Source organism: Galliscardovia ingluviei (assembly GCF_014635685.1).
GTDB lineage: Bacteria > Actinomycetota > Actinomycetes > Actinomycetales > Bifidobacteriaceae > Galliscardovia > Galliscardovia ingluviei.
This window is the reverse complement of record NZ_BMDH01000004.1, coordinates 1-57671: the sequence shown is the minus strand read 5'-3', so window position 1 is coordinate 57671 and position 57671 is coordinate 1. Positions and strand designations below refer to the sequence as shown.

Below are 57671 nucleotides of genomic sequence, written 5' to 3'. Positions count from 1 at the left end.
TGAGTTACATCACCATCGTAGGCCACCTTTCTTTTAAGTCTTAATTAGTATAACAGTTATCTGGACAAAGGGTAATGGGATTCTTTTTCAAAGACTGCGAGCAATCGGTTCAATATCGGATATCTGTTTTCTATGAGTGGAGTCGTGCCCTACTATGTGTTTCACGTGAAACACCAGCTTAGTAATAGGTAAACTTGAATAGAGTAACGAACAAATTTATGCTAGGATAATCAACCGCTTTACGTTATTTCGCATAAAAGCATCGGACAGTATTTTGCCAAGTCGAAGCATATGGCCAGCGATACGTTCTTGCCTATATGCTTGAGTTAAAGGTATTGAATAAGGTTTATCAAGTTTTCAGCATAACTGTTTCACATGTTTCACGTGAAACACAGTAGGGAAGTGCTTCAGAGAAAACAGAGGAATATGTGTTTAAAGCTAAGAATGATGGAGTAAACTGATACGTACTAGAGCGATAAATTCCCGAAAATCTATAATCACAGCGCGAAGAATTTTCATGTTTCACATGGGGATAGACAGCTTCAGCGAATAGCTACGCTACCTCCGTATATGCAGTGGCGATAAAACACCGAGGCGCTACTGCTACATGACTGTTTCACGTGAAACACGCTAAATGCTAATCATAGAATAGCTTTTATATATAAAACATTTATATATAAACAGTATTTGTGAATCGGTAATATCTGTTCCTCTAAAACATATGCTGTGTTTCACGTGAAACACAGCATAATTGTATAGCACGGCTATAGTGCAGTTCGCTAGTTTTCATATCGCAGCATCAACTCGCGGTATGCTTCTTGTTTATATAGTAGTTGCTCAGGCGTTAGCGATGAGCCACCAAACACAATAAAAGGTTCTTCCCAGATCATACCCGTGTTGTATTGTAATGTTTCTAATGGTTTCAACAGTGTCTGTGCGGTTACATGATATTCGCCTGTTTCAGAATACTTCTCTTGGCGCGCACCTACAGACACTACAGCGCGATACGTTTTTCCTTGTAAAGCATGCCCTGTACTGCCATATGCCCAGCCATGAGTGAATACTGCATCTTCCCATGCGCGCATCAGAGGAGGCATGCTATACCAATACATTGGAAATTGGAATACGATATGGTCGTGTGCTGCTAAAAATTCTTGTTCTGTTTGTACATCAATCTGAAAATTAGGATATAACTTGTATACATCACGAATCTCTACTTGTGGCATATCACAGATAGCGCGGCTCAACGCTTGATCAACAGTAGAGTGTTCGAGCTGAGGATGGAAAACTAATACGCCAACAGACATGATATCCCTTAAAAGAGTAGACATTAATTATGAGAGTAGAACATAGCAACTACACGTGTGATGAACAAACTCAAACTGTAATCACCATCATACGGTATCGAAGTTGATAAGTGCAGCGCTTCATAGTACTAACGATCTTGTAGCACTATATATAGAGCTACACCTATCAACGAAGAGTCGAGACTCCACTATTACTGATGATGGTAAAGTTAGAACCAGCTTACGCTTTATCAGTTAAATAGTGTTGAGCATCAAGTGCTGCACGGCATCCCATACCTGCTGCAGAAATAGCTTGCTGATACACGCTATCAACAACATCGCCTGCTGCAAAAACACCTTCTACACTAGTTCGTGTTGAAGCTCCGTCAACCACAATAGTGCCGTCTGGATTAAGATCCACAGCACCACCTAAGAACTCAGTCTGTGGGACGTGACCAATAGCAATGAAAATACCGTTGGCTTCAAGCTCGGTGATCTCATGAGTCTGTGTATTTTCAAGCCGCACTGCGGTTGCTGAATTATCATCACCGAGCACTTCAGTAACAATAGTATTCATCAGAATATTGATTTTTGGATTGTTCTTTACACGATCCAACATGATCTGAGATGCGCGGAAGGAATCGCGGCGATGAATAAGTGTGACGCTTGAGCCAAAGCGAGACAAGAAATCAGCTTCTTCCATCGCCGAATCACCGCCACCAACAACTACAATTGGCTTGCCCTTGAAGAAGAAGCCATCGCAGGTAGCACAATACGATACGCCTCGACCAGAGTATTCGATTTCTCCAGGAACTCCGAGTTTGCGATATTGCGAACCAGTAGTAATAACAACTGCCTGAGCGGCAAAGTCGCCACTTGCATCAGTATGCACCGTTTTAATATCGCCAGAGAAATCAACACTAGTTACATCATCATATTCAATAACAGTGCCAAATTTTTCTGCTTGATCGCGCATATTGTCCATCAAATCTGGACCCATCACGCCGTCAGGAAAACCTGGAAAATTTTCTACTTCTGTAGTATTGACTAACTGTCCGCCCGGTGTTAAAGCACCGGCGATCATCAGTGGCTTGTATCCTGCACGTGCAAGGTACAACGCAGCTGTATATCCGGCTGGACCGGAGCCAATAACAATAGCTTTTTGCACTTCACGAGTCTCTTGAGTCATACAGCATAGTTTAACCTGAAACGCGAAGAAAATATAGATTTCAGCAGTGCAGTCACCCCAGAGCATAACTGCATGTATGGAATCGTATACCTCTTGTACGAGAGGACATAAAACTTGTATATGCGCTCGCGTAGCTTATTCAAGGTCTTGTACTCGTGCATAAGAGAGTCATGCTCACTACATTGATAAATGTATAGCAACCTATGCTGCCTACTCTGCTCATATAGTTATGCATATAAGCAAGATATACGCAGCTACCCGATATATGTTAGTACACCTCCACACTATTGAAATACAATCCAGATGCACCAGAAGCACTTGTTGGAGTGCTATCAACAGGCACCCAAATAACAATATCTTGTGTGTTTACTTTTTTAGTGAGGCGCACTTGTGTAGTTCCCGAAGGGTCAAAACTAAATTCACCAACTTGCTCTCCACTAGTAGGATTCCCTGCAGTAGCACCTGCATAAATGTATGCTTTTCCACCAGATTGACGCAAGGAAATAACAACGCGTGATACCTCGTGAGGGTTATCAAGGCGGATATACCAACCGCGACCTTTGAGATCGCCTGGACGGTTTAAGAATGTCTGACGAACGGTAGAATACGCAGTTGTGTTTTCTGGTTTTGGTGCTGGAACAGCACTGGCTTTTTTATCAGCGTTGGAAACTTTAGTTTTTTCCTTCGTCTTCTTGTCATCAGCCTTGTCATTAGTTTTGTCGCTATTATCTTTATTAGCTTGTTGCTGCTTATGTTGTGTCTTATCTGTAGTTTGTTCAGATTGCTGAGTCTTCTGAGCTGATTCGCTATGTTGCGCTTCCTTATCATCGCCACTAGCATTGTCATCATTATGTTGTGCTGATTCATTTGGGAAAGGCACATTATTAGCGTTGATTGAAGGCCATGCAGAACCTTGTGAACTCTTGACTTGCGATGATGGCGTTTCAAAAACACCAAGTGCGGAAGCAGCCCAGACACCCAGTGCCACCAACACTGCAATAAAACATACTGCAATGGTGACACGAGATGTCATGAAGGTCTTTTTTGAAGCTCGTTCGTTTTGCTTTTCCTGTGCTGTTTGAGCTTCTTGATCTAGGCGTGCTTCTTGAGCTTGTGCAGCACGTTTTGCTTGCTCTGCTTTTCGCACTTGTTCAGCATATTGTGCAACTGTAATCGGTCCATCTGGAAGAGGGAGAATATTTTGTGTTGGAGCTTCTTCATCCTCTTCCAGTGCTTGTGCATCTAAGAACAATTGCTGTTGTGTCTCTTGGCTACTTTGAGATATATCAGTATCAGTATCGGCGCTAACAGTAGGATCTCCTAAAGCCTGTGTACCGCCCTTTGCAAGTCGCGATAAATCACTAATCGCTTGAGCTTGTGCGGTGTTACCACTATCGGAAGATGAGTTAGCTGAGGTAGGAATACCAGTCTCAATGGTCTGTGAGACAGTGGTATCTGATTGGGCGTCGCTGTCTGTATGAGGATGACGGATAGCGGAAGCGTCAAGGCTTAATGTAGGTTGCGTAGTATGTAGTGCTTCTTGAGCTGCCTGAGCTAAATTAACTGTCTTGCTACTAGCGCTACCAGCACCTACTAGAATAGCACCATTAACTGAATTGTTAACTAAAGATTCATCAATAATTGGGAAACTGTTATTAGTATTAGGTTTATCGATAAACTGACGACGAGCTTGTGGAGCATGGGACCAATCATTATGGTGATCCTGCTCAAAATCCTCGAAAGTTGCTTCTTCTACTTCATGGTGTCCACTAAATAACTGAGCACGCGTCCACTCTGGCTCTTTTACCTGAGGCTGCCGTGCATTTATACGCTCAGGAGCAAAGACTGATGGTAATGGTTCAAGAGTCGTGTTGGAATCAGTATACTCATCTAAGAAATCAATCAACTCGATTGACTGCAAAGATCCACGAGTAGGGAATTGGATATCATTATCAGAAAGTGCCTGAATTGGTTGGTAATCGCCCAATAATGCGCTAAACTCATCAAGTGTGCTCAGTGGCACAGGAACTGGATCTCCTGGAGCATGAAGCCCAAGCCCTCGCTCACACAAAATAGCAAACTCTTCTGGAATATGCTTGCGGTGCTGAGCAAAGAGTTGATGATCAAAATCAATTTCACGCAGCATTTGTGGATTATAAGATTGCCACGATTGGAATTGATCGCCGGTAAGCATCATGCACAATGTTGCAGCAAGCTGTCGGATCAGCGCCGATTCTGTATCTAAATCATTGAGCTCGCTATTGTCCTGTGCCATACGTTGTTTTGAGTCTGCATTAACTTGCACAAGGGGAGTAAATGCGTAGGCTAGAGGAGCATCGGCAAGAGTGACCCCCGAAGCATCTACACGTATCACAGCAGGAGAGATCGTCGGGTAGTTAAAGCCTTCTGCTCGAGCAGATACAACTGCTTTAATGGTCTCTCCCATAATAGAGCGGGTGGCTTCAATGCTAAAAGGTTGTGTTTGTCTGGCTTCTGCACCCAAAATAAAGCGCAATACAGAAGTGCCACGATCTAAACCCATAACCAATAAAGCGCTGCCATCTGCATTGCGAATCTGCTCAATAGGTGTGAAATATTGGTTATGACTTAACGCCAAAGAACCGGCAATTTCACTTGCTTGGCTTGCTAGCCCGGCATGAGTGATAATAACAAGTTGGCAATCATGTGCGAGCACACGATCAGTTGCTCTCCATACAGCAATACCATGTGCTTGACGCAACAATTTTTGTAACGCATAGCGTCCAATTAAGACATCCCCGGTTTGCAGTTCAATCATGCCACTATCTTTCACAACTCGCACAAAGTATTATTACCGCAGACTGCAATAGCGTTGAACACAACTCCGCTACTGAGTGAAGCTGTACCTATTCTAATGATGGCACATCACAACCACGCCTTATAAAAGTCTCGTAGAGCAAGAAATTGAGCAACTATCACAAATAGTACAAAACTGATATGTACAATTACTATCGTCGCAAGAGTTTTTGCTTCACCATAGTCAAAAGAGTACGCACTTCTGGAACCTTACATAGATGCAGAATACCGCCATAAAGCACTATCATCACTACACTACCAATAATGCATATCACAACAGCTTGCACCCAAGACATGACGCCTGCTGCACTCGCAGAGATATGCCAAATCGCCATAAGTTCATGCAATACTATCCAACAAACACCAGCTGCAATACAACCTGCTAACAGACTGTATAGCAGGGTACGAGCTAGAGTGAGTGCATCATGATGCATATGAGGCATACGCCTGCGCAGTCGAATAAAAAGATATGGCATTGCGGCGGCATTACTCAGTGCAATAGACCAACCAACAGCGCTCGCCCACCATTGCGGCGGCATTATTACAACGGAGAGCAACATAAGTACGCATTGCACACTTACCTGCACAAGGGCTACAAGGAAAGTACTGCGACCATCTTCAAAAGCATAAAACGTTCGCTGCGCAAGCAAGAACACACTTGCCGGTAATAGTGCGACAGACAGACCGATAAGAGGACCGGAAATAAGTGCAGCATCATGCAGATTTACTGAGGGCAGTAGTGCACGAATAATAGGCAAGGGCATAACAATCAAAGCGGCCGAGAAAAACACCATGCATAGCACTACAAGGCGTAGGGAAGAAAAGAGATCATGCTGTGCCTGATCAATGCGATGCTTGCTAATTGATTGCGCAAGTTTAGGAAAAGCCGCAGTGGTAATAGATACTGCAATTAAAGAGTATGGAAGAATAAATAGCGAATAGGCATATTGATATGAACCATTTCCAGCAACATTGTATAAATCGCCAGCAGCATGAGGGGCGCCAGTATTAATTTGCGAGGTAATCATGCCAATAACTAGATCAATAGCAGTAATAGCCAAAGACCAAGCAGCCACACGTCCCATAGATCGCAAACCAAGCCCACGCAATCCCCAACGTATACGATAGTGCAAGCCGATTTTCATGAGAGGAATAAATAAGACAAGTGCTTGTACTGCAACACCAAGTGTCCATGAGCCAGCTGTAAGAGCTAGAGTCTGCGCATTCCAAAAATCAAGTGGGCGACGGCTTGCATTGCCGAAAAGCACGATAAAAACTGTAAAACCAGCACAACTTATCACATTGGCAAATACAGAACTCCATGCGTACATGCCAAACCGCCCTGTGGCAGCCAAAATCTGCCCAAGCACTAAATATACCCCGTAAAAGAAAATTTGTGGCATACACCATAGTGTGAATGCGTTAACTAGCGCTCGCTGCTGTGAATCCCAATTGGGATTCACATATAGTCGTGTAATTAGTGGCGTAAGAAACATCATTGTTGCAGTAATGCCAATAAGCAGTGCCATAGCAAGCGTGATTAACTTATTCAGTCGATCTTTAGCGTCGTGATGTTGTAACGTGCGTACAATTTGTGGAACTAATACCGCGTTAAAGATACCGCCTGAAATAAGGGTAAAAATAACTTGAGGAATAGTTGAACCAGTTTGGTATGCATTAGCAGCAATGCCGGTTGTGCCTATGGCAGCAGCGAGTAGAATAGAGCGAATCTGCCCAGTAACGCGGGAAGCAGCAGTACCTACTGCCATAATTAAGGAATTTTTTCTTACGGAGGTGTTGGCGTGCTGTGGATGCATTGTAGGTGTTTCAGGAGATTCTTCAAGCCTCGCAGATGATGACACTTGAGTTGGCATGTCGACTAATTTGTCAGCAGATTCATGAGTTGATATAGTGCTCATTCGTCAGGATCCTTGATTCTGTGGAATTGTCGCCAAAGACCTAGAAGCCCAAGCAACACAGCAAAACCGAGAATAACATACCCACTCCAGTCGCTGATTTGGAAAAAGCTAGTAACAGTTGTTTGCGTTGCTGTGCCAAATGTTTGCCCGGAACGATCTTGCAGTGAGAGCTTGACTGTACTGCGACCTGATTGAAGAATGTTGATATTTATGGTGATTTGCTCTTCACCATGCGCAGGAATAGTAATCGTGTCGGTTACTGCGGATTGCGTAGCCTCTGTACTGTATTGGTTTGTGGCGGAGCTACTTGCGTCTGCATTGCTATGAGTCGTATCTGCATGAATACTTATACGATTGCTGTCGGCTTGAGCTACAAGATGCACGCTGACTGGGAATGGATGATTATTAGCAAGCGTAATTGGCATCTTTCCGCTTTGACTCACAATATTAAGTGCCTCAGGCTTGGCAATAGATACTCCGTCAAAGAGACTGTTGCCAATGGTTTGCGCACCTTGAATGAGAGGGGTAGCATTTGCTGCTTCAACTCCGAGCGCTCGTAATGCAATCATATGTTGTGCAGCAAGCAGTGTGCTTGTCCAAGTGTCCGCAGCGCTAGTACTGCTTTTCAACTTATGCTGCTGAGAACCTTGAGCACCTTCAGAACCTGATGACGATTGCTCTGATGCGTCATCTGATGCTGTACTTGATTGATCAGTGCTGGATTGGTCCGTATTCGATTGGTCAGTATCGCTTGCAGTATCCCCAGACTGGGTGCTATTGGATTGCTGACCTGCTTTTGTTGATTCAACGTTGGCATCTGGGTCTAGGATATCGTTGCTAAATCGCCCAATATCGCCGAAAGATTGAGCAAGTTGTGTCAGTTGCTCAGTACGCTGTTTTGTCAATTCTTGCGCCGAAACATGGCTATACTGCCAGAGTGCCTGGGTATTTTGCGAGATTGCAGTTGCTTCTTTGCTATCCATACCGTCTGGAGCTTGCAACAAATCGTTGATGGAACTGATATGTAACCATGACGATTGCTCTATCGTAGTCATCAGCTTATCAACCAAAGTTGATGGCGTATTGCTATCAAATGTTATCAGCAGCGTGCGCGAAACATAGGGTTGTTGCATTTGATACAGCGCACTTTGTGCAATAAAGCGGTTTATTTTTCCAGCATCCGTTGATTCAGCCACAGCTTGACTGTCCGTTTGCTGATTATGCGCCAATAGGCTTAACTCTCGTTGCGGTGTCAGCAAAGTAATATCGCCCGCATCCGTATGCACTGTGGTTTTTGTATTGGCTACGGCGGTGGTTGTTTCATCTTCGTAACCGTTGGTAGCTATTACTGCTTGGTATCCAGCTGTTTTAGCAAAGGCAAGTGCATCTTGGCTCCATGGTGTTTGGCGTTGCCAGGCAATTGCTGGAATTGATGCTGAGGTTTTACTATCAGTTGCATATTGCAGTGTTTGTTGTGCTGCGCTCGCCGAGAGTGTTGTAGCGGTAATTCCAGTGGCTTGCCATTGTGCTGTAGGTATTGCTTCCTCTGGCGCCGTTGTCTGAGCAGTGCTTTGTGCATATAACGCTATATCAGCATTTGCTGGCTGCGTGATGGCATGATACTGCATTGGCTGGGTAAATTGGTAGGCACTATCGGGATCGATGATGTTCTGCAACCCAGCATGACGTTTAGCAACAGCTACGAGTTTAGCGTGGTTGGTGTTCTCTTGCTTGGATACTGCAAGTACTTGTGCAGCTGCGCGCTTGGCAGTGGCATCTATTTGAGACGAGTGTTGCTCAGTTTGGCTATTTTCTAAGGGTTCATCCGTTTTCTGGGCGCTAGTATTACTGGAATTACTGGTGCTAGCATTGCCCTTAGTATTAGCGGCGGTGTCCTTAGTATTAGCGTTATTACTGCTTTGTGTAAGGGACTGCATTGAGTCTGCTGAGGAAAGTTCTTGAGCGGTTTGTTTATTGATGCTCCACGTTTGGGCAGTAATGGGTAGTACAGGCACAATATTCATAGCTGGCGTGTGTACTACAGCAAGTCCGTCTGTGGTTCTGGTAACAAAAGTATGGAGAGAAACGGTGCCTGCATTGGTGCCAACATACTGAATAAGTATTGGTTTTGCGCCCCATGAGTTAAAGAGCTGGAGTGCTGAATCTTGCGCTGGGGTAGTGATATCAACAGTAGTGTGCGCGCCTGGTTCAAGTGTTGGTACATCGGCTGATCCGAGCATGGTATCAAGGCGTTGTAGTCCTCTTACTGTTTGCTGGCCTTGTGCCCATTCTTGCATAACAGTGCTTGAATCAAAGATAAATTGAGGATTAGTAAGTACGCGCAACTGACCGGGGTCCAATGTGCTTTTTCCGGTATTAGTAATGGTGATATGCGCTTGGTAGCCGCTGGAGTCACTGATGACTGCGCTGGTATTATCGCCCAGTGTTAGTGTTGCAGCTGCTTCGGCTGCGGCATATGCAGGTTTAGTAAAGCCAAGTAACACCAGCGTGCACGTGACTACTAAACACATAATTGTGCCAAGAATTGCGCCAAATATAGTGTCTTTACTCAATCCAACTCAATTCACTCGTGTGACTGCTTCCTGTATTTACGCGCGTATAACCATGCTATTCGTCGCTCATTAGGATAACTCAATACACTAGTCAAGTCATCAAAATTCACCCAAGCAGCATCTTCTGCCTCGTGATCTGGATCGCCTTCTACGGTTAGTTCTCCACCAATCATGCGCAATGCGTAATGGTGTACTAATTTATGAACACGCTGTGATGAACCAGTAAACCAGTAGTCAATAGTGGCAATTGAGGCGATTACTTCACCCAAGATTCCAGTTTCTTCATGTACTTCGCGTACTGCGGTTTGTTCAGGGGTTTCTCCGCGTTCGATATGACCTTTTGGCAAGCACCATTCAATATGCCCAGAGCGTGAGTGTCGAGCAATAATAGCGACACGCCCACGTGCGTCAAAAATTAACCCGCCTGCCGAATATTCACGGACCACTGGCAAATCCCGCGCGTCTAAGGATGCAAAAGTCGTTGGTTGGTTTTGTTTACGCGCCATAATTGCTGGTGTTGGTGTGCCAGTTAATGGTTTGTGCCGGCTGGCAGTACCTGAAGTAGTAGTATTTGGGCTATCAGCAAGCTCCCGTTCATCAATAGCTTCTTCTTCAAAAATACTTTCACCCTCAGGTAGCCACAATGTGATATGTTGTCCATATTCTGGAGTTTCTGATCGGTATAGCGGCTGTTCTGTTAGCTCGGATGAAGCTTGATATGCTGCATACGACGCTTCGATTTCTTCTTGCGATACCCCATGAGTTACCCTATTTTGGGCATAGTTTACCGGAGAATTGGCTGCTCGTTTGAGCATACGTGCTACATCTGCCGGTGAAGTCATACTTATTACTGTACGCATAGCTATGTGCAGGTGGGGTGACGATACGCTATTACATTGAAAATGAAAGGAGACCGGCGTGGCGTTTACAGTATGGCCTGAGGCTCTTCAACTAGGCGAATTATTCCGTCAAGCAGGTTTTGAACTTGCTTTAGTCGGCGGACCGGTTCGCGATTTACTGCTTCATAGGCCGTCTCATGATTTAGATTTTTGCACGTCGGCACGTCCAGAAGAATTTGAACCAATCCTTAAGGCATGGGGAGATGGTTTTTGGGATATGGGTCGTAAATTCGGTACTCTTGGCGCCATTAAACGCCGACCAGATGGTACCGAAGTTAGCGTAGAAATTACCACATATCGAAGTGATACCTACGACCCCAATTCGCGCAAACCAGAGGTCAATTATGGCGATAGTTTAGAAGGCGACTTATCGCGTCGAGATTTCACCGTAAATGCTATGGCTTTACGTCTGCCGGAGTGTGAGTTTATAGACCCATTCCATGGTGCGAATGATTTACAAGCGCAACTGTTGCGCACGCCAGTTGACCCAAGGCAGTCATTTGACGATGACCCTTTGCGTATGATGCGCGCTGTCCGCTTCGTAGCGCAGCTAGGTTTTACTATTGCCGCTGATACTGCGCAAGCAATCACTGAGATGACGGAGCGTATCCGCATTGTTTCAGCAGAGCGAGTGCGTGATGAACTGACCAAACTGCTACTGAGTGCAAACCCACATGCCGGTATTGAAGCACTTGTGGAATCAGGATTAGCAGATATTGTGCTTCCAGAAATACCAGCATTGCAGTTGGAATTGGATGAACATCACCGGCACAAAGACGTATTTGCACACACATTGATGGTGCTGGATCGTGCTATTGCGCTAGAAACTGACGAAGAAGGACCAGTTCCAGCTCCCGACTTAGTACTGCGTCTAGCTGCCATTATGCATGATGTAGGCAAGCCAAAAACACGCAAATTTGAGCCAGGAGGCAAAGTAAGTTTCCATCAGCATGATTTAGTTGGTGCCAATATCACGCGCAAACGTTTGAAAGCGCTGCGTTTCGATCATCATATTGTCGATGATGTTGCCAAGTTGGTGGAGCTTCATTTGCGTTTCCATGGCTATATTGACGAACCTTGGTCAGATGCTGCTGTGCGTCGCTATGTGCGTGACGCGGGGCATTTATATCATCGTCTGAACCGTTTGACGCGTGCCGATGCCACAACGCAGAATAAGCATAAAGAAGCCATGTTTGCTCATGCCATGGATGAGATGGAAGCTCGCGTTGAAGCTTTGCAGCAACAAGAGGATATTGACGCCATTCGTCCAGACATTGACGGCAGTGAAATTATGCAAATTCTAGGTTTGACACCTGGTCCACTAGTCGGCAAGGCACGCAAACATATGCTTGATTACCGTCTTGACCACGGCCCTGTCGACCATGATGTTGCAGTTGCAGAATTACTTCGTTGGGCGCAAGAAGAAGGACTATCATAGTAAACTACTGAAACTACTACTACTAATGCTACTCAATATGGATTACGCTATATATGTTGAGTAGTAATAGTAGCGTAAGGCTAAACTGCGCTCTACTAGAGCGCAGTTGTATGACTAGAGCGTGTTAGAGCGCGTATGTACTACGCGATAGGCGCTAGTTAACCGGATCGTGCTGTACGGCTTTTGGCAGTGACTTCATAGTATCGGCACTTACGCATCCTTGGATTTTTGTAAGTGCTTTATCGGCAGAAAGATGAATATCTTTTTCATCATTGAGATCCGAGAAAGTTGAACCAATAACTACATCAATAAGCTTGTCCTCGCGGTCATCCATTTGTAAGATGGCGTCATTAAATTGCGCTGCAAGTGTATAGGCTTCGTTGATGGTGTTTTTGCCAAAAAGGATTTGTGTGCGCTTAATCACTTGGGTGCCAGGATAGTTACTTGCCGGCTGCATAACAAAGCCTCTGAAAGCGAGAGCAGAGGTTACTGCATCCGCCAATCCTGATTTTCCGGTGCCGTTAAGCACACGAACATTGATATTGCTGTTGGTTACAGCCATTGCATTACCGTCTTCACCTGCAACTGGACATGGCACACTAACTCCATAGTTAGGGGCACTTGTCACATTTGTTGACTGAGGCTTTTTACCGATGAACCCAAAAAAGACCAGCAGGGATAGCACAAGAGCAACAGCGAGTATTGCAATAGCTACAGTAAAAACCACAGTCTGACGGTCACGAACAAACTGTTGTCGAGCCTTGCGCTCATCTTGGACTTGCGGGGTCATAAGCACCTCTTACAAAATCTATGGCGAATACCTGTCACTACTGTAGTCTGCGTCCATGACGCAGAAAACGCCATATTTATCAGTAATCAAGAGTAATCAATTATTACGAATTGCTACTGCGCCTGCTCAAATTGCATATCTGCTTGTGCTAGAGCAACAAACTGTGCACAAGTTAATGTTTCACCGCGCACGCTCGGATCAACGCCGACAACCTCAAAAGCCTGCGGGTGAATATGACCTTTAAGAGCAGCATGCAATGTTTTTCGACGTGCGGCAAATGCCTTATCAATAACTGCAAACGTATGCTCGCGCAAAGCAATATCCTGCTCAGTGGTATCAGCATGGGTGCGTGTGAAAGCGACTAATGCAGAATCCACATTAGGCACTGGCCAAAATACATTGCGCCCGATAGTTCCAGCTTTTGTACTTGTGCCAAACCACTGTAACTTCACCGAAGGGGTGCCGTAAATGCGCGAGCCAGGACCAGCACATAATCTATCGGCAACCTCTTTTTGCACCATGACTACGAAACTGGTTAGTTGGGGGAAGCGCTCAAGTAGTGTGATAATAATCGGCGTTGCCACGTTATAGGGGAGATTGGCAACCAAAGTAAACTGCTGAGCATGATCCAACATTGGTACTTGGCTAGTCTGCACTCGCAGCGCATCGCTTAATACCACGTGCAAACGATTGTTGGCTTCAGGCATACGATCTTGAATCGTTTGTGGAAGGCGCCGTGCTAATGCAGGATCTATTTCGACTACAGTAAGTTGGGCACCCGTTTCCAAAATAGCCAGTGTTAGCGATCCTAAACCGGGACCAACTTCCAATACTGTCGAAGTAGCATCAACGCCAGCAGTGCGCACAATTCTGCGCACAGTGCCAGGATCAATCACGAAATTCTGTCCGAATTTTTTGGTAGGTGTAATGCCCGCACTTGCAGCAATCTGTCGTAAATCAGCAGCGCCAAGCAGTCCTACATGGTCGTTGCTTTCACTAGTACGCTGTGTGCCGTGCTGGTCGTTGTACTTATCGTTCATAGTGCCCGTTCTATTAAATACATCTCTGTTTCATATGTCTTTATCTGGTGTGCTGCCTAGTACCAATTGTTCTGCAGCCAATATGCTTTAGCCTGTAAAGGGCTGCCGTAGCGCTGGGCAATATAACCAAGTCCCCAATTGATTTGTACTGCGCCATCATCTTGCCAACCAGGTCCCATTTTAGAGCCAGGTAATGCTTGGGGGATACCGTATGCATCTGACCGTGGGTTATCAGCCCACCAGCGCCAACCAGACTCATGATCCCAGAGCCAGACAAGAGCATCCCATTGTGCGCCAGTCCAACCATATTGAGCCGCAGCTCCTGCAGCATAGGCTTGCGCTTGTGCAGGAGAAGGGTGCCATAGACCTGCGGTTGAAGGATCAGTTGCAGGCTGTTGTGGTTGCTGTTCTGGTTGTGTAGGTTGTTGCTCGGGTTGAGAAGGTTGCTGCTGCGACCCAGAATTCTGGTTCTGGTTATTTTGCTGGTTATTCTGTGAATTATTTTGCCCAGCATTGCCAGAGTTATCGGACGGCGTATTATCAGCTGGCTGGTTGTTATCTTTACTTTCGTCTTTGTTTTGGTCGGTATTCTGCTTTGAATCGGAGGAATCAGACTGGTTGTTATTGTTCGACTGAGTATTGTCAGATCCCTGATTGTCTTGTTTTGGCTCTTCTTTTGGCTTATCTGGACCGATGGCAATAATACGATCAACGGCAATCTTAGTCACAGTAGAGCTGGTCAATGCAGCGTCTTCTTGTTGCCCGTCAACATAGGTAACGTGATATGTGTCAGTGCGCTCGCCATTTTCGCCCTCTTGGCGAATCGCTTGCTGACCAGGTTCTAAGTTTGGATCCTGAATAGTAATGGTATTAAAAGCAATCGGCGTCACATTAGTAACATCGCCATAGGTTACGCGCTGCACTCGCAAAATAGTTTCATTATTATCGCGCTCAACATTAACGCGATCATCTTTACCAACCTGAATACCCTTTGAATCAAGGATAGAAGCTGCAGTGAGCTTGCCATTAGGAGCAATACTTGTTTTGCCGTCTGCAATAACGGTTACTGGGCCATCATGGTTAATAATCAAACCGCCGGTTAGTTTGTTATAGACGTTGGGAATATCTACTTGCACGCGTGTAGCTGCGATCTCATTTTGTTCAAAAAAGTGTAAAAGCTGATCTGCGCTATTTGCCACTGTCCAGAATGGTACCTGCTTGCCATCAATATCGACATAAGCTTGATATGCCTTTTTGACTGTTACCTGAGCATGATCAGCGAGGAGTTCTGTAGATGTTGAAGTAACAGCATCATGTGTTTTAATATCCACATTTTGCTCTTGTAATAGACGATCCACACTCATGGCATAGGTGGTGACTTCTTTGCGCTCGCCGTTAATTTCTAGAGCAACAGTTTTGTGAGCTCCAATAGCAAAGGCAAGTATGGATACTAGGAATACTGCCGCTACGCAGATGCTAATACGAATTCGACGTAGTGTAATAAAGCGCTCAGGAGTCCATTTGCGACTCATTGCACCCTCCTAGAAACTTAAATACTGTTATGTGCAAGCAGTTTTGAACAACGTATTCTATTGTAAAGGGCAGGGTGGTTGTTTGTATAGTTTGTCGTAAGGAACTGTCGAATCTTTACACTCGTGTCAGTAGGGAGAGTATTAGATAGATTATGCAAACGAATGCAAATAAATGTGTGAGAGGGTCAGCTAGGAAGGGGAAATGCCGACCCTCTCAGATGGAGCGGGTTGGGGATACTCCATCTTTTAAGCGGCGAAGGAAATATTGGGGGTATTCCTTCAACCTCTTACACACGGTAAGTCTATTAACTTTTCTTACTCAGGCATGAAAGCTTAGTAGAACTTTCGTTACATACTATAAAACAGAATTTTGACACTTTGTACATTTTTCGTGTCGTGATTGCTACGAAAATGTGAGCGAGAACACAGCTCCGTTTCGATATTATTTAGAGAATCAAGTATTTTCAGTGGTTTTCTAGATATGCTTGTAGCGAAAAAATAATACTGAAAAATTGACACTCTGTCTGTAATTGGCGTGTCGTATTCAGGTTTATAAGTCTATTTATGAGAAATATTATGCATTGTAATGCGCAAATATTGGCTGAGTTAGCGAATTAAAATGACATAATATATTGCAAGCGGGGATGAGAAAGTATATCTGAAGTGGTGAATCAATGAATGTGCTGTGTGAACAGGGGGGTAGCTCGGGGAGGAATTAATTGAATAACGGTATGAAAAGAGCCTCCTGTCAGATTCGAACTGACGACCTGCCGCTTACAAGGCGGCTGCTCTGGCCAACTGAGCTAAGGAGGCAACGCCCACTTTGCAAAACAAAGTAAGACGTGGGTTAGTATAGCCAAAACTTCGCTATTACACAAACTCTATGCGTAAATTGAGTGTTCTGGCGTGTCTTAAGTTATCTAAATGCAAACCTATGCAGCCTACGATTCTGGATACAACGGTCCTTGATCAGTACCAACCTTTGGCATAACGCCAGCTTTACCAACCTGATCGGCATCCAAACCAATAGCCTTAAGGAAAGCAGTCGGTGGATCAATATCGTTTGGAATAGCCATACGATTCCAGTACTTGCCATTGATCAGCACAGTAGGAGTGCTCATCGAACCCTTAAGCTGACCAGTCGTATTCCACAGCTCAGAACGCAAAGGCGTGTAATCACTGATAGCGCGTACCCAATCCTTGTACTCATAGGTATCATCAGTGATTTCCTTGGCGATATCCTCAGGCACACCAACGCTGATAGCGCGCTCACGAATCATCTCATTAGTCACTGGCTTATAATTGCCTTCTTCTGGCTGGAAATCTTGAGCAAACAGTGACTGAATCATCGGCAGGAAGTGTTCAGGATCTTTCTGGGCGAGCTCAACAATAATATTCGCGGTTCTTGTGGAATATTCGTCAGAAGAGAAACGGTCCATAAAAGCCATAGGATGTACTTCTAAGTTAATTTGACCAGACTGTACCAGTGCTGCAAAGGTATCGCCGGTAGTGCGCTCTAACGCACCGCAGCCAGGGCACATGAAATCCATATAGCTTTCCACCACAGGAGCGCCTTTCACTGGCTTGTTTAAGCCATTCTTAGAAATTAAGAAGCCGCCTTTATCTGTGGCTTGTGAAGGCTTTTTTGCCGCCTCTACTTTGGCATAGGCTTCATCGAGTTTCTGTGGATCCGATTTTGGATGGGTTTGGCGCCATACCACCACACTGACCACTGCTACAAGTGCCACTACAACGGCAACAACAATCACACCGATAATAGTCTGATTGCGACGGTCGCGAGCTGCTTGCTCTTCTTGAGCACGCAATGCTGCTGCCTGTGCCTCGTTACGCGCTTGGCGTTTTGATGAAGGAGAGGATTTTTTTGCCATAGTACTCCCTAAGTGCCTGCATACACTGTATTTAATAGTTAATATCGTGTATTTACAACGTAATAGTAATCCACTGCCACTCTACCAGCCGCTACAGGCTATGTCAGCAGTATGTTGTGAGTACATTGTGCTTTGTGCATAATTAACCCTACTCGAAAAATGAGGCAAAAGGATACCAATCAAGTGAGGAGCTTGCCAGAGTAGTTGCCAACCCTGCAAGCGTAGTAATAATCCACATGATTAGGAAGAACCAGCGCAATCGTGGTCGCTTGGTAGTGCAACAAGTCTCACGTAATGCCGCTGCGCCCACTTGTATGGTATAGCTGTTGGCAGTCCATGTGCTGGCAAACCAACCACATGCATAGCCAGCCATAAGTGCTAGTCCAGAAAGTGAAGCAGGAGCACCGACAACAAGTGGCATGGATACTGGCAAATCAAACAAAATAGTTTGTGTGCGTGTAGTTGGTAGATGGAGAGCAATAGTGAGCATGGCGCTTACTACCGTGGAGCATGCGATAAGCACGAGTGCAGACGGTAATGCTGTAAGTATTGCTTTGACGGCATGCCAAGGCAGTGCTCCTAAAGCAACCAGCATATCGCTACCGCCTCGTTTGCCACGCTTTTCAATACGGGATACAAAAGCTAGTCTTGCCATGCCAAGTGTAGTAAGTAGCCAAAGTGCAATACTGCCGATAATAACTGCCCAAGTTGGTGCACATGCGGCGAGTAAACATAATGGGACAAGCAATGCCAGCAAGAGGAGTTTGCCGTGCGCAGGATTGATGCTATCTGATAGTGATGCTGCAGGCGATGCTTCCGATGGTGATGCTGATGGTGATTCGGAATTGCTGGGGTTATTGGAACCGTTTTCGATAGCATATGGCTCTGGCTCGGTCTGTGCGTCTAATTGCTGACCATTATTTTCAGCATATTCGGCGTATTGTGGTTGTATAAACTGAGGCTGTGCATATTGCTGTATCTGAGGTTGTGCAATCGTTGGCTGTTCATATGGTGTCTGGGCTTGTATTTGTGCTTGTATTTGGGTATTTGCCAGCGGTTGTGCCTGTGATGCCATTGCGGTAGGCATAACAGTAGTTTGTGCAGCCAGCGGTGTAGTTTGTGCGCTTGCTGTGAGCGGTGTGGTTAATGAAGTCTCTGCGAGCGGTGTAGTTTGCGCAACCATTGGTGTCGTGCCGGCAATGATTTGTGTGTTAGATTGCTCTGCGCTTGGCTGCTGCGTATATGGCATAACTGACGTGGACTCTTGGTTTGCTGCTGATGCTTGAGGTAATACAGTTGTTGCTGCAGACAGCGCATGGGTTGCCGCTGGTAGAGCAGTTGTAGGCATGGCATGTGCCAGTGAGTGCTCGACTAATGCCAGATTTGGCAATGGCGTATTTTGCCATGCCAAGCGTGGGTTAGTCACAGTATCTTGCTGTGCGCTATTGGAAGTGTTTGCAATCGTTGGTGCTGGCGGGGTTGCTAATATGGGACTACTGTCCGAAGAGCTTACGCCAAAAGGGCGCACCACCTTACCTTGATCGCTCTCACTATCTGCAGTATCGGTTGCACTGCGCTCTGTGCTTGGAGGATTAGGCGGCAGGGCAGCATCTTGCAATGATGCAGCAGCAGATAATGCAGGAGCAGATAATTCAGGCACAGATTCAGACGTAGATCCAGGTACCGATGAACCCATCGATGCGGAGACTGGCGGTGCTGGAGGAGCTGTGTGAGGGCCTTGCTGCAAAACTGCACCTTTGCCAGCAACAGGCACAGCGGGAGCCGCCTCAGTATGCTCCCATACTTCGGGCTGCATAGCATCAGCAGTAATAGCTTGTAAGAGCTCTTGAGGAGTGCAGCGCTGAGAACGATCCGGATTGAGTGCCCTGCGGAACGCGTCAGCAGTGCGCTGTGGTAATCCAGATAAATCAGCATGACCTGAGGCGGCGCGTTCAAGCACAGCCATCATTGGCTTACTGCCAAAAACTGGCTTGCCTGTTGCTGCGAAAGCAAGGACTGCAGCAGTGCTCCACCAATCAGTAATTTCATCCGATTCAGCACCATCAATAATTTCAGGAGCAATAAACCCAGGAGTACCCATGACAAGTCCTGTGCGCGTCACGTGGCTTTCGCCCTCGCCCATAGCAATGCCAAAATCCACAAGCATAGGACCGGTGATAGCAACCATCACATTAGTAGGTTTAATATCTCGGTGGATAATACCAGCATTATGCACTGCTGCCACAGCATCCATCAGTTTTGCAGCAAGGCGCTCTAAATCTTGGGCGACATAGCGCCCATTCATAGCCACATCCTGCCGCAAGTTATTGCCTTCAATCAGTTCAGTAACAATAAATGCTAAAGAATCATCGAGCTCCATATCCTCGATGCGGCAAACTCCGGGATGATCAATTTTGCGCAACGCAGTAGCTTCTCTACGCAAGCGCTCGCGGGCAGTCGCTGCATTAGTTTCACGTTGTGGACTATCAGGAGCACTTGTGCCAACGTTTGCACCAACAGCACTATCAATTGGCCCAATAGTATCTTCATCTTCTACAAGTGAATCGCGCAAAATTTTCATGGCATACACATTGCCGCCATCGTCGCGCACTCGCCATACTGAACCCATAGCACCGCCGCCGAGGCGAGATATCAGCGTGTATCCGCCAACAATATTGCCTGGTTCAAGATTCAGTGAAGAAAGCACAGCCATGCCTCCATTGTTGCACATATTGCCGTCAGCATCACCATGTGGTGTATTTTCTTAGACACGTACTTATCAGGCGTATTACCTTTTGAATATACGATTACTTTTCTGCGTTACTGTCTGATAAATTATTGTTTTTGTACTGTCTGTTAATGTCGTCGCGAGTGTGTTGAAAGTCTGCGTCTGATGCCAGTTGGCTTGTGTATGCACTGGAATACTCTATTTCACGCTCAATCTGATTGGTGACCGAGTTCAGTTTGAGGTAGTCTGCAATCATAATGGTTACAAGCGGTACGCCGATAATAGGTGGTTTGTTATTGCAACCTTCAAAGTGATTCTGTGAGCAGGCTTCAACGTCAGGAGACTGTGTGACTTCTGGAGGAAACGCTAAATACTTATTGGTGTCTTCAACAAGCGTTTGCACATTGTAAGTAGTATCTCGAATATTCCAGTATGAGTAAGCTTCTGCATCATAGCGATCTATGGCGTTGCGCAAAGTAAATGCAACTACGCACCAAATAATGACATAAGTAGCCAAAATTACGCGCAACACGTGCCTTACTTGCGGAGTGAGTGATTTTCGAGATTTTTTACTGTGCATATGCTACCTCTTACACTTGCGTACTTTCAGTATATGACAGTGATGCTTATGTAAGAGGCAGTGACATACGGCAGCAGTAGTAGTTGAATTGTATTGCTGCCGTGCTCCTAATTTTGCAAACTCAATATTAGCTAATATCGTGCTCACTAGTCCACAAGCATTTACTTATTAGTCCACAAATACGTACTTGCGTAAGCGATCAATTGCTTCCTGCACACGGCTTGTTGGTAAAGCGAGGTTAATGCGTATAGCATTCGCCGCTTGGAACATGCGCCCATCTTGCCAAGCTACGCCCACATCCCAGCCGCGCTTAATGAGTGTTTCAATATCAACTTGATGCTGCTCACAATACTTAGTGCAGTCAAGGAACATCATATATGTGCCTTGTGGCTCGGCTGCTTGAATGCCCTGCACTTCTTGCGTAATAAACGTATGCATAAGTTTGACATTCGTGCGAATAACATCCAAAAGTTCCTTGAGCCAGTGCTCGCCCTCAGGTGTATACGCGCCAACCAGCGCATGCATAGAAAGCACATTCATATCGTTGTAATGTGTTTTGCTAGATACCGCATTCATACGGTCGCGTAGATATTGGTTTGGCACTACGTGGTAGCTACCAATAAGCCCCGCCAAATTGAAGGTTTTACTTGGAGCATAGAGCGCGATAGTACGAGCTCGGGCATCCTCACTTACCGATTGTGTAGGAATATGCTGTCCCTGTAATATCAGATCGGACCAAATTTCATCAGAAATAACAATGCAATCGTGAGCAGCATAGACTTCCATAGCTCGCTCAATTTCCCAGCGCTCCCACACGCGACCGCAAGGATTATGAGGAGAACAGAATACGGCAACATGAATATGGTATTGCTCTAACTTAGCTGCCATATCTTCATAGTCCATACGCCACACACCCTGCTCGTCAAGGACAAGTGGAGAATGCACAATATTGAAACCGTTATCACCAATGCAGTGTGTAAAACCGATATATGTCGGGCTGTGGAGTAGCACATTGTCACCAGGCGTTGCGAACGCTTTCAACGCGGAAACTACGCCGCCAAGCACACCATTTTCATATCCAATATGTTCTGGCTTGATATAGTCAACATGATTATGGTTGCGATGCCAATTGATAATGCCGTCAAAATACTGTGCAGTTGGTCTGAAATAACCGAATAAAGGATGTTGCACACGGTTGATAATGGCTTGCTGGATGCTTGGCACGGTTGGGAAATTCATATCAGCAACCCACATAGGAATAGCGTCAAATCCCTCACGCGGCGCTCCTGGAGCAAACCCTTCTGGGCCACCAATGCCATCGATTGCAAGCGCATCTTTTCCATGGCGGTCAATAATGGAAGTGAAATCAAATTCGGTCATCGTTACTCGCTCCTACTTCACGCAAAGTATCCCCAAATTACATCAGTTTCTGGTATAGCAGTAATACTATGGCACAACAGTGCGTATGACGGGCATTATCACTAGAGCCATAATTACTTTTACAGGTAAAGATTACAACACGCTTATTAAGATTTTCTAGAATTTGCCCGAATGTTGGTGTATATTAGTCAGTGGCTCATCGGAGAGTATCTGACGACCACCATAAACAAAGCTGTTTGCGGTGCAAACTCAAGGGTTACGCAAAAAGGCAAGACCTTACGAGATAAGTTCCAAAAATAGCGGGAAAAGTAAACCTTTTACAACGGATCGTTTGGCACGTACCTGCCAATGAAAGGAAAGAAAATGGCAGAAGTAATTTTTGACCATGTCACCCGTATTTATCCAGGCAATGATAAGCCATCAGTTGATGATTTGAATTTGAAGATTAATGATGGCGAATTCCTCGTCCTCGTTGGTCCTTCTGGTTGCGGTAAGTCAACTACACTGCGCATGCTCGCAGGCCTTGAAGAAGTGAACAAGGGTCGCATTTTGATTGGTGATAAGGATGTCACCAATATGCAGCCAAAAGACCGCGATATTGCAATGGTATTCCAGAACTACGCTCTGTACCCACACATGACCGTAGCTGACAACATGGGCTTTGCTTTGAAGATCGCTGGCACTCCAAAGGATGAGATCCGCAAGCGCGTTGAAGAAGCAGCAAAGATTCTTGATTTGACCCCATTCCTTGATCGTAAGCCAAAGAACCTCTCTGGTGGTCAGCGTCAGCGTGTGGCAATGGGTCGTGCAATCGTTCGTAAGCCAAAGGTCTTCCTGATGGATGAGCCTTTGTCTAACTTGGACGCAAAGCTTCGTGTACAGACTCGTACACAGATTGCAGCATTGCAGCGTCAGCTCGGCGTAACCACACTGTATGTGACCCACGATCAGACTGAGGCTTTGACCATGGGTGATCGCATCGCTGTAATCAAGCTTGGTATTTTGCAGCAGGTTGGCGCTCCGACCGAGCTTTATGACCGCCCAGCAAACGTATTCGTTGCAGGCTTCATCGGCTCCCCATCCATGAATATTTCTACTCACCCAGTAGTGAATGGTCACGCACAGATTGGTGACGATACCATTGCTTTGCCAGAAGAAGTAGTCAATAAGCTCACTCCAGAGGACAACAGCCAGATCGTCGTTGGCTTCCGTCCAGAGGATGCAGACTTGGCAAGCGCAGAGGATGCCAACGCATTCAAGCTCAAGGTTGTTAACGTTGAAGATTTGGGCTCTGACGGCTATATTTACGGCAATATTGTCACTGACGGATTGGCAGCTGACGAAGGTGCTGTGATGAGCGATCAGGACAAGATGACCACAGTTCGTGTCAACCCACGCGCTTTGCCAAAGGTTGGCGATGTGGTACGTATCAAGATTGATCCAACCAAGATGCACCTCTTCGCACCAAGCACTGAAAACCGCTTGAACTAAGCGAGTGCAAGTAAACGTCCGACATAGCGAATTCCGCAAGCGTTTGCATATGTCGGTAACGAGGTGAGGTTTCCTCTCTTCCCATTTCACCTCGTAGAGGCAGTAGCCCCGCGGCCAATGATGGTTGCGGGGCTTATATTTTGAAGTTATTAGCTTATTATGTGGCTTATTATTTGAGATACGACAATGGTTGCGCAGTATTAGTACAATAGAGTGCAGGAATTAGCGAACATCGTGAATTTAAGCAACCAGATGTAAAGTTAAGTTGGTGTACATGGAACGTATAGAGATTGATCCACGACTTACCCAAGCAACATCAGTGAATGTAAACAATGTCAACGGATATGCGTCACTTGCTGGCGCTGGACCTGTAAGTGCGAGTACTAACGAGTCTCCAAAGGCATTGCGCATTACTGCGGCAAGTTCGAATCCGAAAATGTTTACATTGCCATGGCATGAGCCATTGTCTACCTGGCCCGATGATTTACTGGCTAATTTGCCTCGTGGTATCTCCAGACACGTGGTACGTTTTGTGCGTGTGGGTAATGAAGTGTACGCCATGAAGGAAATTACGCAATCGGTTGCAGAGCGAGAATATGAGCTATTGCGACAGTTGGAAAAAATTGATGTGCCATCTGTCAAGCCAATTGCAGTAGTCACTGGGCGTCATACAAAAGATGGCGAGCCATTAGAAGCAATGCTAGTAACGCAGCATTTGAAATTCTCGCTACCATACCGTGCGCTTTTTGCGAGAAACTTACGAGAAGATACAGCAGACAGGCTTATTGATGCGCTTGCAGTGCTATTGGTGCGCTTGCATTTAGTAGGTTTCTACTGGGGTGATGTATCACTGTCTAACGTGCTATTTTTGCGCGATGCGGACTCTTTTGCAGCAGTTCTAGTTGACGCGGAAACTGGCGAATTATATCCAACGCTTACTAATGGACAGCGTGAATACGATATTGATTTAGCACGCACCAATATTATTGGTGAATTGATGGATTTGAGCTCCGGTAAGTTGCTACCGGATCAAGTTGATGAAGTTGAGGTCGGCAACCGCTTAGTTGACCGATACCACTCATTGTGGAGTGCGCTTACTGATGTGGAAAGCTTTAGTCCAGATGAGATGTGGAAGATTGAAAAGCGCGTCAATATGCTCAATGATCTGGGATTCGATGTTGATGAGCTAGAAATGAACACTGATGAAGACGGCAATCGTGTGCGTGTGCGCCCACGTGTGGTTGATGCTGGCTATGCGTCACGTAAGTTACTGCGCTTAACAGGTTTGGATGTGCAAGAGAATCAGGCTCGGCGCTTGCTCAATGATCTGGATGCGTATCGCGCGTCTACATGGCGTCAGGGTGAAGATTTAGAAATTGTAGCTACTGACTGGATGCGTGAGGTATTTGAGCCTACTGTGCGCATGATTCCTGCAGAATATCGTAGCCAAATTGAGCCAGCGCAGTTCTTCCATGAAGTGCTTACTCATCGTTGGTATCTGGCCGAGCAGGTAGGTCATGACGTACCAATGGCGCAGGCAGTGGCTAGTTATATTGAAAATGCGTTGCCGCAATACAAGATTGATAGCAAGGTTATGGAAGCTATCAATGAGGATGCAGATTCTGGCGTAGTTGATGATGAATCAACCTATGATGACGATGATTATAATCCAGAAGATGATCCTGATGCAGCAGTGTGGAGCCACTAATTAGGGCTTTGCAGTCAGTATTAGTTGGGGCATGTGCGGTTAGGTACATGCCCCAATGACTATTAGGGCATCTATTTTTTTTATTGATATGCCAAAATTTACCTAGGAAGTAACCTAGGAAGTAACCTTGAACCTAGGAAGTTGGGTTAGAGGTTAAGTTCCTAGGTACGCGGTAAAGGTGCAATGATGGTGGTATCTGTACTACGTAAACTACTTCCTAGGTTTCGCCAGTACGCTGATGCCATCCAAATCAGCGTTTAACATACAAAAAGGTGAGCATGTACTCACCTTTATGTATGTGCAATACATAAAAAGCGCTGCAATGCTTTGCACTACAGCGCCTTAACTATGTGTAGCAGCTAATACTTACCTGCCGTGTAAACTTCATCTACTATGCAGTAAGCAGCCCGATGAAGCTATGCGATTCGCATATTTGCATCGGCTACTATGCCTGCATTACTGCAATACGGCAAGAGCATCATCGTAATCAGGTTCATCAGCCATTTCTGGAACAAGCTGCGTGTACATGACTTTGCCGTCAGTGTCAATAATGACCACAGCGCGAGCATTCAGACCGGTAAATGGCAGAGTCTGCATACGCACACCATAATCCACGGAGAATGATGAGCGGAATGTGGAGCCGGTGATCACGTTCTCAATGCCTTCAACAGTGCAGAAACGATGAGCTGCAAATGGCAAATCTGCAGAAACGCAAAGCACTACAGTATTATCCAAGCTTGCAGCACGCTTGTTGAATTCACGAACAGAACGAGCACAGGTATCGGTATCAAGGCTAGGGAAGATATTCAAGACCACGCGCTTGCCAGCGAAATCAGCAAGTGTAATCTCTTCCAAATCGCCTGTAGTCAGAGTGAACTCTGGAGCAGCAGTACCAACAGCTGGCAAATTGCCAGACAATGCGATCTCTAAATCGCCGCGATGAATTGAAGTCATAGTTCTATTGTGCTCTATGATGCGCCGTTTATGCAAGAGTTTTTTGTATTTTTATGACGCCTATAGCAGAACAATAAGCGTACAAATTACTGAAAGCAAAGGTAACAGTCCTTGCTTTACAGCGGCAAGACGATGCTTTGCAGAGGCAATGCCGAGTGAGAGTGCTGCGAAGAGCATAGAGCCACATCCGGCAAGGCTCAAGGCGTATCCCACTGTTGCAAGTGATGGAGCAGCTAGTACCATCACTGCGCCGACGCAAGCAACAACAGCCAATGCTAAGTTATACATGCCTTGGTTATAGGCGTAAAAACTGGTAACGGCAAGCTCATCTGGCGCTTGGGGACCAAATATTTTGCGGGCAAGCGGCTTTCTCCAAGCAAAAACTTCTACATACCAAATAAACACATGAAGTGCTGCTGCAAGTAAGGTGAATACTGCGCTAGCAATAAGCATAATGATGTTCTCCTTTAATACATTTAATGCATCTGATAGTTTTGCGTGTTGCTATTGTTGCATACTCTGGTGTTGAGTGGAATGTAAATCTATAGACAGACTATATGCTGTATGTGTCAACTGTAGGGTGCGCGTAGTGTATGAGATATGTGGAGCATAGGGTATAGAGAGTGCATACATTGCTATGCAATGCTTGGGTCTAGTGCAATGCATTGTCGTATGCTTGGCGGTGTTCTTCAATTTCAGTGACATGACCTTCTGCCCAACGGCGTAATGCTGCGATAGGTCGTGTAATGCTCATACCGAGGTCGGTTAATTCGTAATCTACGCGAGGTGGCACGCTTGCGGTTACTACGCGCGTTACTAAACCGTCACGTTCCATAGATCGCAGAGTTTCGGTGAGAACTTTAGGCGATATGCCTTGTACGCGCTCGCGCAATTCCTTAAAACGAACTTGTCTACGTGGGGTTAGGACGGTAACAATCATGGGTGTCCAGCGATCGGTGATATGCCGTAATACCGTGCGTGAGGGGCAATTGGCATTGAGTATATCTGGTTGTGCACTCTGTTGAATGGTCATATTCATGCTCCTGTTTCAGGTAGATATATTGCAATTACTAGCAACACGCTTATATTCAATAGTTACCTTGAAGTAATTAGTTACTAAAAGTTAGTATAACAGTAATGTAAAACAACGGCGGTGAATATACGCATGCTCACCGCAATATATAACAATTAATTGGAGGAAATTCATGAATATTGCAGTTATTGGCGCAACAGGTATGGTTGGAAGCAGTGTAGTAGCAGAAGCAGTTCGCCGCGGGGAACATGTAGACGCATATTCGCGTAAAGGTGATGCTCCAGCCAGCGAATTAGTAACGCCACATGCTTTGCAATTTGCTGATACTGCAGCAGTTGTTGACATCATCAACAGCCATGATGTGACACTGATTACTGTTGCAGGTCGCGATAACTATGAAGCAGTTCGCGAAGCACACCATGCACTCATCGAAGCTAAGCCTCAAGGACGTTTTATTGTAGTAGGTGGCGCAGGTGCATTGCAGGTAGATGCGCATACTCGACTTTTTGATACTGAGCAATTCCCGGAAGCATACTTGCCAGAGGCAAAGACTTTTGGCGCAATCCTCGACGATTACCGCGCTCATGCAGGAGCATTACAATGGACGATGATTGCTCCGGCCCCTGCTATCGCTCCAGGTAAACGTACTGGTTTGCTGGCAACTGAGCTGGATACTCCTGCTGGCGAATTTGTATCCTCCCAAGATTTTGCAATTGCTGTGGTCAATGAAATGGAGCAGCCTCAGCACGTGGGTGAGCGCTTTACTGTGGCATCGGTGCATGTTGATGCAGCGCGTGCATAAATGAACCGATAATGATGCGTGTAAATGACATCATGTGCATAGCATGAAATGACGCGCATTTGGTAATACATGAGTAGTGCGTGAGTAATGCGCAACACTCAGCGGTAAGGGATAGAGACCTTGGTTAAGCGATATGGTGCTTGGCTAAGGTCTCTATCCGTACTGTGTTCATACTGTAGTCAACTATTATGTTGAGCTATTCATGTACTTGCTGAATAGTGCTATTGTTTAGTAGGTTGCGATTACTCAGTAGGTTGCAGTTGCTTAGCATGTTGTGTTTGCGAAATAAGTATGCCAACAATCAGCATCATAATAATCATCGGCAGTAGCACAATATATGGCAACGGCACTGCAATACATCCGCAAACCAAAAGGACAAGCATTAACACAGTAATACCCCATCGCGCTGGAGAAGGAACTTGCGCGAATGCCACAACAAACCACGTCACTAAAACCGCAAAAGCTATCGGCAAGCAGTACACCAGCCTGATACTCAGTTGCGGCATTGCAAAAACCGCATTATCGCCCTTAATATAGTCAACAATAAGCTCGGTGCCGATACTTAATGCGCCAATAGAGGCGAAAATAATATAATGCGAATATGCATACATAAATACTTGCCGAAAAGAAGTAATAGCGTGATGATGCGTTGGCCAAAAATAGATCCACCAAAGGCAAGCGCTAATAATAAACGTAGCAAGGCAAACGGTAAGTAATGCTCCAAGATGCTCGCCCTCATGCAAAGCCTCCAGTAGTGCTGTGGCGCTAGAGAGCAAACTTTCACCAAGCAAAATAATCGTAAACAAACCATATCGCTCGGTAATATGATGCGGGTGCCATAATGTTGGACCGTGATATTCTGCTACCGCTGGCACAGCCCATTCTGCTACAACTAACAATGCCAGCGCGATATACATCAGCGGCCCAGGATGCATAGCAAATGCCCACAATAACCAGAAAATTTGCAGCACAAAAATGCCGACGGCATACAACTTTGCAGCATGTTTTGCACGTTGTTGAGCAAGGTGTTGAGTAGGCAATGCAGATTCTTGAGACTGCGTTTGCAATGCTTGTGTGTGCTGAGACTGTGCTTGTTGCGCTTGTGGATGAGGGGTGAGCCAAGCGCGCAACCATTGAGTCACTAAAGCAATGCGCATAATAACATAGCCAAGTGCGGCAAGCCTGCAATCAAATGCTGTAAACATAGGCTCAATACCAGCAGCCAGCACGAGCACGCCCAGCATTTGCACAAAAGTGAGCAGTCGATACAACCAGTCGTCAGTATCAAAAGAGGAAGCGAACCAAGAAAAATTCGTCCACGCCCACCAAATGAATTCAAAAGCAAGCAAATACATAATAATTGGCTGTATGGAATGCTCACGGACAATACTATGATGTGCGCTCGCTCCCGCAGTAGAGACAGCAATAACAAAAACTAAATCAAAAAAGAGTTCTAGTACAGAAGCTACGCGATGTGGCTCTTGTGGATCGCGCGGCACCATAGGTGTGAGCGCAAAACGGCGTGGTGTATGTGATTGTATGGTTGATTGTGCTTGCACCTGTGATTGTTGTGTCATACTTCCCCCAATATGCTCCCCAGCGCGCGCAGATGTGCTTTGAAATATTTCAAAATGTGAATGTGAGCATTGTAACTCAATAATAGAGAAGATTGTTAAGTAGATTCGCTGCAAACCAAGCTAAAGAGGATAGAAAATGCCGGAAATAAGCGGAAGAATGACCATTTGTACAGCAATCATTTTTTGTCCGGGGGGGGGTATCGTAATTCCATCAGCTTGGGAGTGGTATGCCCAGTAGGCGCTACGCCAGCTGAAAGGCGAATCCAGAGAGGATTCGTAGGGAAGACTTAATAGAAGAGAAGGAATTCTTATGAAGTCTAACAAGAAGATTGCTGCAGGCGTGGCAGCAGTAGCCTTGGCGGCAACTACTGGCGCATTTGTTATTCCAGCTGCACTTGCTGCTGATATTTCCGACTACACACTGACCGTTGAAGGTCAAACTGTTTCAGTTGCACAGTGCGTGCCAGGACAGGTTACCAAGAGTGTAGAAGTTGAAGATCTTGCTTCCGTAAACGGTGCGTTGGATTCTTATCACGGTAATGGTGCAGCTGCATACCTCGTGAGCAGTAATGCAACTGATACTTCAAAGACCTACACATTCCAGTTTGACGTTCCAGCAGATATTCTGGATGTTAATACTGAGTGCACATTCGTGTTCAACCAGAAGCCAAAGGCAGATCCAAATGCTTCTAAGGCTTCCTTGAGCAGCATCAATGTAAACAACCATGAAGTACAGTTCGGCGAGGGCACCGAGGCAACGGTAAACGTTGAGAGCTTAGATGGCCTCGACGGCACTATTCTTGGCTCCGCTGGATTCGGTAATGCTGTTCTGACCAACACTATCAAGAGCGATAAGGGTGTACAGTTCACTTACACCGTAACATCTGCTGATAGCACTAACAAAGTTGATTATTTTGTAAACTTCCTCAACACTACACAGGCTCCATCAAGCGCTGCTTACTTGACTCAGCTTGTCCTCGACGGTTATACCATTAACCGCGATGACTTCACCACTACTGAGAATGGTAAGAACGAAGTAACTATTAAGGTTGACAGCCTCGACGCTATCAAGGGCGAAGAGCAGGGTATCTCCTTCATGGGTGCTAATGCTTTCCAGTCCGGCTCTGTAGAGGGTGATACGCACAAGGCGTTCTACTACACTGTAGTAGCTGAGGATGGTTCTCGAGCTGACTATGTCATCGACTTCGTACTCAATAACGTAGAAACTGAGCCAGTAAATCCTGAAGATAACAACAATTCTAACAATGAGTCCAAGGACGACGAAGCTAAGCCAGCTGAGGAAGCCAAGGACGAAGCAAAGGCTGATACCAATGCTGATACTCAGAACGATGAGCTCGCTCAGACTGGTACTGCTGTAGCTGGTGGCATTGCTGCTACTGTATTTGCTCTTATAGCAGGTATTGCTTTCGCAGTACTGCGCGTACGCCGCGTACTCTAAGTCAATAGTGTTATAGTGCTCAAAGCGAGCGCTATACGCGTAGAGAGTTCTCCTAAGTAATTAGGAATCCCCAGAATCCACTGTGGTGTATCTTCAGATGCACCACAGTTTTTGTATATTTGCAGTACTTACAATCTGAGAAGTGCTGCAGTAAGGCTATTGCACTTTTACTACAACACTTCGTTTGCTGACATTATAAGATTGAGTGCATTATGCTTCAGCAGCGTCATCGCCATCGTCTGCTTCATAATTAGGATCAAGTGTTGCTGCCAGATTTGGATATTGCTTATCTAGGGAAGCAAAGAAATCCCCAGCAGTGTTAATAAATCTGCTGATTTCACCTTGGAACTGAATTTCTGTAAGTCCACGCTTGCAGTATGCAAACCATTCAGCAACTACCCATACAGTGCCATCATCACGTGTGCGGACTTGAGCTTTTGGTCGGCGCGAATCCAAATTCCACTGATTGCAGAACTCCAACATGTCATTGCGCATTTCAATAGGCACATCTGGACCCCAAACTGCCCACATCTGCAAATCATCTGGATTATCCTGCGCTCCCAAGGTTTCAAAAATAAAGGAATTATGACCAAATCCTGTGCGCAAAATTTTATTGCCATGATCTTCATCAATATGATACTTAAGATCACGGGCGTCAAAAGACTGAGCAATACGTTCAACAGTTACTGGCACAAGCGTGGTTGAAGCCTCGATATAGTCCTTGCACTGCTCAATAAACTTAATAGTGTCCTCATCTTCTGGGTTCAGTTCATGTGCCTGCTCAAAATGCTTAAGTGCCTCTGGCTCCTTATCCAAGTAGTACAGCGCATAGCCCATACGATAATGCCATAGCGCATCATTGAGCCCCTCAGTTTCAACAGACTGCAAGAGCTCAAGAGCGTGCATTAAATATGGGCGATACGAGTCGTTAGTTGGTTGCGCCATGCTCATATATGCGCGTGCCTGCAAACTGGTTAATTCGTAGCCGCGTTGCTGTACAGGAACATCTTCAATAGCGTCGGCAATGCGCTGGAATTCTCCATTATCATGCCATTGATCAATTTGCTGAGTAAGCTCATCGAGTTGCTCTTTTGAATATGGAGCGTTTGCGAAATCGTCAGCGAACATTGGTAAATCTGTTGGTGAGCCAGCCATATATCCTCCCTAATCCCTATACATTGTTGATATCATTTATGCGTCTGTTGCATATGTATATCTTTACGTACGTCTATCCAACGTTGTAATGCAAAATTCGATACACGCAATCTTAATAGCATATGATTACTGATTGCAATTGTACTGCATACTACTCGATAGCAGTGGATTATTATCATGTATTAATCTATTGCAACCAAATTGTGCATGATACGTACCGATATTATCGCACGATATTATCAATTACCGCTCATCGGTATCGCGTAACCAGTCAAAAAGTATGCCGTTATGCTGCGTGTTTAGTCTTATTGCTAGTGCTACAAAATGTATTGCATAGTAGAAATTCTGCCTAAAACTGTCGAATTTATTTAGTACTAGAAATTCTTAGAGAGAGTGATGATAATTTCTATGTAGTAGAAAAATAGAAGATGTAGTAATAGTGTTAAGCGCTCTTGTGGCATGGATCTGTGCTTTACAAGCAGAACTCAAGCCATGCGTTAATCCATGTGCTATCCATGCCACAGAACGTTGTGCGGTCAAATGCTTACTATGCCAACAGCTTACTATGTCAGATGCTAGATTTAGGCATACTACTGAGCATTAAAAGCAGACACTGCTTGGGCAAGCAAAGTATATGAATCAAGCTGCGCCTGCTCATCATAAATATATGATGTTGCTATCAACTCATCAAAGCCACCAACACGGTCATACAGTGTATCAAGTTGTGATAGTGCCGTCTCCACACTGCCGCACAAGGTTACTTGCATCATATGTTCAACCATTCGCCGCTCTCGACCAATCACATAATCGGAATCGATATGCATAGGACCAAAATGCACAGCATGTGCCTGAGTGCGGCGTTCAAAGTGCTCATTCCACACATCTTGCAAGGTATCAACAGGAGGTGAAAGAGGGATGCGCTCGCCGCTGACAATGCCAAGGAATTGCCGCACTTGTGAAGTCAGCAAACGCTCAGCATCTTGATCTGTGGAAGCAAGTACAGCATTCGCGCCCACAATGACATATGGCTTATCTAAAGCCGCTGATGGGCGAAATTCCGAACGATAAATACGCACAGCATCCTCTAACATATCTGGCGCAAAATGCGAAGCAAAAGCGTAGGGAAGCCCAAGGCGCGCTGCAAGAAAAGCGGAGTCTGTAGAAGAGCCAAGCACATACAGCGGGACATTCCTGTCTTGTGCTGGTACTGCGGTAACTGGTGCGCTACCTTGGAAATACGCTTGTAACTCTTGAATTTCCTCAGCAAAATGGAATTCGCGACCAGCATTGCCACGACGCAACGCCTGTGCTGTAGTTTGATCAGTGCCTGGTGCCCGTCCAAGTCCAAGATCCACACGTCCGGGATAAAGCACATCAAGTATGCCATATTGTTCAGCTACTACATACGGTGAATGATTTGGTAGCATTACGCCACCTGAACCTACACGCAGCCGCTCTGTGACACTCAGCGCTCGCTCGATTAACAACTGCGTGGCTGAGGATGCAATATTTTCCATATTATGGTGTTCAGCAATCCAATATCGTTCATAACCTTGCTGCTCGATATGTTGTGCCAATCGCTCCATTTGAGCAATAGCTTCACGATAATCGCTGCCTTGCCGCACTGGTACGAGATTGAGTACAGAAACCTTCACGTGAATTCCTTCTCTAACTACGCATAGTTACATATGTATTGCAATATGTTGATATCAATCATCATCTACTGCTCAGTATTCCTGCATACAGCTGAATATCGCTTATTGCGTAGTGCGAATTGCATGTTCTTCGGATTTGAGGGTGATAAGGTTTGCTTATTTCTTCTTGTGAATTGGTCTTAGCTTGGGGGTTAGTTTTAGTGTGTATGGTTTGCACTAGCTACTGGTCTAGGGTATACATTGAGACGCCGTTTTTGTATGGTGTGGACCAGTTACTCGTTTGAGTGAGCAGTTTTTGATACCGAACATGTATGAGTGGAACCACGTACTGGTCCAAAGTATGCAAAACACAGCATACACAACCACTCGCAACCGCTGAGAGACGGTCTACCTAGGAACATTGAGATAGACAGACGAGTATGAGCCCACTTAAGTATAGTAAGAACACGGTAGCTTAGGCAGGCTCATCTTGAAGGTTTGTTTTCTATTATTGAATCTTTCTACCAGCACACCAAGTGTGCGCTACCTTCCAATCTGTTTGCTGGAGTAAGAGTATGTCTGCAGCATACCCTGGAGCTAGCAGTCCGAGTGGATTTTGCGTAATAGGATTGGGAACATCAAATCCTAGTGCACGAGCCGGCGTTAGTGTTGCAGCTTCAATAGCATCAATGGGCGAAAATCCAAGATGAATGACATGCTGTACAGCGGCTTCTAAAGTTAGTGTTGAACCAGCTATAGCATTATTTGAGACTAGACGAGCATGTCCGTTAACAACATTAACGTCAAGTGCCCCTAACTTATAGGAGCCATCAGGGCAATCTGTTGCAGCCATAGCATCAGTAACTAATGCAATGCGATGAGGAGCAAGATTGAACGCCAGACGCAAAATCTGATCTTGTACATGGAAACCATCGCAGATGAGCTCAATGGTGACACGAGAATCCTCCAGAGCAGCCGGTATAGGGCCCGGTTTGCGATGATGTAATCCATTCATTGCATTGAACATATGGGTCATTATCGTGGCTCCGCAATCGAATGCTTGCCGCGCAGTTTCATAATCTGCATCGCAATGTCCTACTGCCGGTGCCACACCTGCCTTGGCATAGGTGCGAATAGCTTGCATCCCATATTCTAATTCTGGTGCAATAGTGATCTGTCGTAGACAACCATGAGCTGCTTCGAGGAGCTGATCAACAATTGCTGGTTCCGGATCACGTAAACATTGTGGATCATGTGCGCCTTTACGCGATAACGCTAAAAATGGTCCTTCAAGATGTGCACCAAGAATATCTGGTCTCGATTGCATCGCCTTATACACATAGCGCAAATTGTCACACAGCGTGTCAAGTGGATTGGTAATGAGTGAAAGCACTTGACGTGTGGTTCCGTGCATTGCGTGTCCAGCGCGAGCGGTGTTGATGCCTTCTAAACCATTATCGAAACTCTGTTCCCAAGCTCCATGCGAGTGAATGTCAATGTACCCAGGTGTTGCGATAAGTCCCTGCGCGTCGATGATATGTTCGTTGGCAATGCCATATGCGACACATGCATGTTCAAACTCAGTGTCAGATGTGCCTGTTGCCGCGATTGTACCATTGGCATCTGCAATAATCCAAAAGTTTGTTACTACACCTCGTGCATCAATCTTATTTGCATGAGCAATTGCGAAGGCTTCTGGTCTACTATTAAGGGTGGCAGTAACGCTGTCGACGATGTGCTGTCTATCTGTCATAAGTACTCCTGTGACACTGTAACATGTATTAGATAGTGATATGTGTGTGTATTTTCATTAGATGTTTTGCCACTGAGGCTTATGCGCAAATGCATATTGGTAATACTCTTTGTGTTGTAAGAGTGAAGCTGCCTTTTCGTCCACAATAATAGTTGCATGTGCGTGTAGCTGTAGTGCACTCGCTGGGCAGAAAGAACTAATACCACCTTCAACGGTTTGTGCGATTGCCTCAGCTTTTGATTCGCCAAAGGCGAGTAATATTACATGTCGTGCCTTGAGAATAGTGCCGATGCCTTGGGTAATGCAATGCGTTGGTACTTGACTAATATCATTATCAAAGAAGCGCGTATTATCAATACGAGTTTGTTCAGCAAGTGTCTTCACTCTAGTGCCCGATGCTAATGATGAACCTGGCTCGTTAAAGCCAACGTGTCCGTCGGTTCCAATGCCTAGTATTTGAACGTCAATACCGCCGGCTTGTTGTATTGCTTTATCGTAGTTCGGTCCTGCTTGAGCGATGCGCTCGCCATCTGATAATGGCGCTCCTTGTAATGCGTCACCTGGCACATGCACATATTCTGGATTGAGACCGAGCGGCTCAGTTACAGTGCGTTGGATGGTCGCATGATACGACTGAGGGTGGGCAAGAGGTAGACCGATATATTCGTCAAGAGCATAGCCATGGACTTGGCTGACATCAATAGACTCTTGATGAACTAGTGATGCTAATGCCTGATATGCAGTTAATGGGCTCGATCCAGTTGCGAGTCCGAGTACAGCATTTGGTTTTTGAATAATGAGATCAGCCACGCAACGCGCATAGATTGCGCCAGCTTGTTCACTGTTTTTTACAATAATAACTTCAGTCATACCATTTCTCCTTTGAACTGGGTTTAACTATGGTGAAAACTTAGAGTGCTGAGTTGTGCAGGTCTTGTGCTTGCGAAAGTAGGGCGGCACCAATAACGCCAACTGGTTGTGCGCTGTCGGCAAGGCTAACACGTTTTGCTAAATGTAGTGAATTGATAAATCCGCTATTGGACGCTCGTTCCTGTAAACTTTGCATAATAACATTCAGTAGAGGCTCTCCAGTTTTCGCCATACCTCCGCCAATGATGATGCGCTCAGGGTCGATAGTCACAGCGATGATGATAATACTGTTAACGATAGCGTTAACAATAATTTGTAATGTCCTTTTTGCTTCTTCGTAATCTGGACTATTTAGTTGCTGAGCTTTAGCAATAAGCGCTGGCATTGGTGGGTTATCTCGCGCCCATAGTCTCGTTGCTGCACCGCCACTCCCAGCGGTCTCTAGACACCCGATTTGCCCACAAGGGCATGCCCATTGATGTGGTTCAAGGGGTATATGTCCTATTTCTCCAATGGCATTACTGTATCCATGGTCTATTGTCCCATGACGAATGACCCCTGCTGCAAGTCCTGTACCGAGATTAAGAAAAACTGAGGTTGTATGTGTTGTATGCGCAGTATTGTTAGTTGGGATAATAGCGTTTGCGCCGAGTGCTGCAGCATTAACATCATTTTCGACGTATACTGGCACTCCTGTAAGGTTATAGATTTCCTGGCGCAGTTCAATATGCGTTATATCAAGATTAACAATGTTATCAACAGTTCCTGTTTGGTAGTTCACCCTCCCCGGAGTACCAATACCAATGGCATGGATACCTTCGCTTTTTAGATCACTGATATCTTGTAATTGTGTGAGCTCTTGTATAATGCTTGCGATATCGCGCACTAAAGCTTGTACTCCGAGATGCGCTGGGGTACTGGCAAGAGACTTAATAGTGGGTGAATTCTGTTGCTCTTGTGATTGCATAGATGTTGCAATAAGGGCACCGGCTATCTTGGTTCCGCCAACGTCAATGCCTATAGTAAGACGCTGACTATCGCTTAATTGAGTGCTCATAGCTACCTTTCCTTCAGTGAATTGTGTATTCCTCCTCGAGTTCGTGCGCTCATTGTGCTATACACGTGCTATTCAGGCGTGTGTATGCGCTATGCATTAGTGGACTCTCGGATGAATGCGACGAACGATTGAATTGCGTGCACTGCTTGTCCTCGCAATGCTAAATCTTCTCCTTGCTGGCAGCGGTGTAAGTACGGTATTTTTCTGTATTCAGATGCAATATTGGTGGTGAGCTCTTCACGCATAGAACCTAAGAACGCTTCACCAACGATTTCTGGCGGGCCATACACTGAAATATCGTTGAGATCAAGCAATCCTGCTGATATTGCTAGTACTCGTCCCAGAATCTGCCCAGATTCAGAAAGAATTTGTGTACGCCGCTGTGGAGTTTGCTCGATTTGCGAAAGAATACGAGGTGCTGACAAAAATGTTTCTAGGCATCCTTTCCTTCCGCAGGCGCAGAGTGGACCATTAGGATCAACGATAATATGCCCTATTTCACCAGCAATGAAAGATTGTCCATTGACAATCACGTCATTAATGCACAGAGCTGCTCCTACTCCTTGCCCTATGCGGATAAGTAATGAGTTTGCTGATCCTTCTCCAAAAAATCGCTCGGCTACAAGCGCCATTCTCGTAGCATTGGTAACTTGCGTAGGTAGATGGAATTTTGCTTCAATTTCTTGTTGTAGTGGTACATGAGACCAATCCAAATGTACTGCTCTGACAACTTCTCCATTATCATCAACAATGCCTGGCAGTGTAATGCCTATTCCTAAAATCTGAGCATGCGTTATCTTCATTAATCGGTGTATGAGTGCACACACATCTTCTGGAGATATTCCTTTTTCTGTGTCGATTGGTGCTTCGACTCGTTCTACGATGCGACCGCATAAATCAACAAGCGCACCTTTAAGAATGAATTTTTGAGAAATATCAATGGATATTACACGCCAAAATGCTGTTTCGATGGTTAGTAGCATAGAACGTTTTCCGCGGCCAGTGCGATTGTCAATGCCTACTTCTCGTATGATATGGTGTTCGATCATTTCAGCAGTCACATCGCTGATGGCCATGCGAGATAAACCGATTTCTTTGCCGAGCTGTGAACGTGACATTGCCACATCAGGAAAAAGACGGTTAAATACGGATTTGATATTGTTAATTCGAATATCTGATGGTGTAGCTTTGGAGGCTGTAGTAATCATGATGTGCTCTCTTTGTGGTGCGAATTATCAGGTAATAGCCAACTTATAAGTAAGGTGACTATCTTTGATAATTGTAAGTTGTTATGTAGTTTTACACGAGCGACCGCATTCGATGTTTTTTGTTGAATAATTCGCGTATATCGTAGGTACAGCCTCTTTGCATACTGCTAATATAGCCTATTATATTATTTTGTCAATTTAGTATATAAAATAGTGTCGCAATGCAAATATATGTTATATTAGTATTTATGAATCTTTCAAAGATGAATGATTCATTGATGCAATATTTATGTTAGGTAGTATGCAAATATGAATGATAAAGATGATTTTGTTATACGAGAATTTGAAAATGCGTATTCTACTCTAGAAATAAGTGATTATGGAGCTCATGTGTTATCCTGGACTCCCCAAGGTCAGTGGCCAGTTATATGGCGTCCTCAGGCGATATCTCTACAAGCTGGAGCAGCAATACGCGGTGGCATCCCGATTGTTGCACCATGGTTTAGCGCTGGATATAGGGATGGAAAATCTGCCAATACATCCCCTAAACACGGCACTGCGCGTATAAGTCGTTGGCAATATTGCGATTATCGGCAAGAATTGTCGCATTCGAGCGTGTGCTATGAATATGAATGTGTGGATGCAGATGTAGCTCGTACGCCTTTACATATGCAATATAACATTACCTTTGGGGAAGCGCTGACAGTGGCGCTCAAGATTCGCAATAAAGGGAGAGCTCAAACTCGATGCGAATGCGCTCTTCATTCGTATATTCGGGTGAGTGATATTTCGAATACCGTTATAAGTGGGTTAGCTGGCGCGTCCTATTGGAATGCAATCTCTGGAGAAGTGAATGGTATCCAGAAGGGTGATCTCATGCTTGCTGGAGCGACTGATCGCATTTACGAGTCAGTAAACCCAATTGATATACGAGATGAGGGCTACGGTCGTGTGTTGCACATTACTGCTGAAGGCTCTAGACAAACTGTTATATGGAATCCTTGGGAAGAAGGTGCACGTGCTATCCCAGATTTAGATGCTTGTGACTGGAAAAGATTCGTGTGTATTGAAGCTGCTGCATGCAGGGAACATGCTGTTATTCTTGATCCGGGTGAGGAATATGTATTGAGTCAAACTATAGCATTGTAGATACATATTGTATATATAAATTACAATTATAGTAAACCATCAATATTCTCACTATTTGAAATATTTCCTGAAATATCAATAATATATATAGAGCTAAAACGCTTTCATTGAAGAAATATCATAAAATGAATAACATTTTTTCTATTTTGTCAAGAAAGTTTATTAATTTGTAGTATACTCGGTACAAGCCATTTTGGCGGTGTTCAGCATCAAGATCAAAGGAGATTTATATGTCTGAATCACAAGTAGCACCAACTTCTAGAGCGCGTAAAGCAGAACGCTATGCTACTACGCTTGCTCTTATCGTTACTTTAGGTCCGCTGTTTTACGGATTTGAAGGAATGGTACTCAATGGTGCGATCGGTGCAGTTGGTAGCGAATTTCAACTTGGTTCTTTAGCAAAAGGAGTCGCTGGAGCGGCAGGCATTATCGGTGGATTGATTGGTTCTGTTATTGCCGGTCGACTCTCTGACTATATTGGGCGTCGCGGTGTACTGTTGCTCGTAGGCCCACTATTGATGTTTGAGGCAATTTTTGGTGCATTATGCCCGTATTTGGGTGGATACCCATTTTTGCTGTTTTGCCGAATTGTAGGTGGTATGGGCTTTGGGGCCGCGACTACTGTAGCCCCAGGTTATGTTGCTGAAATATCTCCTGAACGAATACGTGGACGTTTGATTTCTTTCCGACAATTAGCGATTATCCTCGGTTTGCTCTTCGCAGCAGTTGCTAATCTGGTTATGACAAAAATCGCTGGTAACTCATCTGCTGAGGTATTCTTAGGTATTAAAGCGTGGCAATGCATGTTCTTGTGCTTAATTGTTCCAGCTTTGGTATACATGATTCTTATGCCATTGATTCCTGAGTCTCCACGTTACCTTGTTTCTAAGGGCAAGATTCAGGAAGCTGCGCAAGTATTACATCGTGTTTCTGCAGAGGAAGACGTCCAAGCGCAAGTGAAGTCTATCCAGAAATCTTTGGGAGAAACACACCAAGTTATGGGCATGTTCGCTGTTCTTCGTTCCAAGTGGCGCGGACTAGTCTTTGTTGGTATGGCTCTTGCCGCATTCCAGCAATTAACTGGTACCAATGGTATTTTCTTCTATTCAAACACACTATTTGAAGCTGTAGGTATTCCAGAAAGCATGGCATTCCAGCAGACGCTCATTCTTACGGTATTCAAGATCGTAGGTGTCACCGCTGGTATCGTATTGGTCGACAAAGTTGGTCGTAAACGCATGCTTATGTACGGCGGTACGCTGATTTTCGTTTCTCTTGCAGTAGTCGCGACTGTGTTTACTGTTGCGCCAAAAGGTCCAAATGGTCCGGACATTAGTAATAACCCAATACTCGGTTTCCTCGCTGTTGCTGCGCTCTGCTGCTTCCTCCTCGGATTCACTTCTTCATGGGGTCCAATCTTCTCGGTTATGATGGGAGAAATGTTCCCGAATCAGATCCGTGGAAGCGCCATGTCGATGGCATCAGGTGCTGACTTCTTAGTGAACTTCGTTGTAGTTTTGCTCTTCCCATATGTTGTGAACTGGTCTCCAGCCGTAGCATACTGGATTTTCTTCGCATTCGGTGTTCTTGCTGTTATTTTCGCCAAGAAATATCTGCATGAAACTACGGGTAAGTCTTTGGAAGAAATGGGAGAGTAATCGAGTATCACGCATGCTGCAACTCGTAGCTATATAGATTTATGAAATTATACGGACTTTACAGTAATTGAAAAGGAGCGAGATGTCAGAAAATTCTCAACGTATTGTCCCTAAGAATGTACGCAACATAATTACTTTTATGACTGACCAGCATAGAATAGATACGCTTGGTTGTATGGGCAATCAATATGCGCAAACTCCACATATTGATAGTCTTGCTGAAGATGGATGTCTTTTTACCAAAGCATTTACCCCATCGGCAATTTGTACGCCAGCGCGTTCGTCAATGCTCACAGGAAAACTGCCATTTAAGCACCAGACTTTAGCAAATCCAGAATGGAATATTGCATACTCAACGGCAATCCCAGTAACCGATTGGACTTATACTCAAGCCTTACGTGATGCAGGATACAACGTTGGTATGGTTGGCAAATATCATTGCGGTACTAACTTACCAGATAAGTTTGGTGCAGATGATGATACCTTCTGGGGAGCTGAAAACCCTGTTGCTAATGAAGAATATGTAGCATGGTTGGAAGAGAATAACTTACCGCCAGTTAAAGCACACGATATTTGGAGAGGAAAGCTACCTGGCAACCGTGATGGGCATATTATTGCCGCGCGATTGGATCAGCCTGAAGAAGCAACCTTTGAGCGCTTCATTGCCGATAGGACAATTCAGCGACTCAAGCAATACGCTCAAGACTATAAGGAAACGGGTAAGCCGTTTAGCTTAGATGTGCATTTCTTCGGTCCACATCTACCGTACTTCCTCCCTGATGAATGGTTTGATCTAATTGATCCAAGTAAGATTACTCTTCCAAAGAGCTTTGGTGATACCTTAGTAGGAAAACCACCAGTTCAAGAGAATTATGCAGTATACTGGTCCACTTCATCATTTAATAATGAGCAGTGGAAGAAACTGATTGCTGTGTATTGGGGATATGTAGCCATGATCGATTTCGAAATCGGGCGCATTCTCGACGCGGCACGTGAACTCGGCTTAATGGATGATACAGCAATGTTCTTCTGTGCTGACCACGGCGAATTTACGGGTTCTCATCGTCTTAATGATAAAGGACCTGCAATGTATGATGATATATATCGTATCCCATTCATTGCGCGCATCCCGGGTCTTACAAAAGGTACAAAGTGCGATGAGTACGTGCAACTCATAGACTTAACCGCAACCTTTATGGAGATAGCTGGATTAGATCCAGATCAAGTCGAAGATGGTCGCTCTGTAGTCAACCTTGCAGCTGGTTTACCGGTTGATGATTGGAGAAAGAATATCGTTTGTGAGTTCCATGGTTTGCATTTTCCTATTCAGCAGCGTATGTTACGCACCGACGATTATAAGCTTGTTATCAACCATGAATCCATTAATGAGCTGTATGACCTTAAACAAGATCCGTCAGAAATGAATAATGTATATACGGCTCCGGCCTATGATTCAGTCAGACGAGATATGGCAAAAGAGTTATATAGCCAGCTCGCGCAACGAGGTGACAGATCGTTTGCGAAATGGATGGCGGCAATGACAGACTTTGATATCCCATTAAAGAACACAGCACGTTCCGATTGGGATGAAGTAGCTAAGTAACAATACATGATCATTCGGTAGCATTTGCTGTGGTATCGGCAGAGTGCTACCGAATGATCACTGACAATGCGAGCAGGAGTAACCTTGAACAACGCAATGCAGAAGCATAATGCAGGTACGGCAGTATGGGATATCGAGGAACAAAAAGTACCTATACAACCATTACAGCGTAGACAATTGCCATTCTCTGTTGTTGCCAAACCAACAGGTGCTGCTTGTAACCTTGATTGTCAGTACTGTTTCTTTCTTTCAAAAGAACTGCTCTATAATGCGCAGCGTCAACAAATGAGCGAAGCAACATTAGCAAAGTATGTTGCAGAATATTTAGCTGCAAGCCCGGACGGCGAAGTGACTATGCTATGGCAAGGTGGAGAGCCAACGCTGCGAGGTCTCGCTTTTTACCAAAAGCTCATTGAATTATGTGAACAGTACCGCCGAAAGAATCAGCATGTTGTACATGCAATGCAAACTAACGCCACACTTATAGATGATGAATGGGCAGCCTTTTTGAAACGCCATGACGTGCTTGTCGGAGTTTCTATGGATGGACCTGCGCAATACCATGATGCATACCGTCTTAACCGTGCGGGACGAGGTACGCATGATATGGTTGTGCGTGGCTGGAATATCTTGCAACAGGCAGGAGTTCGATGCAATATTTTATGCACGGTGCATCATGCCAATGAGCAGCATGGAGTTGAGGTCTATCAATATTTTCGAGATGAACTTGGAGCCGACTTCATGCAATTCATCCCCATTGTGGAACGCGTGGATCCAGCTCAGCTTGAGCGGGCAGAACACAATGGATGGCGTGCAACTGGTGATAAAAAAACTAGCCTGTTATATAAGCAGGCTGGAGATGCAGTAACATCTCGCTCAACTCGTCCTGCAGCATACGGACAGTTCCTATGCGATATCTTCGATGAATGGATAACGCATGATGTTGGACATGTGTATGTGCAGGATTTTGACGCAGCACTAGGCGCATTATTTAATCAATACACAGTATGCGTGCATGCGCCAGAATGTGGCAATAATTTTGCCCTCGAATTTAATGGTGACGTATATGCGTGCGATCATTGGGTAGAACCTGATTGGCTTGTGGGCAATGTTATGCAGGAGGATTTTTTTAATCTTGCACATAACGAAACGATGAGACGTTTTGCGACAAAGAAACGTGTTCAACTTACTGATCAGTGTCGAAAATGCCCGTTTTTACGGATGTGTAATGGGGGTTGTCCTAAAGATCGATTCGTTACTTCGAAAGATGGGCAACTGGGACAAAATTATTTATGCCCTGGCTATACGAAGTTTTATGGACATATTCGGCCTGATATTGTTGGCATGGCAAGATTATTGAGAGCTGGGAGCGCCCCTGCTGAAATTATGAAACCTCAGGTGCGCCAACAAGTACGTGCAAAATAGCTTGTGTCGTGCACCTAAGTTATGCAAGTATTTTTACGTTTTTTCATATTGCTTTCGGATTGAGATATAAGGCTGTATCCGCAACGCACTTTTAATCAAAAGGATAGGATGTGGGGAATTTAATACTGTCGATATTTGTTGGTTTAGGAGTTGGTATTGTCGTTGGAGCATTAGGTGCTGGGGGAGGCATACTCTCAGTACCAGTCCTTGTATATTTACTTGGACAAGAGCCGCATGCGGCATCTATGGGGTCATTGGTTATTGTTGGATTAACAGCGCTGGTATCCATAATCCCACGCCAGCGAGAAGGGCATATCCGATGGAGAGACGGGCTGATCTTCGGTCTGCTTTCGAGTATTGGTACAATTTGTGGCTCACGAATATCGGTGTATGTTCCTTCAGACATACTGATGATATTGTTTAGCATACTTCTTGCTGTGGTAGGCGTTCTGATGCTTAACAAAGCAGTCCGTGCTCGCCGTTTGGAGCGCGAGGATTTGGCACACGAGGAACAGGGTACCCAAAACGAAAAAAATGAGGGCAATGAGCAAAACTCTGTCCAAAAATCTGCGCAAAAAAACGAATATCTAGCTCGCGATCCAAATCATCGGAGTAAACAGAAAACTTCCAATGCAAAACAAAGCTTACTCTTACTAATGTTATGTTCTTCATTGACGGGCTTGCTCACTGGATTCTTTGGCGTTGGGGGTGGCTTTGCAGTTGTTCCTATGCTGGTTTTGGCTCTTGGTTTCTCAGTTAGAGAAGCTTCGTCAACATCTCTAATTGTGATGATTATTGCATCGGCTGTCGGGTTGATATCACGTGTTGATGCTCATATTCATGTCGATTGGATAGTTGTATTATCATTCGCCGCGGCGTCTATGCTGGGTGGACTTATTGGAGCGCCTACATCGCGCCATGTCAGAGAAAGTACACTAACTATGCTCTTTGGCATATTGTTGCTGGTTGTAGCAATAGGAACAGCAGCTTCCTCGATTCTAAGTTGAGAAAGAGTGATTTTTCAGCTGTGTCGTATGTATATCGCGATCAAGTTTTATTAAAGAATTAATGACAGTGCTATTCAGCAGCCAGTATGTTCATTAAAGTTCGTGCAAAAGAGCGGATGACGGGAGTCGAACCCGCCTCTACAGCTTGGGAAGCTGTCGTTCTACCGATGAACTACATCCGCACAAGTTCGCACAACTCGATAGTGTTGCAAAAGTGCAAGATATATAACATCACTCGCGCTAGTGCAAACCTATTTGCATGCATTGTGCAAAGCCTAGGTTATTGTAGCACAACCCCTTCACAGTAAATCAAATGGAAGGGGCTGTGTGTCAGTTCACTAGTCAATCATTAGTCAAGCGCTAGTCAATCACTAGCCAAACACTGATTACCCTTTAATCAAGTGCCACAACGCTACCTGGTGCAATACCAGCAGCGCGCATCTGATCGCGCATACCTATCAGTCGGGCAATGCGCTCCTCAGTAGGTGGGTGAGTGGAGAAAAGCCTGCTCAACCCCTGTGCAGAAAATGGATTAGCAATCATCAACGCGCTTGCACTTTGTGTACCAGCAGTTTGTGGCATAGGTACAGTATGCACTCCACGCTCAATCGCTTGTAATGCGCTCGCCAGCGCTTCTGGATCGCCGGTGAGCCTACTTCCATCTTCATCAGCGTCAAACTCGCGCGTTCGAGAAATTGCCATCTGAATCAGCGAGGCACCGATAGGAGCTAAAATGTAAGCGACTAGAATGCCAAGTGCATTACCGCCACGGTTACCTTCTTCGTCTCTGCTGGAGCTACCAAACCACATTAGTGAGTATCCTAAATACGTGATAATAGTAGACATTGCAGAAGCAATAGCGCCGGTTAAAATATCATGGTTATACACGTGCATAAGCTCGTGACCGAGCACACCGCGCAGTTCTCGCTCATTCAAAATCTGCAAAATACCTTGGGTGCAGCATACTGCTGCATGACGTTCATTGCGACCGGTTGCAAAGGCATTTGGGCTCATTGTTGGCGCGATATAGATGCGTGGCATTGGCTTGCCAGCGCGTGCAGAAAGTTCGCGCACAATGCGATACAGTGCAGGAGCTTCTTGCTCACTGACTTCGCGAGCTTGCATAGATGCAATAGCAAGTTTATCGCTAAACCAGTAACTGGCAAATGTGGTAACCAAGCCGATACCAATATAAATGCCGAGAGTATCAGTTCTGCCGCCTGTTAATCCCCAAATGAGCATAATAATAGCCCACATCACGGCAAATAACAGTGTGGTTTTCAAACCGTTAAAATGCCCTCGAACATGAAACTGCGTATTCATAGCAACCTACTTCAACATACGAACTACTGAGTAACTCAAATGCATTAGCCGTTATCCTTTGGCAAGAGTGCGCATCTGCTCCGGGTCTACAACCTTAATATGTTCACGCCCGACTTCTGCGCCACGTGCACGCTCAAAAGCATCTACTCGTTTCCAACCGGCAAAATCGATAGGTTGTACGCCACGTTCAGCGAGCAAGCTCATTGCCGCCTCTGGCTCAGGATGTACTGCTATACGCCCATGAGTTTCGCTTGCCGCCCAGTCTTGGAGCATATGATGTACCGTCTCTAAAGCATCGGATTTTGTAGAACCAATCAATCCCACAGGTCCACGCTTCGCCCATCCAGTGGCATACACGCCTGCAATAACCTCACCATCTGGGGCGGTGAGCACGCGACCAGTATCATTGCACAACGTGTACTTCTGCTCATCGTATGGAATGCCGGCAACTTGCGCAGGCTTGTAGCCAATTGCATGATATACCGCTTGCACAGGGTATTCCTCAAGCTCTCCAGTGCGGCTCATCTTGCCATGAGGATCCACTTCGGTGCGCTCTATGCGAATACCGCCAACATGACCATTACCGTCATCAAGAATTTCTACAGGATCCGTATAGAAGTGTATGAAATAGCGCTTGGTAGCAGGGTTACCTTCAAAATCAGTATCCCCATCATCTTCCATATCTTCTGCCATCTCTTTGATAACGAAAAGCTCTTCTACCATTTGACGTGTCAGCTTATCTTTGCCAGCAACTTCAATGGTTTCCTCATCTAAATCAAAATCCTCTTCATTGATAATGAGCTGCACGCCTGGGAGCTTTTCCATTTCGCGCAACTCTTGCACGCTGAATTTTGCTTGCGCTGGGCCTCTACGAATGAATAAATGCAGTTCGGTAGCAGGATTAGAAGCAATACCTTGATACACATTATCTGGAATATCAGTATGCAATAAATCGTCGGCATTGCGCATCAGCAATCGTGCAACATCCATAGCCACATTGCCGCCACCAATTACGGCAACAGATTGTGCACCAAATGGCCATTCGCGTGGTGCAGTGGGGTAGCCGTCGTACCATTCCACAAACTCGGCAGCGCCATAAACACCTTCTATCTCGCGCCCAGGAAGAGTAGTTGGTCTGTCCTCAACAGCGCCGGTGGCGAACAGCACGGCATCATAGCGTTCTTGCAGTTCATCAAGAGTAATGTCGCGTCCAAACTCCACATTGGCCATTAAATGAATATTTGGGTTATCAAGAGTTTTTTCTAACGCTCCCGCAATAAATTTGATAGCAGGATGGTCTGGTGCCACGCCATAACGCACTAAACCAAATGGCACTGGTAGTTTTTCATAAATATCAATACTCGCCTCAGTGCCAATGCCTAATGCTTCACCCTCTTCTTGTAGTTGACGAAGCAGAATATCAGACGCATACACACCTGCCGGGCCTGCACCTACTACAGCAACTCTCAAAGGACGCAATGGATTTGTTTGTGTTTCGCTCATACCTACCAGCCTAACGTATTACCACACCTTTGCACACAAGCCCACTGAAATTTATGCAACATAGCGTAATTTCAATGGGCTTATGATCATAGAACGGATTATAGAACGCTCATTGATTTCTTAGTCTCTATCGAGGACAGCAGTTAGTGCCCAGAGAATAGAAACTACATCAATAGCTTCCTGCATAAACGCGCCAATTACTACAGGAATGATATTAAATGCTGCTGCAATCATGCCGATAGTTGCTAGCCCAAGACCAATGCATACTGCCTGCAGCATAATGCGCTTGGTGCGGCGAGAAACTGCAATAGCGCGTGGTACTGCGGCAATATCATCATTCATAATCACTACTTGTGCTGATTCGGAAGCAGCAGTCGATGTGCCATCAGTCATTGCCATACCAATATCAGCTGCAGCGAGCACTGGCGCATCATTAACGCCGTCACCAACCATCATCGTAATAGAACGGGTGATTGGCTCACCAGTAAACTTGGCAATAAGCTTATCCCACCATGGTGTAGTCTCTGGCTGTGCTGCAGAAGCATCATGAATTACTTGAACTTTGCCCTCAGGGAAGAGGGAAGCGTGAATATCCGTAATACCGACTTCATCGGCAATAATCTGCGCTGAGGCAAGTTTGTCTCCAGTAACCATGGTAAGGCGCTGTACGCCGAGTTCGTGTAATTGTTCAAGGGCAGACTCGGCGTTGGCGCGTGGCACATCCTTAAGAACAATACGCGCCGCAAGTACGCCGTCAACAGCAACATAGGTTGCCATCTCATCTGGTGCAAGCTCGCCGAAATACTCTTTGCCGCTCGGGGTAGTCTGCGAATTGCTTGATGCATTTGTTGTTGCAGATGATGCCGCAGATACTGGGCTAGCAGTTTTTCGGAAACCATCTGCAGAATGTTGCTTGCCTAGTGCCGGCTGATTATTACTTTGCTCAGGTGAGGCAGGTGATGACGTTGTTGTATTTTGCTCAGACTGCGTTACAAAAGCAAATCTTCCCACGCGAATGGTGTGTCCGTTAACCTCGCCGCTAACACCTTTACCTGCGTCTTCAACAACGTTCTTCACCACAGGGTAAGCATGTTCATCACTCAACCACGCATCCTCGCCAGAAGCCACAGCGCCCGCCTGAGAAACGGCTTTACGCAGACCTTGCATTACTGCATTACCAGCTGTAGTAATACCTTTTGCCAGAATGTGCACAGAATAGGATTCAATAACGCCTGCATACATCAAAATATGGTCAGTATCAAGCTGCTGTGCTGGTCGTGTCTGACTTTGTGTCTGATCTGAGTTCTGCTGTATTTGCTGTTGCACTGCCTCTACGCGTACTACTTGTGGCTTCTTCACAGTTAAAGTACCGGTTTTATCAAAGAACACATGAGAAACTCGTCCCAAGTTTTCGAGCACATCCTGCGCTTTGATCAGAATACCAAGTTTTGCTAGACGACCGGTGCCTGCAATATAAGCTACAGGTGCAGCAATGAGCAGTGGGCAAGGGGTTGCAAGAACCAAAACTTGGGCGAAACGCTCTGGTACGCCGGAAATAATCCATGCTGCACAAGCAATAACGAACGACAGCACAGTAAATGGCACAGCAAGCAAGTCAGCAGTTTTCACTACGGCTGCGCGAGAATTTTGTGCAGAGTTAACCAATTCAATAATGCGCTGGTATTGCGAATCGCGAGCCAACTCTGTAGCACGCATTGTCAATGTGCTTGACCCATTAATAGCGCCAGACATTACACGTGCGCCAGCGTAAACTTCGCGCGGTACAGGCTCGCCATTGATATTAGACAAATCAAGTGTTGCCGAGCCGCTTAGCAATTTGCCGTCAACAGGAACTGTTTCTCCCGGCAGCACAATAATGACATCACCAAGTTGTACTTGATCAACAGGAACAGTAGTAAATGGTGTGCGCTCTGCTTGACGCGCAATGGTTTTCTCATGTTCGCTTACTGAGTCGCTGTCAGTGTCTGAATTGGCACCAGTTTGGACGTTGGCATTGTCGATGGTTGCGTGGCGCTCGATATGCGATTGCTGAGATCGGCTTGACCCTGCACTACTGCTTGCGTTATTTGCACTATTTGCATTACTTGCGTTACGACCAACTCCTGGCAATTGCGCCACATGTGCTGTCTGTGGAGCAGCATCAAGCAGGGCTGTGAGATTGCGCTCTGCTTTTGCTTGTGCATATGCTTCAATAGCGGCGCCTGAATATATCATCAACACCACAACCCAGCTTGCCCAATATTCTTGAACAGCAAGTGTGGAAAGAATAGCAACTACTGCCAAAATATCCACGCCCACATGACCGTGCCGAATGTCATCAATCATGCCTTTTAACGTGTCAATAACGGTGTAAATGACTAGTAGAATAACAATCCATTGCCCAAGACTTGGGTTGATATACCAAATAAAATGATCCCCCCAAGGGCGAGTATTCCACAGTAATGCTACAAAAATTGCAGAAAGAACAACAACTGGTAATTGAGGGACTAGACGGCAAATATCTATTGCACGGTCCATGAACTTTTTCATGGTACTCCTTACGCTTAATGTACGGGCAATCGACGCGTTAAGAATTCCTGCCAGCTGGGTAGTGACCACAGCTTCAACCCATACGTCCCAAAGTATGAGCTGCAAGCATTCATCAATGCGCCAAAAGCGCTGTATTCACGCCTTGTTAACCCATCCCACGTTGCGCTTGATTAGAAAACTTTAAGAAGTTTGAAACTTCAAAATCTGCGCAATGTGTGATACACGGCGTAAAGAATCGATATTCAGTTATTGCTTGCGACAATACCGTGTAGTGAAGAAAAAAGCAAGCTCTACTGCGCGTTATGTACAGTAGAGCTTAATTTAATCGATGAACTTATATGGCGTATGGTGATTCCGCGTCACTCGACATTACCAACCGAAGCCAAACGGATCGAATGGATCAAGGGATTTTCCGGAACCATTATCGGAGTTACCGTTATTGGAGTTACCTTGTGAATCCCCATTATTGCCGTTGGAGCCGTTGCTGTCGTTGTTGCCCTGCATTCTTCTACTGGAATTATCTTGACGGTTTGTGCCATTAACGGCCTCCTCGGCTTGGTCAAGTGTGACTTGCACATCCATGGACTTACCATCGCGGACAACAGTCAGGGTCACAGTTTCGCCCATAGAGCTTGCGCGCACGTAACCCAGTAGGGAAGCAACAGAGTTTACAGCTTTGCCGTTGTAGCCGATAATCACATCATTTGCCTTCAATCCAGCCTTTGCTGCTGGACTACCTTCAACTACGCCATTGCTGGCGCTTTGTGAACTGGTGATTTTTGCGCCAGTACGGGTTGCGCCATCAACCTCAGCAGAGCCAGAAGTTACTGTTACGCCAAGAGCAACATGCTGTACTTTGCCATTCTTTTCAATCTCTGTAGCTACACGCTTGACTAAATTAGATGGGATAGCAAAACCGATACCAATAGAGCCTGCTTCGCTACTAGAAGATGCACTTGAGGCTGTTGCAATAGAAGAGTTGATGCCAATAACCTGTCCTGCGGCGTTAAATGTTGGACCGCCAGAGTTACCAGGGTTGATTGCAGCGTCAATTTGAACAGCGTTAGTAACAATCTGATTATTTTGCTCATCCATTACGGTGACAGGGCGGTTCAATGCAGACACAATACCTGTTGTTGCAGTGTTTTCATAGCCTAACGGATTGCCGATAGCCATGATATTTTCGCCGACTGCCAGCTTGTCTGAATCAGCAAAGGTTACTGGAGTTAAATCTGATGGAGCGTTCTTAATTTTAATAACTGCCAAATCAGTAGTGACATCTGTTCCTACAAGTTCAGCTTCATATACTTGGCCGTTGGACAGTGTTACCTGGATTTGCTTAGCACCGGTTACTACGTGGTTGTTAGTAACAACATCGCCATCTTTAGAAATGATTGCGCCGGAACCTTTAGCAATACCAGACTGACCATTTTGCTCAACTTCAGTTTGAATGGCAACTACAGAGCTGGACACGTTCTTTGCAACTTGCTGCCAATCAGGCGCTTGCCCAGAAACAGCCTGAGCAGTACCACTACCGCCGGTATTGGAAGTTATTGAGGTTGAGCCTGTGGAATGCAACTGCACCCAGCCATTGTTGATAGCGGCCATGCCAAGACCCAAGCACATAGCAACGGAAACGATCACCGTAATAATGCCGGTGGTTACTGCAACGGCAATAGTATTTGGCTGTCGGCGTTGCTGCTGTCCATCTGGCTGACCATCAGGAGCAGTTCGTGTAGTGGTAAACTGCTGTGTTTGTTGTGCTTGCTGAGTCTGTGCCTGTGCTTGTGGATCGTTTGCGGCAGCTTCATCTGATGAAGTTCCTGCATACGAGTACTGCTGCTGACCCCAGTATGGCTGGTTTGCCTGCTGGCTGGCATACTGACCCTGCTGATTGGCATCCTGTGACTGACCATACTGCTGCCCGTATTGGCTGGCATATGGCGATTGTGAGGTACTATACTGGTTGCCATACTGTCCTACGCCATACTGATTGTTGGACTGTGAAGGCTGCGAAGGCTGCGAAGTAGCATACTGACCAAACTGAGGCGTTGCGTACTGCTGTGTTTGGGTATCGCTGCTTGCGCTAGATTCAGCGTCGTATGTTGCACCATAAGCACCATACTCAGGAGCAGGCGTGTATGCTGTCTGTGCCTGCGTGTTTTCTACAGTAGCAAGGGGTTCAGTGGCTTCTTGCTGGTCAACCTGTGCGGTGTTTTGCTGCGTATCGCTTTGTTGAGTATCTACTGAATATGCAGCACTTGAATATGCAGCACTGGCGACGTTTGTGTCGTTCACGTTATCCGTGTTGTCTGCGTATTCAGCAGTGCTCTGCAATGGTGCATCTTGTTCAGAAGATGCTTGTTCAGCAGAAGTGTTTACTGATTCTGACGTTTGATTAGTAGCGTCTGACTGTGGCACTTGTTGCTGTGCGTCTTTTGGCTCAAATTCTTCAGCCATGGTTTCCTCCCTTATTTCCTGCTCTAAGTGTAACGGGGTGGGTTCACTGGCAGGTGCTTTTTGCTCGTTTTATTCTTCTTTTTCACGTTCGCTAGCTAATTATGAGTAAAGTATTCTTTTCTGGAAGTTTTCTGAATGTTTGTTGAAAGCCGCTTTTGAATTATCGAAGAGTTATCTCAAGTTTTATTTAAGGGAAGTTGGGTGTGAACCGTGCAGTATAGTTATTCACTATGAGTGAAGCACAAAATGAGCAGCAAGGTGCGCAGCAGCGGACCAAAATGAGTTGGGCAGAGCGCAAACGACAGGCAAAAATACAACGTCAAAAGCAAGAAGAAAAATTACAACGCAAACTTGCCAAGCAGCGTGAGCTATTACATAAACAATCTCCGTTGATTGCTGATTCATTGCCGCAAGGGTTGCATGATTTTGCTACACCACGAGGCATGCAAGAAGGCAAGCCGGGAGATAGGTCAGCATTTAGTTTCGAGGTGCATACCAGGTTACAGGCAACGGCTGATGGTCTAGGTAAAGATGGTGCTCGGCATGGTAGAACGGGCGTTATTCATACGCCGCATGGCGACATTCACACGCCAGCCTTCGTTCCTGTAGCTACTCAGGCGACAATGAAAGCTGTATTGCCTGAGCAAATGCGCGATATGGGAGCGCAGTGCTTACTGGCTAATGCATTCCACTTGTATGAACGACCTGGGGATGAAATTCTTGATGCTGCCGGCGGTTTGAGTAGGTTTATGAATTGGGATGGTCCTACTTTTACTGATTCTGGCGGATTTCAAGTGTTGTCGCTTGGTGCTGGTTTTAAGAAAACATTAGCAATGGATGTCAGTGGTTTGCAGTCTGATGATGTGATTGCTGATGGCAAAGAACGCCATGCGTTTGTAGATGAGGATGGTGTGACGTTTAAATCACCGCTCAATGGTTCGATGCATCGTTTTAGTGCAGAAATTTCCATGGGTATTCAACATCGGATTGGCGCTGACATTATGTTTGCGTTCGATGAGCTAACTACGCTGATGAATACGCGGCAGTATCAGGAAGAATCTGTAGAGCGCACGTACCGTTGGGCGCAGCGTTGTGTGGCTGAGCACCAGCGGCTGACGCAAGAGCGGGTGGGTAAGCCTTATCAAGCACTGTTTGGTGTAGTACAAGGTGCTAATTATGAGGATTTGCGCCGCCATGCTGCCCAGCAGATTGCATCCCTTGATTTCGATGGCGTGGGCATTGGTGGGGCTATTGAAAAGCGACTGCTTGGGCAAATTTGCGCGTGGATTTGCGATGTGATGCCAGAGAGTAGACCACGACATGTGCTTGGTATTGCTGCTGTTGATGATATTTTTGCTGGTGTCGAAAATGGCGGTGATACGTTTGACTGTGTAGCACCTGCCAGGACTGCGCGCAATGGTGCTATTTATACGCGCGATGGACGTTGGAATGTGCTGCGCACTGCGTTGAAGCGAGATTTTAGACCATTGGAAGAAGGTTGTGATTGCTACACGTGCCAGCATTATTCTCGCGCCTACATTCATCACTTGCTGCGATCTCGAGAAATGACCGGTAGTACGCTTGCCACAATTCACAATGAGCGCTTCTTTATTCGTTTGCTTGACGATATTCGTGCTTCAATTGATGGTGGATACTTCGATGAGTTTAAGCGAGAAACGCTGGCGCGATTCTATGCCAATGGGTCGAAAGGCTAGGTATATACTGCATGAGTGACATGCCGTAGGTTGCTCATTATTTGGCACATTGCGTGAGGGATAGTCGGGTAGTGAGCAGCCAGGCAAGAGGCAGTTTGCAGTGTGTAGCTGTGCATGTGCAAGCGGACATCGGTGTGTAGCGGAGTTTCAATGGGGAAGGAACACGATCAAATGGATCTGCTTCAAATGAGTCTGATGGAAGCAATGCAGCAGCGTCATGCTGTGCGTGCATATACAGATCAGCCAGTTGATAATTCCGTTTGCCAATCGTTACAGTCCTTGATTGATGATTTGAATGCGCAGTCTGGTTTGCACATGCAAATGGCGTGTGGTGTAGATGATGCGTTTTTAGGTCTGCCCACACATTATGGCAGGTTTACTGGGGTGCATAATGCTATTGCGTTAATCGGTAAACCTAAGGTAAGTGCGGTTGATACTACAAGTCAGTCGCCGGCAGTAAATGGAGGCTCTACGCGCTCTACGCAAGGCTGGGATAAAAGTAATGCTCAAGATATTGCGGCAACAGACCCTGCAGAAATTGCATTACAAGAGACCGTAGGATATTACGGTGAGCGCGTAGTGTTGCATGCCGTACAGCTTGGTTTAGCTACTTCATGGGCTGTGCTTGATAATGCGCATGCTGTGAGCAATCCTTGGTGGCAGGCGCAAGCAGACGAGCAAGTAATTTGGTTTATTGCTTTTGGCTATCCAGCTCGCGTGCTGACGCGCAGGCGCACCAAACCGATAGAAGAGCTATGTCAGTTGCCGCAGGGGATGAGTATTGAGGATGCGCCACAGTGGTTTTTGCAAGGAATACATGCCGCTATGGTTGCGCCAACATCGCTCAGTCAGCAGCCGTTTAAGTTTATTTTGCATGCGGATGAAACGGTGAGTGCGCAGGCGACTGAGGGATTATTTGCACATGTTGGTTTGGGATGCGCAGTATGTCATTTTGAAATTGCATCTGGCGTCACTCCGGCAACTGCTCTGAATGCGTAATCGTAAGTCCTGTAGTTCTATATTCTGTTGTGCAGTTTCTGTGCGACACGCTTGGACTGCAAGTTGCGCGTGTAGTTTGCTTAGTGGTATGGTGTACTTTTGTCTGCATGATTGCTTGAATTAAAGCAAGTGATTGCAGAATGCGAATGTGGCGGAATGGTAGACGCGCTGTCTTCAGGTGGCAGTGAGTGTATGCTCGTGGGGGTTCAAGTCCCCCCATTCGCACTCATTTTTAGGGCTGAAATCGTTGGGGTTTCGCCCTTTTTGTATTTTGACAATAAATTCTGATCGCAGGGCGATCCAAGCAATTACTTCACTTCGATAGGACGACTTGTATCGTCTAACCCTTGGTGTGTAAGACTACAATCAGCGAGCCAATAAATGATTTGTGGGTCGTTGCGCATGTACCATGATGCAAGCAGAGTATTAAAAGTGGTTTTATCTGCGTCGATAATTGCTGCATTGCGTATTGCTCTAGGAGTGGTGTAGTCACTGATAAGTGTTTGAATATGTTCCTTTTGAGGGATTGGTGGGAAGTAGTCTCCGAACTGGGTATGTACAAGAATATTGGCTGCTGTCCGGAGTTTGCCTGGCTCAAGTGTAGCGATTCGCGTCATATGTGCGTTAATTTGCTGAATAAATTCAACAGAAATGCCTTGCGAATAATCATAGTGTAATGTCCATGTAGCAGCATCGCGTAAATTTTGAAGGAGTGCATAATCTTGTTTTGAGCCGAGAACAGTAGGGTTATGCGTGCGTAGAAACTCTTCGGTTGCGATATAGCGTACTCCGAATTTTTTTATAATTTTAATATTTTCGGAGTAGCGAAAAAAATTAAAGTTAAAATCTGTTGGAAAATAGCCAAAATTTACAAAATATATTATGCTTCGAAAAGCAAATATTATTGGTATTTTCGGAGTGCGGAGGATGGAGGCTATCGTAGCAGCGATACGGGTAGAGCGTTTGAAAACCTTGTGTATTGGCATCTTCGCTATCTAGGTTTTTCTGTTCATGTTGGCACTCTGTATGGCAAAGAAGTTGATTTTGTTTGTGAAAAAGCTGGGCAGCGCGTTTATGTGTAGGTGACAGAGTCCATGCTGGAAGAATCTACCAAAACAAGAGAAATTGCTCCGCTACAGTCAATTAGAGATGGCTTTCCAAAAATTATTATTGTTCGGCAAGGCAATTATACTACTGATATTGATGGAATTCGAATAATTCATGCCGCCAATTTTTTACTTGACGCTAATTCTCTGCGCTGAATTTTGAATGCGATATAGGGCTCTGTTCTAGGTTCACAGTTTCTAGATGATTAAACAATATTGAAGATATGCCTTTACTAAGCAAGATTGAAAAAGTTATCTCTTGCACTGAGCATTATCGGTAAAACAAGGCTAGAAAAATTTCGCATTCTTTACAAAATCCAGGCTACGTGTGAACACCATTGTGAATTGCTCTGAGCATAGTCAGAATTACCAATATTATCGTTTGGGAGCAGCG

General features: G+C 45.5%; 40 protein-coding genes, 3 tRNA genes and 1 pseudogene. 14 read left to right on the top strand and 30 right to left on the bottom strand.

Features of this window, described 5'->3' with window-relative positions:
* Nucleotides 1–779: 779 nt before the first annotated feature.
* From IEU85_RS07070 to IEU85_RS08740, 6 genes are all read right to left on the bottom strand, one after another.
* Nucleotides 780–1307 carry an NAD(P)H-dependent oxidoreductase gene (locus IEU85_RS07070; RefSeq protein ID WP_188355561.1) on the bottom strand — a complete coding sequence of 176 codons (528 nt, stop codon included), beginning with the start codon at nucleotides 1305–1307 and terminating at the stop codon, nucleotides 780–782.
* A 220-nt stretch (nucleotides 1308–1527) separates the two neighbouring features.
* Nucleotides 1528–2475, bottom strand: a complete 948-nt coding sequence (gene trxB / locus IEU85_RS07065) for a thioredoxin-disulfide reductase (RefSeq protein WP_188355560.1) — start codon at nucleotides 2473–2475, stop codon at nucleotides 1528–1530.
* A 268-nt stretch (nucleotides 2476–2743) separates the two neighbouring features.
* Entirely contained in the window at nucleotides 2744–5272 is a 2529-nt protein-coding gene (locus IEU85_RS07060; RefSeq protein WP_188355559.1) for a protein kinase family protein, read from the bottom strand.
* 190 nt (nucleotides 5273–5462) lie between these two features.
* The gene (gene murJ, locus IEU85_RS07055) at nucleotides 5463–7127 is read right to left on the bottom strand and encodes a murein biosynthesis integral membrane protein MurJ (protein ID WP_443093425.1); all 1665 of its coding nucleotides are present in this window, start codon (nucleotides 7125–7127) and stop codon (nucleotides 5463–5465) included.
* A gap of 98 nt (nucleotides 7128–7225) precedes the next feature.
* Nucleotides 7226–9802 carry a DUF6049 family protein gene (locus IEU85_RS07050; protein WP_188355557.1) on the bottom strand — a complete coding sequence of 859 codons (2577 nt, stop codon included), beginning with the start codon at nucleotides 9800–9802 and terminating at the stop codon, nucleotides 7226–7228.
* Between the two features lie 11 nt (nucleotides 9803–9813).
* Nucleotides 9814–10644 (bottom strand): NUDIX hydrolase, encoded by an 831-nt coding sequence (locus tag IEU85_RS08740; RefSeq protein WP_229714822.1) that lies wholly within the window; start codon nucleotides 10642–10644, stop codon nucleotides 9814–9816.
* Nucleotides 10645–10720: 76 nt separating this feature from the next.
* Here IEU85_RS08740 and IEU85_RS07040 point away from each other — a divergent pair, with 76 nt between their 5' ends.
* On the top strand, nucleotides 10721–12139 hold the full coding sequence (locus IEU85_RS07040; protein WP_188355556.1) for a CCA tRNA nucleotidyltransferase: 1419 nt from the start codon (nucleotides 10721–10723) through the stop codon (nucleotides 12137–12139).
* A 154-nt stretch (nucleotides 12140–12293) separates the two neighbouring features.
* Here the strand turns inward: IEU85_RS07040 and IEU85_RS07035 are convergent, their stop codons facing one another.
* The 8 genes from IEU85_RS07035 to IEU85_RS07000 all read right to left on the bottom strand — a co-directional run bounded on the left by IEU85_RS07035 (nucleotide 12294) and on the right by IEU85_RS07000 (nucleotide 22078).
* Nucleotides 12294–12929 (bottom strand): LytR C-terminal domain-containing protein, encoded by a 636-nt coding sequence (locus IEU85_RS07035; RefSeq protein ID WP_188355555.1) that lies wholly within the window; start codon nucleotides 12927–12929, stop codon nucleotides 12294–12296.
* Between the two features lie 113 nt (nucleotides 12930–13042).
* Nucleotides 13043–13969: a 16S rRNA (adenine(1518)-N(6)/adenine(1519)-N(6))-dimethyltransferase RsmA gene (gene rsmA / locus IEU85_RS07030; protein WP_188355554.1), complete on the bottom strand. Its 927-nt coding sequence runs from the start codon at nucleotides 13967–13969 to the stop codon at nucleotides 13043–13045.
* Between the two features lie 56 nt (nucleotides 13970–14025).
* Complete coding sequence (locus IEU85_RS07025) at nucleotides 14026–15501, bottom strand: aggregation-promoting factor C-terminal-like domain-containing protein (protein ID WP_188355553.1); 1476 nt, start codon at nucleotides 15499–15501, stop codon at nucleotides 14026–14028.
* Between the two features lie 739 nt (nucleotides 15502–16240).
* Nucleotides 16241–16314, bottom strand: a tRNA-Thr gene (locus IEU85_RS07020).
* Nucleotides 16315–16442: 128 nt separating this feature from the next.
* Nucleotides 16443–17390, bottom strand: coding sequence for a DsbA family protein (locus tag IEU85_RS07015; protein WP_188355552.1), 948 nt, complete (start codon nucleotides 17388–17390; stop codon nucleotides 16443–16445).
* A 148-nt stretch (nucleotides 17391–17538) separates the two neighbouring features.
* Nucleotides 17539–20103: a serine/threonine-protein kinase gene (locus IEU85_RS07010; protein WP_188355551.1), complete on the bottom strand. Its 2565-nt coding sequence runs from the start codon at nucleotides 20101–20103 to the stop codon at nucleotides 17539–17541.
* A 94-nt stretch (nucleotides 20104–20197) separates the two neighbouring features.
* Nucleotides 20198–20698, bottom strand: coding sequence for a hypothetical protein (locus tag IEU85_RS07005; protein ID WP_188355550.1), 501 nt, complete (start codon nucleotides 20696–20698; stop codon nucleotides 20198–20200).
* A 168-nt stretch (nucleotides 20699–20866) separates the two neighbouring features.
* A complete protein-coding gene (locus tag IEU85_RS07000) occupies nucleotides 20867–22078 on the bottom strand; it encodes a MalY/PatB family protein (RefSeq protein WP_188355549.1) in 1212 nt (403 codons plus the stop codon).
* Between the two features lie 363 nt (nucleotides 22079–22441).
* Here IEU85_RS07000 and IEU85_RS06995 point away from each other — a divergent pair, with 363 nt between their 5' ends.
* Both IEU85_RS06995 and IEU85_RS06990 read left to right on the top strand, forming a co-directional pair.
* Nucleotides 22442–23569, top strand: a complete 1128-nt coding sequence (locus IEU85_RS06995; RefSeq protein WP_188355548.1) for an ABC transporter ATP-binding protein — start codon at nucleotides 22442–22444, stop codon at nucleotides 23567–23569.
* A gap of 394 nt (nucleotides 23570–23963) precedes the next feature.
* A pseudogene (locus IEU85_RS06990) lies at nucleotides 23964–25277 on the top strand (DUF4032 domain-containing protein); the annotation flags it as partial.
* Between the two features lie 456 nt (nucleotides 25278–25733).
* Here IEU85_RS06990 and tpx read toward each other — a convergent pair.
* The 3 genes from tpx to IEU85_RS06975 all read right to left on the bottom strand — a co-directional run bounded on the left by tpx (nucleotide 25734) and on the right by IEU85_RS06975 (nucleotide 27264).
* Nucleotides 25734–26231, bottom strand: coding sequence for a thiol peroxidase (gene tpx / locus IEU85_RS06985; RefSeq protein ID WP_188355546.1), 498 nt, complete (start codon nucleotides 26229–26231; stop codon nucleotides 25734–25736).
* Nucleotides 26232–26291: 60 nt separating this feature from the next.
* Nucleotides 26292–26684 (bottom strand): DUF1304 domain-containing protein, encoded by a 393-nt coding sequence (locus IEU85_RS06980; protein ID WP_188355545.1) that lies wholly within the window; start codon nucleotides 26682–26684, stop codon nucleotides 26292–26294.
* Between the two features lie 199 nt (nucleotides 26685–26883).
* Entirely contained in the window at nucleotides 26884–27264 is a 381-nt protein-coding gene (locus IEU85_RS06975) for a winged helix-turn-helix transcriptional regulator (RefSeq protein WP_229714821.1), read from the bottom strand.
* A gap of 172 nt (nucleotides 27265–27436) precedes the next feature.
* On the opposite strand from IEU85_RS06975, the gene IEU85_RS06970 reads away from it, so the two are divergent.
* Nucleotides 27437–28066 (top strand): NAD(P)-dependent oxidoreductase, encoded by a 630-nt coding sequence (locus tag IEU85_RS06970; RefSeq protein WP_188355543.1) that lies wholly within the window; start codon nucleotides 27437–27439, stop codon nucleotides 28064–28066.
* Nucleotides 28067–28308: 242 nt separating this feature from the next.
* Here the strand turns inward: IEU85_RS06970 and IEU85_RS06965 are convergent, their stop codons facing one another.
* The gene (locus tag IEU85_RS06965) at nucleotides 28309–29643 is read right to left on the bottom strand and encodes a low temperature requirement protein A (RefSeq protein WP_188355542.1); all 1335 of its coding nucleotides are present in this window, start codon (nucleotides 29641–29643) and stop codon (nucleotides 28309–28311) included.
* A gap of 310 nt (nucleotides 29644–29953) precedes the next feature.
* Between IEU85_RS06965 and IEU85_RS06960 the strand changes: the two genes are divergently transcribed.
* Complete coding sequence (locus IEU85_RS06960; protein WP_188355541.1) at nucleotides 29954–31102, top strand: hypothetical protein; 1149 nt, start codon at nucleotides 29954–29956, stop codon at nucleotides 31100–31102.
* Between the two features lie 210 nt (nucleotides 31103–31312).
* Here IEU85_RS06960 and IEU85_RS06955 read toward each other — a convergent pair whose 3' ends face one another.
* The 6 genes from IEU85_RS06955 to IEU85_RS06930 form a co-directional block, all read right to left on the bottom strand.
* Nucleotides 31313–32257: a YbjN domain-containing protein gene (locus IEU85_RS06955; protein WP_188355540.1), complete on the bottom strand. Its 945-nt coding sequence runs from the start codon at nucleotides 32255–32257 to the stop codon at nucleotides 31313–31315.
* 590 nt (nucleotides 32258–32847) lie between these two features.
* Entirely contained in the window at nucleotides 32848–33912 is a 1065-nt protein-coding gene (locus IEU85_RS06950) for an LLM class flavin-dependent oxidoreductase (protein WP_188355539.1), read from the bottom strand.
* 487 nt (nucleotides 33913–34399) lie between these two features.
* Nucleotides 34400–35644, bottom strand: a complete 1245-nt coding sequence (gene nagA / locus IEU85_RS06945) for an N-acetylglucosamine-6-phosphate deacetylase (RefSeq protein WP_188355538.1) — start codon at nucleotides 35642–35644, stop codon at nucleotides 34400–34402.
* A gap of 57 nt (nucleotides 35645–35701) precedes the next feature.
* Nucleotides 35702–36514 carry a glucosamine-6-phosphate deaminase gene (gene nagB / locus IEU85_RS06940; RefSeq protein WP_188355537.1) on the bottom strand — a complete coding sequence of 271 codons (813 nt, stop codon included), beginning with the start codon at nucleotides 36512–36514 and terminating at the stop codon, nucleotides 35702–35704.
* A gap of 40 nt (nucleotides 36515–36554) precedes the next feature.
* Nucleotides 36555–37571 (bottom strand): ROK family protein, encoded by a 1017-nt coding sequence (locus tag IEU85_RS06935; protein ID WP_188355536.1) that lies wholly within the window; start codon nucleotides 37569–37571, stop codon nucleotides 36555–36557.
* 89 nt (nucleotides 37572–37660) lie between these two features.
* Nucleotides 37661–38779 (bottom strand): ROK family protein, encoded by a 1119-nt coding sequence (locus tag IEU85_RS06930; protein WP_188355535.1) that lies wholly within the window; start codon nucleotides 38777–38779, stop codon nucleotides 37661–37663.
* 309 nt (nucleotides 38780–39088) lie between these two features.
* Here IEU85_RS06930 and IEU85_RS06925 point away from each other — a divergent pair, with 309 nt between their 5' ends.
* The 5 genes from IEU85_RS06925 (at nucleotide 39089) to IEU85_RS06905 (ending at nucleotide 45621) form a co-directional block, all read left to right on the top strand.
* Nucleotides 39089–39928 carry a D-hexose-6-phosphate mutarotase gene (locus IEU85_RS06925; protein ID WP_188355534.1) on the top strand — a complete coding sequence of 280 codons (840 nt, stop codon included), beginning with the start codon at nucleotides 39089–39091 and terminating at the stop codon, nucleotides 39926–39928.
* 230 nt (nucleotides 39929–40158) lie between these two features.
* Complete coding sequence (locus tag IEU85_RS06920) at nucleotides 40159–41586, top strand: sugar porter family MFS transporter (protein WP_188355533.1); 1428 nt, start codon at nucleotides 40159–40161, stop codon at nucleotides 41584–41586.
* Nucleotides 41587–41668: 82 nt separating this feature from the next.
* Entirely contained in the window at nucleotides 41669–43189 is a 1521-nt protein-coding gene (locus IEU85_RS06915; RefSeq protein WP_188355532.1) for a sulfatase family protein, read from the top strand.
* 84 nt (nucleotides 43190–43273) lie between these two features.
* Nucleotides 43274–44614 (top strand): anaerobic sulfatase maturase, encoded by a 1341-nt coding sequence (locus tag IEU85_RS06910; RefSeq protein WP_229714820.1) that lies wholly within the window; start codon nucleotides 43274–43276, stop codon nucleotides 44612–44614.
* Between the two features lie 110 nt (nucleotides 44615–44724).
* Nucleotides 44725–45621, top strand: a complete 897-nt coding sequence (locus tag IEU85_RS06905; protein WP_188355531.1) for a sulfite exporter TauE/SafE family protein — start codon at nucleotides 44725–44727, stop codon at nucleotides 45619–45621.
* 111 nt (nucleotides 45622–45732) lie between these two features.
* Here IEU85_RS06905 and IEU85_RS06900 read toward each other — a convergent pair.
* The 5 genes from IEU85_RS06900 to IEU85_RS06880 form a co-directional block, all read right to left on the bottom strand.
* Nucleotides 45733–45803, bottom strand: a tRNA-Gly gene (locus tag IEU85_RS06900).
* A gap of 211 nt (nucleotides 45804–46014) precedes the next feature.
* On the bottom strand, nucleotides 46015–46944 hold the full coding sequence (htpX, locus tag IEU85_RS06895) for a zinc metalloprotease HtpX (RefSeq protein ID WP_188355530.1): 930 nt from the start codon (nucleotides 46942–46944) through the stop codon (nucleotides 46015–46017).
* Between the two features lie 51 nt (nucleotides 46945–46995).
* Nucleotides 46996–48447, bottom strand: a complete 1452-nt coding sequence (locus IEU85_RS06890; protein ID WP_188355529.1) for an FAD-dependent oxidoreductase — start codon at nucleotides 48445–48447, stop codon at nucleotides 46996–46998.
* Nucleotides 48448–48567: 120 nt separating this feature from the next.
* Nucleotides 48568–50985 carry an HAD-IC family P-type ATPase gene (locus tag IEU85_RS06885; protein ID WP_188355593.1) on the bottom strand — a complete coding sequence of 806 codons (2418 nt, stop codon included), beginning with the start codon at nucleotides 50983–50985 and terminating at the stop codon, nucleotides 48568–48570.
* A gap of 381 nt (nucleotides 50986–51366) precedes the next feature.
* Entirely contained in the window at nucleotides 51367–53457 is a 2091-nt protein-coding gene (locus IEU85_RS06880; protein ID WP_188355528.1) for a S1C family serine protease, read from the bottom strand.
* 443 nt (nucleotides 53458–53900) lie between these two features.
* Between IEU85_RS06880 and tgt the strand changes: the two genes are divergently transcribed.
* The 3 genes from tgt to IEU85_RS06865 all read left to right on the top strand — a co-directional run bounded on the left by tgt (nucleotide 53901) and on the right by IEU85_RS06865 (nucleotide 56396).
* The gene (gene tgt, locus IEU85_RS06875) at nucleotides 53901–55172 is read left to right on the top strand and encodes a tRNA guanosine(34) transglycosylase Tgt (RefSeq protein WP_229714827.1); all 1272 of its coding nucleotides are present in this window, start codon (nucleotides 53901–53903) and stop codon (nucleotides 55170–55172) included.
* 150 nt (nucleotides 55173–55322) lie between these two features.
* The gene (locus IEU85_RS06870; RefSeq protein WP_188355527.1) at nucleotides 55323–56171 is read left to right on the top strand and encodes a nitroreductase family protein; all 849 of its coding nucleotides are present in this window, start codon (nucleotides 55323–55325) and stop codon (nucleotides 56169–56171) included.
* 142 nt (nucleotides 56172–56313) lie between these two features.
* Nucleotides 56314–56396, top strand: a tRNA-Leu gene (locus tag IEU85_RS06865).
* Between the two features lie 83 nt (nucleotides 56397–56479).
* Here the strand turns inward: IEU85_RS06865 and IEU85_RS06860 are convergent.
* Nucleotides 56480–57157, bottom strand: coding sequence for a hypothetical protein (locus tag IEU85_RS06860; RefSeq protein ID WP_188355526.1), 678 nt, complete (start codon nucleotides 57155–57157; stop codon nucleotides 56480–56482).
* Between the two features lie 108 nt (nucleotides 57158–57265).
* Here IEU85_RS06860 and IEU85_RS06855 point away from each other — a divergent pair, with 108 nt between their 5' ends.
* Nucleotides 57266–57433 carry a hypothetical protein gene (locus tag IEU85_RS06855; protein ID WP_188355525.1) on the top strand — a complete coding sequence of 56 codons (168 nt, stop codon included), beginning with the start codon at nucleotides 57266–57268 and terminating at the stop codon, nucleotides 57431–57433.
* Nucleotides 57434–57671 lie beyond the last annotated feature (238 nt).

What these genes read in the sequence shown, in the direction of transcription:
- IEU85_RS06920 (WP_188355533.1), top strand. Translation starts at nt 40,159, where the DNA reads ATGTCTGAATCACAAGTAGCACCAACTTCTAGAGCGCGTAAAGCAGAA.
- IEU85_RS07070 (WP_188355561.1), bottom strand. Translation starts at nt 1,307, where the DNA reads ATGTCTGTTGGCGTATTAGTTTTCCATCCTCAGCTCGAACACTCTACT.
- IEU85_RS07010 (WP_188355551.1), bottom strand. Translation starts at nt 20,103, where the DNA reads ATGGCTGTGCTTTCTTCACTGAATCTTGAACCAGGCAATATTGTTGGC.
- IEU85_RS07035 (WP_188355555.1), bottom strand. Translation starts at nt 12,929, where the DNA reads ATGACCCCGCAAGTCCAAGATGAGCGCAAGGCTCGACAACAGTTTGTT.
- IEU85_RS06885 (WP_188355593.1), bottom strand. Translation starts at nt 50,985, where the DNA reads ATGGACCGTGCAATAGATATTTGCCGTCTAGTCCCTCAATTACCAGTT.
- htpX (WP_188355530.1), bottom strand. Translation starts at nt 46,944, where the DNA reads ATGAATACGCAGTTTCATGTTCGAGGGCATTTTAACGGTTTGAAAACC.
- IEU85_RS06995 (WP_188355548.1), top strand. Translation starts at nt 22,442, where the DNA reads ATGGCAGAAGTAATTTTTGACCATGTCACCCGTATTTATCCAGGCAAT.
- IEU85_RS07005 (WP_188355550.1), bottom strand. Translation starts at nt 20,698, where the DNA reads ATGCACAGTAAAAAATCTCGAAAATCACTCACTCCGCAAGTAAGGCAC.
- IEU85_RS06935 (WP_188355536.1), bottom strand. Translation starts at nt 37,571, where the DNA reads ATGAGCACTCAATTAAGCGATAGTCAGCGTCTTACTATAGGCATTGAC.
- nagA (WP_188355538.1), bottom strand. Translation starts at nt 35,644, where the DNA reads ATGACAGATAGACAGCACATCGTCGACAGCGTTACTGCCACCCTTAAT.
- IEU85_RS06980 (WP_188355545.1), bottom strand. Translation starts at nt 26,684, where the DNA reads ATGCTTATTGCTAGCGCAGTATTCACCTTACTTGCAGCAGCACTTCAT.
- nagB (WP_188355537.1), bottom strand. Translation starts at nt 36,514, where the DNA reads ATGACTGAAGTTATTATTGTAAAAAACAGTGAACAAGCTGGCGCAATC.
- murJ (WP_443093425.1), bottom strand. Translation starts at nt 7,127, where the DNA reads ATGCATCCACAGCACGCCAACACCTCCGTAAGAAAAAATTCCTTAATT.
- IEU85_RS06890 (WP_188355529.1), bottom strand. Translation starts at nt 48,447, where the DNA reads ATGAGCGAAACACAAACAAATCCATTGCGTCCTTTGAGAGTTGCTGTA.
- IEU85_RS08740 (WP_229714822.1), bottom strand. Translation starts at nt 10,644, where the DNA reads ATGACTTCACCGGCAGATGTAGCACGTATGCTCAAACGAGCAGCCAAT.
- IEU85_RS06965 (WP_188355542.1), bottom strand. Translation starts at nt 29,643, where the DNA reads ATGACACAACAATCACAGGTGCAAGCACAATCAACCATACAATCACAT.
- IEU85_RS06870 (WP_188355527.1), top strand. Translation starts at nt 55,323, where the DNA reads ATGGGGAAGGAACACGATCAAATGGATCTGCTTCAAATGAGTCTGATG.
- IEU85_RS07060 (WP_188355559.1), bottom strand. Translation starts at nt 5,272, where the DNA reads ATGATTGAACTGCAAACCGGGGATGTCTTAATTGGACGCTATGCGTTA.
- IEU85_RS06855 (WP_188355525.1), top strand. Translation starts at nt 57,266, where the DNA reads ATGCTGGAAGAATCTACCAAAACAAGAGAAATTGCTCCGCTACAGTCA.
- IEU85_RS06915 (WP_188355532.1), top strand. Translation starts at nt 41,669, where the DNA reads ATGTCAGAAAATTCTCAACGTATTGTCCCTAAGAATGTACGCAACATA.
- trxB (WP_188355560.1), bottom strand. Translation starts at nt 2,475, where the DNA reads ATGACTCAAGAGACTCGTGAAGTGCAAAAAGCTATTGTTATTGGCTCC.
- IEU85_RS06880 (WP_188355528.1), bottom strand. Translation starts at nt 53,457, where the DNA reads ATGGCTGAAGAATTTGAGCCAAAAGACGCACAGCAACAAGTGCCACAG.
- IEU85_RS06975 (WP_229714821.1), bottom strand. Translation starts at nt 27,264, where the DNA reads ATGACCATTCAACAGAGTGCACAACCAGATATACTCAATGCCAATTGC.
- IEU85_RS06925 (WP_188355534.1), top strand. Translation starts at nt 39,089, where the DNA reads ATGAATGATAAAGATGATTTTGTTATACGAGAATTTGAAAATGCGTAT.
- IEU85_RS07000 (WP_188355549.1), bottom strand. Translation starts at nt 22,078, where the DNA reads ATGACCGAATTTGATTTCACTTCCATTATTGACCGCCATGGAAAAGAT.
- IEU85_RS06930 (WP_188355535.1), bottom strand. Translation starts at nt 38,779, where the DNA reads ATGATTACTACAGCCTCCAAAGCTACACCATCAGATATTCGAATTAAC.
- IEU85_RS06860 (WP_188355526.1), bottom strand. Translation starts at nt 57,157, where the DNA reads ATGCCAATACACAAGGTTTTCAAACGCTCTACCCGTATCGCTGCTACG.
- IEU85_RS06960 (WP_188355541.1), top strand. Translation starts at nt 29,954, where the DNA reads ATGAAGTCTAACAAGAAGATTGCTGCAGGCGTGGCAGCAGTAGCCTTG.
- IEU85_RS07025 (WP_188355553.1), bottom strand. Translation starts at nt 15,501, where the DNA reads ATGAGTCGCAAATGGACTCCTGAGCGCTTTATTACACTACGTCGAATT.
- rsmA (WP_188355554.1), bottom strand. Translation starts at nt 13,969, where the DNA reads ATGAACGATAAGTACAACGACCAGCACGGCACACAGCGTACTAGTGAA.
- IEU85_RS07015 (WP_188355552.1), bottom strand. Translation starts at nt 17,390, where the DNA reads ATGGCAAAAAAATCCTCTCCTTCATCAAAACGCCAAGCGCGTAACGAG.
- IEU85_RS06955 (WP_188355540.1), bottom strand. Translation starts at nt 32,257, where the DNA reads ATGGCTGGCTCACCAACAGATTTACCAATGTTCGCTGACGATTTCGCA.
- tgt (WP_229714827.1), top strand. Translation starts at nt 53,901, where the DNA reads ATGCAAGAAGGCAAGCCGGGAGATAGGTCAGCATTTAGTTTCGAGGTG.
- tpx (WP_188355546.1), bottom strand. Translation starts at nt 26,231, where the DNA reads ATGACTTCAATTCATCGCGGCGATTTAGAGATCGCATTGTCTGGCAAT.
- IEU85_RS06970 (WP_188355543.1), top strand. Translation starts at nt 27,437, where the DNA reads ATGAATATTGCAGTTATTGGCGCAACAGGTATGGTTGGAAGCAGTGTA.